35 protein-coding genes and 6 pseudogenes are annotated in these 43,971 nt (G+C 73.8%); 20 read left to right on the top strand and 21 right to left on the bottom strand.

Annotation, left to right across the window (positions count from 1 at the left end; genetic code table 11):
- Window positions 1-179 precede the first annotated feature (179 nt).
- From AB0B41_RS26890 to AB0B41_RS26880, 3 genes are all read right to left on the bottom strand, one after another.
- The gene (locus AB0B41_RS26890; protein WP_358208068.1) at window positions 180-1,736 is read right to left on the bottom strand and encodes a DUF4389 domain-containing protein; all 1,557 of its coding nucleotides are present in this window, start codon (window positions 1,734-1,736) and stop codon (window positions 180-182) included.
- A gap of 183 nt (window positions 1,737-1,919) precedes the next feature.
- The gene (gene ppsA, locus AB0B41_RS26885) at window positions 1,920-4,259 is read right to left on the bottom strand and encodes a phosphoenolpyruvate synthase (RefSeq protein ID WP_358208066.1); all 2,340 of its coding nucleotides are present in this window, start codon (window positions 4,257-4,259) and stop codon (window positions 1,920-1,922) included.
- A complete protein-coding gene (locus AB0B41_RS26880) occupies window positions 4,256-5,176 on the bottom strand; it encodes a universal stress protein (protein ID WP_358208064.1) in 921 nt (306 codons plus the stop codon). The genes ppsA and AB0B41_RS26880 overlap by 4 nt, the downstream gene beginning before the upstream one ends.
- A gap of 172 nt (window positions 5,177-5,348) precedes the next feature.
- Here AB0B41_RS26880 and AB0B41_RS26875 point away from each other — a divergent pair.
- Both AB0B41_RS26875 and AB0B41_RS26870 read left to right on the top strand, forming a co-directional pair.
- A pseudogene (locus AB0B41_RS26875) lies at window positions 5,349-6,101 on the top strand (SPFH domain-containing protein); the annotation flags it as partial.
- A 113-nt stretch (window positions 6,102-6,214) separates the two neighbouring features.
- Window positions 6,215-6,493: pseudogene (locus AB0B41_RS26870) on the top strand (universal stress protein); the annotation flags it as partial.
- A gap of 306 nt (window positions 6,494-6,799) precedes the next feature.
- Here the strand turns inward: AB0B41_RS26870 and AB0B41_RS26865 are convergent.
- Window positions 6,800-7,540 (bottom strand): STAS/SEC14 domain-containing protein, encoded by a 741-nt coding sequence (locus AB0B41_RS26865; RefSeq protein WP_358208062.1) that lies wholly within the window; start codon window positions 7,538-7,540, stop codon window positions 6,800-6,802.
- 255 nt (window positions 7,541-7,795) lie between these two features.
- Here AB0B41_RS26865 and AB0B41_RS26860 point away from each other — a divergent pair, with 255 nt between their 5' ends.
- Window positions 7,796-10,513 carry a cation-transporting P-type ATPase gene (locus AB0B41_RS26860; protein WP_358208060.1) on the top strand — a complete coding sequence of 906 codons (2,718 nt, stop codon included), beginning with the start codon at window positions 7,796-7,798 and terminating at the stop codon, window positions 10,511-10,513.
- A 222-nt stretch (window positions 10,514-10,735) separates the two neighbouring features.
- Here the strand turns inward: AB0B41_RS26860 and AB0B41_RS26855 are convergent, their stop codons facing one another.
- On the bottom strand, window positions 10,736-11,272 hold the full coding sequence (locus tag AB0B41_RS26855; protein WP_358208058.1) for a flavodoxin: 537 nt from the start codon (window positions 11,270-11,272) through the stop codon (window positions 10,736-10,738).
- A gap of 315 nt (window positions 11,273-11,587) precedes the next feature.
- Here AB0B41_RS26855 and AB0B41_RS26850 point away from each other — a divergent pair, with 315 nt between their 5' ends.
- Window positions 11,588-12,145 carry a nitroreductase family deazaflavin-dependent oxidoreductase gene (locus AB0B41_RS26850; RefSeq protein WP_358208056.1) on the top strand — a complete coding sequence of 186 codons (558 nt, stop codon included), beginning with the start codon at window positions 11,588-11,590 and terminating at the stop codon, window positions 12,143-12,145.
- 9 nt (window positions 12,146-12,154) lie between these two features.
- Here AB0B41_RS26850 and AB0B41_RS26845 read toward each other — a convergent pair whose 3' ends face one another.
- Window positions 12,155-12,964: a hypothetical protein gene (locus AB0B41_RS26845; RefSeq protein WP_358208054.1), complete on the bottom strand. Its 810-nt coding sequence runs from the start codon at window positions 12,962-12,964 to the stop codon at window positions 12,155-12,157.
- A gap of 350 nt (window positions 12,965-13,314) precedes the next feature.
- On the opposite strand from AB0B41_RS26845, the gene AB0B41_RS26840 reads away from it, so the two are divergent.
- The 3 genes from AB0B41_RS26840 (at window position 13,315) to AB0B41_RS26830 (ending at window position 16,712) form a co-directional block, all read left to right on the top strand.
- On the top strand, window positions 13,315-13,905 hold the full coding sequence (locus AB0B41_RS26840; RefSeq protein ID WP_358208052.1) for a hypothetical protein: 591 nt from the start codon (window positions 13,315-13,317) through the stop codon (window positions 13,903-13,905).
- A gap of 919 nt (window positions 13,906-14,824) precedes the next feature.
- Window positions 14,825-16,168, top strand: a complete 1,344-nt coding sequence (locus AB0B41_RS26835) for an NAD(P)/FAD-dependent oxidoreductase (RefSeq protein ID WP_358208050.1) — start codon at window positions 14,825-14,827, stop codon at window positions 16,166-16,168.
- Between the two features lie 193 nt (window positions 16,169-16,361).
- Window positions 16,362-16,712, top strand: a complete 351-nt coding sequence (locus AB0B41_RS26830; protein WP_358208048.1) for a hypothetical protein — start codon at window positions 16,362-16,364, stop codon at window positions 16,710-16,712.
- A gap of 475 nt (window positions 16,713-17,187) precedes the next feature.
- On the opposite strand, the gene AB0B41_RS26825 is transcribed toward AB0B41_RS26830, so the two are convergent.
- The 3 genes and pseudogenes from AB0B41_RS26825 to AB0B41_RS26815 all read right to left on the bottom strand — a co-directional run bounded on the left by AB0B41_RS26825 (window position 17,188) and on the right by AB0B41_RS26815 (window position 18,292).
- On the bottom strand, window positions 17,188-17,685 hold the full coding sequence (locus AB0B41_RS26825) for a hypothetical protein (protein WP_358208072.1): 498 nt from the start codon (window positions 17,683-17,685) through the stop codon (window positions 17,188-17,190).
- A gap of 101 nt (window positions 17,686-17,786) precedes the next feature.
- Window positions 17,787-18,062: pseudogene (locus AB0B41_RS26820) on the bottom strand (PrsW family glutamic-type intramembrane protease); the annotation flags it as partial.
- The gene (locus tag AB0B41_RS26815; RefSeq protein WP_358208046.1) at window positions 18,008-18,292 is read right to left on the bottom strand and encodes a hypothetical protein; all 285 of its coding nucleotides are present in this window, start codon (window positions 18,290-18,292) and stop codon (window positions 18,008-18,010) included. The pseudogene AB0B41_RS26820 and the gene AB0B41_RS26815, both read right to left, overlap by 55 nt.
- An 816-nt stretch (window positions 18,293-19,108) precedes the next feature.
- On the opposite strand from AB0B41_RS26815, the gene AB0B41_RS26810 reads away from it, so the two are divergent.
- The 6 genes from AB0B41_RS26810 (at window position 19,109) to AB0B41_RS26785 (ending at window position 25,541) form a co-directional block, all read left to right on the top strand.
- On the top strand, window positions 19,109-19,525 hold the full coding sequence (locus AB0B41_RS26810) for a hypothetical protein (protein WP_358208044.1): 417 nt from the start codon (window positions 19,109-19,111) through the stop codon (window positions 19,523-19,525).
- A gap of 144 nt (window positions 19,526-19,669) precedes the next feature.
- The gene (locus AB0B41_RS26805; RefSeq protein ID WP_358208042.1) at window positions 19,670-20,026 is read left to right on the top strand and encodes a hypothetical protein; all 357 of its coding nucleotides are present in this window, start codon (window positions 19,670-19,672) and stop codon (window positions 20,024-20,026) included.
- A gap of 16 nt (window positions 20,027-20,042) precedes the next feature.
- The gene (locus AB0B41_RS26800) at window positions 20,043-20,561 is read left to right on the top strand and encodes a TetR/AcrR family transcriptional regulator (protein WP_358208040.1); all 519 of its coding nucleotides are present in this window, start codon (window positions 20,043-20,045) and stop codon (window positions 20,559-20,561) included.
- A complete protein-coding gene (locus AB0B41_RS26795; protein WP_358208038.1) occupies window positions 20,558-20,887 on the top strand; it encodes a hypothetical protein in 330 nt (109 codons plus the stop codon). The genes AB0B41_RS26800 and AB0B41_RS26795 overlap by 4 nt, the downstream gene beginning before the upstream one ends.
- 158 nt (window positions 20,888-21,045) lie before the next feature.
- Window positions 21,046-24,171, top strand: coding sequence for an AAA family ATPase (locus AB0B41_RS26790; RefSeq protein WP_358208036.1), 3,126 nt, complete (start codon window positions 21,046-21,048; stop codon window positions 24,169-24,171).
- On the top strand, window positions 24,168-25,541 hold the full coding sequence (locus AB0B41_RS26785) for an FAD-binding oxidoreductase (protein WP_358208034.1): 1,374 nt from the start codon (window positions 24,168-24,170) through the stop codon (window positions 25,539-25,541). The genes AB0B41_RS26790 and AB0B41_RS26785 overlap by 4 nt, the downstream gene beginning before the upstream one ends.
- Before the next feature lie 248 nt (window positions 25,542-25,789).
- Here the strand turns inward: AB0B41_RS26785 and AB0B41_RS26780 are convergent, their stop codons facing one another.
- On the bottom strand, window positions 25,790-26,110 hold the full coding sequence (locus tag AB0B41_RS26780; protein WP_358208032.1) for a hypothetical protein: 321 nt from the start codon (window positions 26,108-26,110) through the stop codon (window positions 25,790-25,792).
- Window positions 26,111-27,077: 967 nt separating this feature from the next.
- On the opposite strand from AB0B41_RS26780, the gene AB0B41_RS26775 reads away from it, so the two are divergent.
- Entirely contained in the window at window positions 27,078-28,094 is a 1,017-nt protein-coding gene (locus AB0B41_RS26775; RefSeq protein ID WP_358208030.1) for a hypothetical protein, read from the top strand.
- Window positions 28,095-28,158: 64 nt separating this feature from the next.
- Here the strand turns inward: AB0B41_RS26775 and AB0B41_RS26770 are convergent, their stop codons facing one another.
- From AB0B41_RS26770 to AB0B41_RS26755, 4 genes are all read right to left on the bottom strand, one after another.
- Window positions 28,159-28,677: a (2Fe-2S)-binding protein gene (locus tag AB0B41_RS26770; RefSeq protein WP_358208028.1), complete on the bottom strand. Its 519-nt coding sequence runs from the start codon at window positions 28,675-28,677 to the stop codon at window positions 28,159-28,161.
- A complete protein-coding gene (locus AB0B41_RS26765; protein ID WP_358208026.1) occupies window positions 28,667-29,530 on the bottom strand; it encodes an FAD binding domain-containing protein in 864 nt (287 codons plus the stop codon). Before AB0B41_RS26765 ends, AB0B41_RS26770 begins: the two co-directional genes overlap by 11 nt.
- A gap of 4 nt (window positions 29,531-29,534) precedes the next feature.
- Window positions 29,535-31,853 carry a xanthine dehydrogenase family protein molybdopterin-binding subunit gene (locus tag AB0B41_RS26760; protein WP_358208024.1) on the bottom strand — a complete coding sequence of 773 codons (2,319 nt, stop codon included), beginning with the start codon at window positions 31,851-31,853 and terminating at the stop codon, window positions 29,535-29,537.
- A gap of 188 nt (window positions 31,854-32,041) precedes the next feature.
- The gene (locus AB0B41_RS26755) at window positions 32,042-32,803 is read right to left on the bottom strand and encodes an IclR family transcriptional regulator (protein ID WP_358208022.1); all 762 of its coding nucleotides are present in this window, start codon (window positions 32,801-32,803) and stop codon (window positions 32,042-32,044) included.
- Between the two features lie 141 nt (window positions 32,804-32,944).
- On the opposite strand from AB0B41_RS26755, the pseudogene AB0B41_RS26750 reads away from it, so the two are divergent.
- Both AB0B41_RS26750 and AB0B41_RS26745 read left to right on the top strand, forming a co-directional pair.
- A pseudogene (locus tag AB0B41_RS26750) lies at window positions 32,945-33,064 on the top strand (hypothetical protein); the annotation flags it as partial.
- Window positions 33,065-33,111: 47 nt separating this feature from the next.
- Window positions 33,112-33,330: pseudogene (locus AB0B41_RS26745) on the top strand (molybdopterin-dependent oxidoreductase); the annotation flags it as partial.
- A 20-nt stretch (window positions 33,331-33,350) separates the two neighbouring features.
- Here the strand turns inward: AB0B41_RS26745 and AB0B41_RS26740 are convergent.
- Window positions 33,351-33,614: a hypothetical protein gene (locus AB0B41_RS26740; RefSeq protein WP_358208070.1), complete on the bottom strand. Its 264-nt coding sequence runs from the start codon at window positions 33,612-33,614 to the stop codon at window positions 33,351-33,353.
- A gap of 38 nt (window positions 33,615-33,652) precedes the next feature.
- Between AB0B41_RS26740 and AB0B41_RS26735 the strand changes: the two are divergent.
- Window positions 33,653-35,074, top strand: a pseudogene (locus tag AB0B41_RS26735) (molybdopterin-dependent oxidoreductase); the annotation flags it as partial.
- Window positions 35,075-35,138: 64 nt separating this feature from the next.
- Here the strand turns inward: AB0B41_RS26735 and AB0B41_RS26730 are convergent.
- From AB0B41_RS26730 to AB0B41_RS26705, 6 genes are all read right to left on the bottom strand, one after another.
- Complete coding sequence (locus AB0B41_RS26730; protein WP_358208020.1) at window positions 35,139-36,071, bottom strand: ATP-binding cassette domain-containing protein; 933 nt, start codon at window positions 36,069-36,071, stop codon at window positions 35,139-35,141.
- Between the two features lie 315 nt (window positions 36,072-36,386).
- Window positions 36,387-36,578, bottom strand: coding sequence for a hypothetical protein (locus tag AB0B41_RS26725; RefSeq protein WP_358208018.1), 192 nt, complete (start codon window positions 36,576-36,578; stop codon window positions 36,387-36,389).
- 111 nt (window positions 36,579-36,689) lie between these two features.
- Entirely contained in the window at window positions 36,690-37,301 is a 612-nt protein-coding gene (locus tag AB0B41_RS26720) for a helix-turn-helix domain-containing protein (protein WP_358208016.1), read from the bottom strand.
- A gap of 56 nt (window positions 37,302-37,357) precedes the next feature.
- Complete coding sequence (locus AB0B41_RS26715; RefSeq protein ID WP_358208014.1) at window positions 37,358-38,209, bottom strand: SDR family oxidoreductase; 852 nt, start codon at window positions 38,207-38,209, stop codon at window positions 37,358-37,360.
- A complete protein-coding gene (locus AB0B41_RS26710) occupies window positions 38,197-38,724 on the bottom strand; it encodes a carboxymuconolactone decarboxylase family protein (protein WP_358208012.1) in 528 nt (175 codons plus the stop codon). The genes AB0B41_RS26715 and AB0B41_RS26710 overlap by 13 nt, the downstream gene beginning before the upstream one ends.
- Window positions 38,721-40,106: a 4-hydroxyphenylacetate 3-hydroxylase N-terminal domain-containing protein gene (locus tag AB0B41_RS26705; RefSeq protein ID WP_358208010.1), complete on the bottom strand. Its 1,386-nt coding sequence runs from the start codon at window positions 40,104-40,106 to the stop codon at window positions 38,721-38,723. The genes AB0B41_RS26710 and AB0B41_RS26705 overlap by 4 nt, the downstream gene beginning before the upstream one ends.
- Before the next feature lie 259 nt (window positions 40,107-40,365).
- Between AB0B41_RS26705 and AB0B41_RS26700 the strand changes: the two genes are divergently transcribed.
- From AB0B41_RS26700 to AB0B41_RS26690, 3 genes are read left to right on the top strand one after another with little or no spacing between them, the layout of a single operon-like run.
- Window positions 40,366-41,370 (top strand): ABC transporter ATP-binding protein, encoded by a 1,005-nt coding sequence (locus AB0B41_RS26700; protein WP_358208008.1) that lies wholly within the window; start codon window positions 40,366-40,368, stop codon window positions 41,368-41,370.
- On the top strand, window positions 41,367-42,374 hold the full coding sequence (locus AB0B41_RS26695; protein WP_358208006.1) for an ABC transporter ATP-binding protein: 1,008 nt from the start codon (window positions 41,367-41,369) through the stop codon (window positions 42,372-42,374). The genes AB0B41_RS26700 and AB0B41_RS26695 overlap by 4 nt, the downstream gene beginning before the upstream one ends.
- Window positions 42,371-43,915: an ABC transporter substrate-binding protein gene (locus AB0B41_RS26690; protein WP_358208004.1), complete on the top strand. Its 1,545-nt coding sequence runs from the start codon at window positions 42,371-42,373 to the stop codon at window positions 43,913-43,915. The genes AB0B41_RS26695 and AB0B41_RS26690 overlap by 4 nt, the downstream gene beginning before the upstream one ends.
- The last annotated feature ends 56 nt before the right edge of the window (window positions 43,916-43,971 follow it).

Raw genomic sequence — 43,971 nt, 5'->3', positions numbered from 1 at the left:
CCACGCCCCCCCCCCCCCCCCCCCCAGGCTCTTCCTTTTGCTGTCCGTGGTGTTGTGCGGTGTTATATCCCGAGCCGCCGCGGCCCCGGGGCCCGCCGCGGCCCCGGCCGCGGCGGCCAGCAGCACGAGGAGCAGGACCACCAACCACACGGCTCCGGGCATCCCCCACGCTCCCCACATCATCGGACTGCCTCCTGTTCCCGGCGCGTCCGCGCGCCGGCCACGATGACGACGATCCCGATCACCAACAGGCCGAGGCCGGTCCACAGGGCGACCGCGGAGGTGGCGCCGAGCACGGGCACCTGGGCACCGACTTGGACGTCCGCCCCGACGGGCGCGGTGCCGTCGGCGTTCATCACCACGGCGGTCCAGCTGCCGGGCCCGGGCGTCCACAGTGCCGTCTGGGTGCCCGGACCGGAGGCCGAGGCCACCCAGAAGGTCTGGGCCGCCGGCGGGGTCACGGTCGCAACCCCGGCCAGCTCGTCGACCCGGGTGGCGACCCGCGGGGTGCCCGCCGCGAGCTCACCACGCCACACGCCCTGCGCGACACCGTCGAGGTAGCGGGCGACGTCCGCGGTCGGGCCGATCCCGACGAACACGTCGCCACCGCGGGAGGAGCTCGCCCGCAGGGTGACCTCCCCGACCACGCGCGCGACGGCGTCGGTGTCCGTGCCGGTGTCGATCAGTACGGGCTCGGTGCGCAGGGCTGCTCCGAGGGTGGAGGCGGAGCCGACACCGGAGGCGACGAAGCCGGCCGCATCGCGACCGACCCGGTCGGTGACCAGGCCGGTGAACCCCGTGAGGGTCAGACCCAGGGCGATCGCCGTGACGACGGCGCCCACGACGAGCACCACGGCCCGGCCGGCAGAGGGCGGCGGGACGGGAGTCGTCCGTGCCGGCGCCACCGGCGGCGACGGGGGTGTCTCGGCGCCGACGGGCCGATCCAGGACCGCGGCACCGCCGGAACGGGAGACGGTCGGCGGGACTCCCGGCGTGGCGGCGGGCGGTTCCGCCGCGGGCGCGAGGGCGGCGGGCTCCCCGGGCCCGCCCGCGGGCCCGGGGGGTGGGAGCGGGAGCGGTTCGGCGCCGCCCTGGTCGAGCCGGAACGGGGGGTACGCGTCGGTCATCAGCGCCGCGTAGGCGACCACGCGCAGCACCCACCGGTCGAACCCGAGCGCGAGGTCGAACAACCCGCGGGGGTAGCGGCCGGTGAACAGCAGCGCGACGGCGGCGAACAGCACCAGCACGGTCACCAGGCCGCCGTCGAACCCGATCGCCCCGGTGGTGCCGATGCGCCACACGACGGTGCCGCCGGCACCGATCAGGAAGACCAGCACCAGGTAGTGCGGGAGCGCCAGCAGCCACCACTTCACCAGCACGAGCCCGCGGGACAGCCGCTCGGGGTGGTCGATCTCGAGGCGGGCCGGGTAGTCCGGGCGGTCGGCGAGGGTGAACGGCGGGTAGCGGTCCGTGCCGTTCGCGGCGTAGCCGTAGTAGGCGACCCGCCATCCCCAGCGCAGCACGCCGAGGTTGAACCCGAAGATGCTGCGGGGATAACGGCCCGAGACGAGGATCGCGACGAACGCGACCACGGTCAGAACCCAGAACGCGAGCCCGAGCACGACCAGCACGATCAGGTGCGGCACGAGCAGGAGCCACTTGAGCAGCCAGAGCCAGCGCGACGGCTCGCCCTCGAGCCGCCCGGTGACCCGGACCGGGTACGCGGTGTTCGTCATGGTCGTCATGGTCGTCAGCCTCCGCCGCATGCGGTCGGAGCGGCAGGGACGGCGGGCCCGGTCCCCGTTGCCGGAGGACCCGCCCCGCACGGGCACTCGGCCGGGCCGAAGTCCCGGCCCGCCCGGCGGGCCCGCTCAGTACAGCGGACCGGCGACCGGTTCGATCGGCTCCCTCCACAGTGGTCACGGTCCCGTCCGCCGGGCCGACTCCAGCAGCACCCGTCGCTCCGCCGCGGCGATCGCGGCGCGGGCGGTGTCGACCGCGTCCGGGTTGACCGAGATCGACGTGATCCCGGCGCGCACCAGGAACTCGGCGAAGGCGGGCTTGCGACTCGGCGCCTGCCCGCACAACGACGTCGGCACGCCCAGCATCGTGGCCTGCTCGATGATCGACGAGATCGCCGCGAGCACCGCGGGGTCCGACTCGTCGAAGAGCTCGGCGAGCCGCTCGGAGTCACGGTCCACCCCGAGCACGAGCTGGGTGAGGTCGTTGCTCCCGATGGACACGCCGTCGATGCCCAGCCCGACGTACTCCGGCAGCCAGTGCACCACCGACGGTACCTCGGCGGTCAGCCACCGCCGCAGCCCCCGCTGGCGGCCGAGCGGGCTGCCGTCGACGAGGTCGAGCACCGCCGCCAGCTCCCAGCGGGTCCGCACGAAGGGGATCATCAGGTGCACGTTCGGCCAGCGCTCGCGGACCTCGGCGAGCATGCGCAGCTCCAGCGCGAACAGGTCCGGCTCGCGCAGGTACCGATAGGCGCCCCGGTAGCCGATCATCGGATTCCGCTCGACCGGCTCGTGCTCCTCGCCGCCCTGCAGCCCGCGAAACTCGTTGCTGCGGAGATCGGTGGTGCGGTAGAGCACCGGGCGCGGCGCGAAGGCGGCACCGATGCGGCCGACGGCACCCGCCATGGCGTCGACGAAGCCGGTCTCGTCGCCCGCGGCGAGCACCGCCCGGGGGTGCCGGCCCTTCAGTGCGGAGGTAAGGGCGAGCTCGGCGCGCAGCAGCCCGACACCGTCGACGCCGAGCGCGGCGACGCGTTCCGCGGCCTCCGGCATCGCCAGATTGACGTGCAGCTCGGTGCCGGTCGTGATCCGCACGGGGGCCGGCTCCGGCTCGACGGTCCGGACCTCGGCGGCGGCCACCGGCACGGCCCGTTCCTCGCCGCCCTCCATCACCGTCCCGGAGTCGCCGTCGACGGTGACCAGCTCGCCGTCCGGCAGGTCCACCGAGGCGGTACGCGCACCCACGACGCAGGGGATGCCGAGTTCCCGGGCCACGATGGACGCGTGGCACGTCACCCCGCCCTGGTCGGTGACCACGGCACCGGCGAGGCGAAGGGTCGGCAGCCAGTCAGGGTCGGTCCTCGGGGCGACCAGGACGTCCCCCTTGCGCAGGCGGTCCCCCTCGCGCGGCTCGTGCAGCACGCGGACGGGTCCGTGCGTGCGGCCCGGGGCCGCACCGAGACCCGTGGCCAGCACGGTGCCGGGGGGCGGGCCCGTCGTCTCCGGTTCCTCGGTCGGCTCCTCGGATCCCAGCTTCGTGGTGATCGGTCGGGTCTGCAGCAGCCAGAGCTGTTGCGCCGCCATCGCCCACTCCACGTCCTGCGGACGGCCGAAGTGCTCCTGGACCCGCATGGCGAGCCGCGCGACGGCCTGCGCCTGCGTGTCGGCGAGCACCCGGGCTCCGGCCCGCTCGTCGGTGAGCCGCACGCTCACGCCACGCTTGTCGGCCCCGCGCACGATCTCGTGGGTCTGGTGACCGATCCGCACCGACTGCACGCTCAGGTCCGGGACGGCGATGACGTAGGTGTCGGGTTCGACGGCCCCGCTCACCACGACCTCGCCCAGCCCGAGCGCGGCCTCGACCACGACCCGGTCGCGGCGTCCGGTCATCGGGTCGGCGGTGAAGGCGACGCCGGACCGCTGTGCGTTCACCATCACCTGCACGACGACGGCCACTGCCGGTGGCGTGCTGTCGCCGAACTCGGAGCGGTAGACCAACGCCCTCGGGGACAAGGCCGACGCCCAGCAGTCCGTGATCCGGTCGACGAGCTCGCTCGCCCCGCGGACGTCGGTGAACGTGGAGTGCACGCCGGCGAACGACATCGCGGAGCTGTCCTCGCCCAGTGCCGAGGACCGGACCGCGACGCTCACCGGACCCAGGTCCTCGATCCCCAGGCCCGCATACGCCGTGTTCACCTGCCGGACCAGGTCGGGCGGGAGCCCGGACTTGCGTACCAGGTCCTGCATCTGCTCGCAGAACCCGGCGAGGGTCGCCTGGCGCTGCCGCTCGAAGGCCGCGCGGATCGCCCCGGTGTACAGCATGCCCAGCTCCTCCTGGACGCCCGCGGCAGCCGTCGAATCCCGGTACGCGTCGGCGGTGAGGACGAATCCCTTCGGCACGGGGAAACCGGCCCCGGTCAGCTCGCCCAGGTTCGCGGCCTTGCCGCCGACCTCCCCGGCGTCGCCCGCGGCGACCTCGGACAGGAGCCGGATCCAGCGCGGTTCCAACGGTGTCATCGCCCGACCTCCTCTGCGACGTCGGCGGGCACCGGCTCCGCTCTCGCGGCCGCGGCGTGGATCACCGCGACCGGACACGGCGCGTGCTGCAGCAGGGCCTGCCCGACCGACCCGAGCATCACCCCGCGAAGGCCGTCCCGCCCACGCGATCCGACCACGACCAGGGCCGCGGTGCCCGACTGCGCGATCAACGTCTTCGCGGCGTTCGCCCGCACCAGCACGCGACGCACGTCGACCGCGGGGAATCCCTCCTCCCAGGGCGCGAGGGCCCGGTCGAGCACCTCGCGCTCGTCCGCCGCGATCGCGTCCCAGTCCAGGAGGGGTTCCAGGAAGGGATCGAGCGCGGCCTCCGCCCAGGCCCGGACGGCGACGAGCGGGCCGCCGCGCCGCGCGGCCTCGGCGAACCCGAACCCGAGCGCGGCGTCGCCGAGCGGGGTGCCGTCCACACCGACCACGACGCCCGAGGGCCGGTCGGTGTGGCCGCGCACCACGACAACGGGGCAGGTCGCCTCGGCGGCCAGCGTGATCCCGACGGAGCCGAGGAGCAGACCCGTGAACCCACCGCGGCCGCGGTGTCCCACGACCACCAGCGTCGCGGTCGTCGACTCCTCGACGAGGACCTGGGCCGGCGCCCCACCGATCACCTCGCGGTCGATCTCGAGCTCGGGCGCGACGGCGGCGGCCGCCGCGGCCGCCGTGTTCAGCGGCCCGCGGGCGGCCCGCATGCGGGTCAGGTGCTGCTTGTCCGTCTCCCGGGGCGGGAGCACCAGATCGGTCCGCGGCGGGTGGACGGCGGCGACCAGGCGCAGCCGCACTCCGCGACCCTGCGCCTCTGCCGCCGCCCAACGCACCGCCTGCAGGGCGTGGTCCGAACCGTCGATCCCGACGACGACCGCGCCGCCGACCATGCCCGCCATGCGTCCTCCCCGTGTGTGGGCGATGCTCCACCGTCTGCCCGCGACACCCCGCCGCGCAGCGGCGCTCCGGCCCGTCCCGACGAGGCCGAAGGGCCCGGGCCCGATCGGCGCAGGTAGAAGGCCCGCGCGTGCGAGGTCCGTCGGCACCTGCGCCGGCCGCCCGCGCCGCGTCATGCTCCGCTGCACGTCCACTTTGACCTGGCTCGTCACAGCGGCGGTGCTCGTCGTGCTGCTCGCCGTCCTCAGCATCCGGCTCGTGCAGCAGTACGAGCGCGGTGTCGTCTTCCGCTTCGGCCGGGCCCTCGACGAGGTCCGTCAACCCGGCATGCGCTTCCTCGTCCCGATCGCCGACCGCAGGGTGAAGGTGAGCACGCGAGTGGTGGTCCTGGCCGTGCCGGCACAGGGCGCGATCACGCGGGACAACGTGACCGTCCAGGTCGACGCCGCGGTCTACTTCCGGGTCGTCGACCCCGTCAAGGCGATCGTCAACATCGAGGACTACCGCAACGCCGTCTCGCGGGTCGCCTCGCTGCGCACGGTGATCGGCCGGGCCGACCTCGACACGCTCCTGTCCGACAGACAGCGCATCAGCGCCGAGCTCAAGACGCTGATCGACGCGCCGACCGAGCAGCCGTGGGGTGTGCGCATCGAGCTGGTCGAGCTGCGCGACATCGCACTGCCCGAGCAGATGACCCGGTCGATGTCCCGGCAGGCCGAGGCCGAACGCGAGCGGCGGGCCCGGGTGATCGCCGCGGACGGTGAACGGCAGGCGTCCGAGCAGCTCAGTGTTGCCGCGGCCAGGATGTCGGGCACGCCTGGTGCGCTGCAGCTGCGCCTGCTGCAGACCGTGGCCGACGTCGCCGTCGAGAAGAACAGCACCCTCGTCATGCCCTTCCCCGTCGAGATCCTGCGGTTCTTCGAGGAACGGATGCACGAGCTGCGCGAGGCCGTCCCTGCCAGGCCCCACGAGCACGAACCGGCCCGTCCGGTTCGGCGTCCGCGCCCAGCCCGGCGAGGACATGTGCCGGTGTCCGGCTGGTGCGCGAAGCCCCCTGCGCTCTCGTGGTCGTCCGGGCTGCACCGGGGCGACCGGTACCGGACCGCGCGCGGCCGGTGCTGGTCGCGGTCGACGGGCGCCCCGGCAGCGCGGCCCTTGTCCGCCGTGCGGCCGAGCTCGCCGCCGGACGGGACGCCGCCCTGCACGTGGCGCACGTCTGGGGAGAGAGCACCGGCGACGTCCTCCGCCGGCTCGGACGCCGGCAACGGGTGTCCCATCGGGAGGAGGCCGAGCAGGCCCTGCAGGACATCGCCGCAGCCGTCACGGCAGATCACCCCGGGCTGCGGGTGCGGTGGACCGTCGAGCGGGGCGGCCCGGCCTGGTCCGTGCTGGGCTCTCGGACCAGGCCCAGCTGGTGGTGGTCGGCCGGCACCGCGGCCGGGACGTGGGGACCCTGGCCCGGATGCTGCTCCAGGCCTCGAGCTGCCCGGTCCTGCTGGCCCCGCACCCGCTCACCGCGCCCGTTGCCGACCCCCACGCCGGCGTCGGCGTCATCACCGAGCCACGACGGCGTCGGCTTCGGGCCCGGGCCCCGGAGGCGACCGCCGGGCGGCGGCCGGCGCGGATCACGAGCCGGCGGCCCAGGCCTGCGCCGCCTGGAGGTCCGCGTATCCGAACGCGCGGATCTGCGGATGCAGGACGTGATCGGCGAACGACGTCATGACCTCCGCGGCCGGGACGTCGGTGGCGAGCGCAAGACGCCCGACCTTGCCCTGGTGACCCACCACGAACCGGATGTGCCGTATCAGGCTGCCCAGGCTCGCCCAGCCCGGCACCCGCCGAACGTGCAGCACGACACCGGACAGCTCGCCGTGCTCGCGCATCCACGGGTCGACGGCCGCCGCGAGGCGCTCGAAGTCCTCGATCCGCAGGGCCTCGTTCACCTCGGCGGTGACGACCCCGGTCGACTCGTCGAGGCTGACCTCGATCCTGGCCCCGGCCGGTAGCGCAGCGACCCATGCGGCCGCCGGGCCCCGATCGCTCTTCGGGAACACGCGCATCGGGAACGGGACCACGAATGCCGCCCACTGCGTGGGCGTCCGGATCCACGCGAGGTCGGTGACCACCGCGACTCCGTCGAAGCTCCCGATGGTGCGCAGGCCGAGGCGGACGTCGTCGACGACCGCGGGCGGCGTCAGACCGCTGAAGTCGTCGTCGATCTCGATCAGACAGCGCAGCTGGCCGCCCGCCCGTAACGCCTCGTCGACCATCGGTGTGATGATCTCCTCGTAGTCCTGAGGGGTGAGGCGGCCCCCGACCCGCAGGCCGAGGACGCCGTCGGGCAGGTCGGTCAACTTCTCGATCATGTGGTCCTCCGGGGCACTCGGCGATCCGGTGCGGCGAGAGCTGTGCCCGCCAGGGTCGGCGCCCACCCGGGGCCCGCGGACGAGTCCGAAGACCTCCGCCGCGCCGCCGATGTCCCTCCGGTCGCCGTGACCGAGGCCCGGCCGGCCCAGCCGCACTGCCGACGGCCCGCGGGAACGGGCCGAAGGCCCCTGAGGGCACGGGCTGCGCACGGGTTGCCTGGGAGCGACCACGGGGATCGATCCGGAGCGGAGCCGATGACCAGCACCACGCGGCACACCGCCGCGAGCACCGACGCCGCCGAGGACGCGGACCCCAGGGAGCCGGTCGACGTCCTGCTTCGCGACCTGCGGTCCTCCCGGGCGGGGCTGAGCTCCCCGGAGGCTGCGCGCCGGCTCGACCGCTTCGGCCCGAACGTGCTCGAGCAGCGTCGCGGGCGGGAGTGGCCGCGCGCCTTGCTGCGCCAGTTCACCCACCCCCTCGCCGTGCTGCTGATCGCCGCCGCACTCCTGGCGTTCGTGTCCGGCTCCCGCGAGCTGGGCTGGGCGATCCTCGCCGTGGTCGCGCTCAACGCCGTGTTCGCGTTCGTCCAGGAGACGCAGGCGAGCAAGGCGGTCGAGGCGCTCGGCCGCTACCTGCCACCGCGGTCCCGGGTGCGCCGCGACGGCACCGTCGTCGAGGTCGCTGCGGCCGAACTGGTTCCCGGTGACATCGTGCTGATCGGCGAGGGCGACCGGGTTCCCGCCGACGCCCGCCTGCTGTCGGGCGCGCTGGAGATCGATGCCGCCGCCCTGACCGGGGAGTCGGTCCCGGTGGAGCGCGACGCCGCCGCACGGGACCGGGCCGGCCGCAAGCTCGACTCCCCGGTGCTCGTCTTCAGCGGCACCGCCTGCGTGGCCGGTGCCGCCGAGGCCGTCGTGCACGCGACCGGCCCGCACACCGAGATCGGCCGGATCGCCGCGCTGACCGGCCGCCGCGGGCCCGACGAGAGCCCGCTCGAGCGGCAGGTCCGTCGGGTCGCCTACTTGATCGCGGCGGTCGCGGTCGGGGTCGGGATCGCGTTCCTGCCCCTCGGTGTGCTCGCCGGGCTCAGCTGGACCGAGGCGGCCGTCTTCGCCGTAGGTCTGCTGGTCGCCAACGTCCCCGAGGGCCTGCTCCCGACCATCACCCTGGCCCTCGCCGGCGGAGTCCGCGCCATGGCGCGCCGCGGCGCGCTGGTCAAGCGGCTGTCGGCCGTCGAGACCCTGGGGTCCACCACGGTCATCTGCACCGACAAGACCGGAACCCTGACCGTCGGGCGGATGACGGTGCAGGACGTGCGCGACCCCGCCGGGCGCGCGCTCCCCGCGGCCGGGCGGGAGCTCGCGGTCGCCGTGGCGCGCTGCGCCACCGCCGACGCCGCGGCGGGCACCGGGGACCCGACCGAGCTCGCGCTGCTGGCCATGGCCGCCGAGGCGGGAGCCGACGTCCGCGCCGACACCCGTGACCGGGACCGACGCGCGCTGTTCGCCTTCGACGCGCGCCGGCGAACCATGGCCACCCTGGACGACCTCCGCGGCGATCCGTCGGGCGGCCGCTGGATCCATGTCAAGGGAGCCCCCGAGGTCCTCGTCCCGCGCTGCGCACTCGGGACCGCCCGGACGGCCGCGGTCGAGGCCGCGGTCGACGAGATGGCCGGCCGCGGGCTACGGGTTCTCGCCGTGGCACGCCGCCCGTGGGCCGACGATCTCCCGCCGACGCGCGACGTCGCCGAAGGGCCCGACCTCGAGCTGCTCGGCCTGGTCGGGCTGCTCGACCCCCCGCGCCCGGAGGTGGCCGCCGCGGTCGCCGCCTGCCACTCCGCCGGGATCCGGGTGCACGTGGTGACCGGCGACAACGGCCGCACCGCCGCCGAGATCGCCCGCCGCGTCGGACTGCGCGCCGACCTCGTCGTCGAGGGCGACGCACTCGACGCCATGATCGAGCCCGACCTGCACGAGTTGCTGGCCGGCGAGGAGGAGATCGTGTTCGCCCGGGCCGCTCCCGAGGCCAAGCTCCGCATCGCCGACGCGCTGCGCGCCGACGGCCAGGTCGTCGCGATGACCGGCGACGGCGTGAACGACGCTCCCGCCCTGCACCACGCCGACATCGGGGTGGCGATGGGGCGCGAGGGCACCGAGGTCGCCCGCGAGGCCGCCACGATGATCCTCACCGACGACAACTTCGCCACGGTTGTCGCCGGGGTCGAGGAGGGCCGGCGGGTCTTCGACAACGTGCGCAAGTTCGTGCTCTACATCTTCGCCCACGCCGTGCCGGAGGTCGTGCCGTTCCTGCTGTTCGCGCTGTCCGGCGGGCTGGTCCCGCTGCCGCTGACCGTGCTGCAGATCCTCGCCGTCGACCTGGGCACCGAGACCCTCCCCGCGCTCGCCCTCGGGCGGGAGAAGGCCGAACCCGGGCTCATGGCCCGACCGCCCCAGCATCGCGGCCGCGGGGTGATCGACCGGCGAATGCTGGTGCGCGCGTGGGGGACGATGGGCGTCGTCTCCGCCGCTCTCGGGCTGGCGCTGTTCCTGCTGGTCCTCACTCGCGGCGGCTGGACCCCCGGTGCCGCCACGGGCCCCGGCGCACCGCTGCACCACGCCTACCTGCAGGCCACCACGGCCAGCTTCGCCGCGATCGTCGCCTGCCAGATCGGCACCGCCTTCGCCGCTCGCACCGACCACACCTCGTTGTGGCGCATCGGCATCGGCAGCAACCGCCTGCTGCTCGCCGGCATCGCGTTCGAGGTCGCCTTCGCCGCCGCCGTGATCTACCTGCCGCCACTGCAGTCCGTCTTCGGCACGGCGGCTCTCCCGGGTTGGGCGCTGCTGCTCCTCCTGCCGATGCCCGTGATCGTGTGGGGTGTGGACGAGGCCTACCGGTGGATCGGTCGTCACCGGGCGGAACGCGCCCGGGCTAACGCCCCTCGACCAGCCGCCGGTGCAGCTCGCCGGTGAGCCGCGCGATCTCACGGGTGATCTCGGTGTTCGTGCGCAGCGCGGTCTCCTGCGCTGACGGCCTCGACCGGCTGATCCAGGGCTTCCTATGCTCGCACGCACGAGGCACTGGCATCGAGGTGCCGCAGGTCGGAAGCCGCCACCGGGCTTCAGAGCGTTCGCGATGGTCCCTCGTCGCCGCTCGGCCTCGCGACGCCCCCGACCCGCCACGCGACCCGGGACTCACCGCCTGCCGGCTGCGGCGGCAGCCAGCTCGCCCAGGGTCCGGCCCCAGGTGCGCGCGCGGTCCTCCTCGCCGTCGACCAGCGGCCCCTTGGTGTCGGCGACGAAGAAGTGCTCGGCCGGGGCGAGGATCACCGCCCCGAGCTTGCCGAGGAGCTTCTCCTCCGTGCGTGCCGCGTGGTCCATCTTCACCAGGATCCGGTGTCCCCCGCTGCGCGTATCGAATGCCGCGGCAGCGAGCCCTCTCCGAGGAACCCGGACGGCCTCCAGCCACTCGTGCAGGCCCGTGGCGACGTCGGGAATGACGGCGCCGTGCTGGTTCACCGCCCCCTCCCGGGTGGAGGGCCGCGGCATACCGAACGCGTGGTTGGGCCCGCCGACGACGAGGAGCCGAACGTCGGGGCCGAGCTCTGGCGGGGCCTCGGCAGCGGCGACCGCGTCCGCTCTCAGGAACGCCGACAGCCCGTCGCCGACTGCATGCGCGATCGTGCGGGCGTCGCCGAACACCGACTCGTAGACCACCAGGGCGCGTTCCATACGCTCACCACCTCGCTCACCGGCCTTGTGACGCCTTCGACGATAGGAACCGCCTGGGCCACCCCCCACGGGCGGATGACCTGCAGAGCGGAGACGAAGGACGCGTCGCAGCCGGTCGGTCCGGACGGCGGGAGGAGCCGCACACGGAGGTTGCTCGTGAACTCCCCCAGCGCGGGCGTCGAGTGTCCTCCGGACGCCGGCAGCTCCGCACACCCGAGACGGACAGGACCATCGTCACTGGACGGCCTGCCGATCGCGTCGTTCGCTGCCCCAGCACCATGCACCGCGTCGCGACCCTCCGCGGAGGTGAGGACTGTGAGCCCTTCGGGCACTCCCCGGTCTCCCGGCGGCGGCCGGCACCTGCTCGGGCTGCGCAGGCAGCCCGGCCGACTGGCGATCGCGATCTTCCGCCTGCCACTGAAGGCCTACCAGCACAACGCCGGGCCGGCGGTCGGCCGCACGTTTCTTGCCTTCACCCACGTCGGGCGCAGGACGGGGCGTTCGCACCAGTCGGTCGCCATGGTGTTGCGCCACGACGAGGCCAGCGGCGAGGCGGTGATCTGTGCCGGCTGGGGTCCGCAGACGGACTGGTACCGCAACCTGCGGGCAGAGCCCGCCACCCAGGTTCAGTTGGGCGGACGGACGTTCACCCCGCAGCAGCGGTTCCTCACCGAGGAGGAGGCGATCGACGTCGCTGTGCAGTTCCGCGGTGAGCACCCGCGCCGGATGCGCCTGATCAGCACGGTTCTCGGCTGGGGGAACCTGCGTGACGACGTCCCGTTGCGGGAGTTCGTCCGCACCCACCCGTTCGTCGCCTTCCGGCCCACCGAGCCGCCCGCACCGCGGCAGGCTCCGCCGGGTTCCGAGCGGTGAGCGGCATCTTCACTGAGGGCTCGTCCGACCCGACGGATCCCCGCTCGTGCCCGGCTCCTTCCCGCCTCCGCCGGTTGCGGCCCCGGTGGTCGCGACGTCGACGCCCATCGCCTCCACCAGCTGCTGGGTCCGATTCCGGCACACTCGCCACCGACGCTCGTTGTCGTGCACCAGCTCAGCCGATTCGCAGCACAGGTCGGCCGCCCGCGAGATGACCTCGGCGACGGCGTACACCCGGGCCGGCCCCGTCCGTGAACCGCGCAGATCGGCGCGCAGAGCGGCGGGGTCGAGGTCGACGCGTTCGAGCATGTCGGCGGCGCGAGCCAGCAAGACCCCGATCAGCGACTGCATGTGCGCGGCCAGCCAGTCGTTGCTGATGATCCGGTGTCGCTCGCCCATCACCTCGGCCAGCCCGTCGAACTCCAGCATCGACGCGGCTGTCTCCCAGGAGGACCGCATGGCGTTCCCCAGCCACTCGCCGCCCCCGGTGAAGGCCTCGGCCTGCGAACGGAGTTCGCGGATCATCGCGGTGATCTCGGCCGGGCGCCCCTCGCCCTCCATGAACAGCACACCGTCGAGCGCAGTCGCGGCCTCGCTGTTGAGATCGTCCGCGCCCGCGAACGGATTCGGGCTCCGACGGACGGACGGCACGGCGACGGTCCACCGGTCGGCCAGCGCCGACAGGGTGCGGGCGTGTCGGTGCAGCCGCAACGCGGTCTCCAGCGGAGACGTGCTGTAGAAGCGCTCGTGCTGTTGGTGGAACCGGGCCAGATTCAGTGCCGCTTCCAGCAGCGGGCTCGGCCCCGCCGAGCGGCTCACGGGAGCGCCCCGGTCGGCTGCCGACGGACTGGCGGGGTGATATCCCGCGCACTCGGGATCAGGAACGGGAGACCGGTCATTCCGACCACGGTGGTCCGTGCCTCGGACGCCGAGCAGGGCCCTACGTCCCGACTCGATGCGCGGACGCTCCCCCGCTATCTCGGGCCTTCCGACGTCGTGGTGGTGTTCTACGGACCTCCCTCCCGCTCCCCCTGCGCGAGTGCCCGGGGCGCGCGGCGCGGGCGCGGCAACCGGACGCATTCCGGCCGTTTTCCTGCCGTTCGTCCCTGCCGCGTCCCGGTCCGGGTGGACAGGCTCCCCGGGGTGGCGACACCCGACGGGAGGACGACGTGACCGACACCGTGACGACAAACGAGCAGGAGCCCCTCCCGGTGGCATGCGCCGTTCGCGCGCTGGTCCGGTGCGCCGCGACCACGGCGGTGTTGCTGGCCCGGCGCCGGGTCCACCTGCCCCGTAGCCACCTGGGAACGCGCTTGCGGTTCGCCGACGGCACCTCGGCCCGGGTGTACCGCGAGACGGTCGTCGACCGCCCGGAGCCGCGGTGTCCGAGCGTGCTCGTGGTCGAGTTCCGGCTCCGGGCTGTGCGCGGTCGCCTCGCTCACGCCGCGTTCCGGGTCGAGAGCCTGCTCAACACGCCACTGTTCGTGGGGTTCCCCGGCTACGTCTCGAAGCTGTGGCTGGCCCACGACGAGCACGGCGTCTACCGCGGTCTCTACGAGTGGGACGACCCGGCGCTCGCCCAGGCCTACTCCCGCGCGCTCTGGCGGGTGCTCGCGCTGGTGTGCGTGCGCGGATCGATCCACTACCAGGTGCTACCCGGGCTGAAGCGGGACGAGCTGCTCCGCGATCCCTCGCTGGCGGCTCGCGCCCTGCCGAAGGCCGGCGGACCCCAGTGGTGGCGCCTGGTCTCGGTTGCGTGACTCCACGACCGGACGTCCCCGCGGTCGGCGCCGGGCCGACGGGGCTGGCGCCGGCCCTACAGGCGCACGCACACGGCGCGCACGTCCGGTGGTGGAGCGCCGCCCGTCGTCCTTCCGGCCGTCCCGCGCACTCATCGTGCACCCGCACCTGGGGGTGCTCCGACCGCTCGGGGTCGTCCGGCAGGCTCTCCCGCAAGCGGGTCTGTGTGGCCGGCGCGAGCTCGGCGTCGACCAGGCGCTCATGGGCGAGCGCGTCGACAGCGAGTACTCCGCCGGCGTTGGTCACGACCGCGACCCGCGGGCCGAGGACGGATGGGCACCAGGACAAGGCGGCGAGGAGCGACGGCCGAGCATCTCGTGGACCGCAGGACCAGCGGACCTGCTCTTGCTTTCGCCGGCCCAGCTGAAGATCGAGCGCAGCAGCTTGCGGCGTTCTGTCATATGAGGCGTTCCCGGCTCGCGAGGGATGCTCGACCCCGGTACTGCGCAGAGGCTTGAGGTGAAGGCTCATGCGGTGGTCGTCTCCATACACCACCTCCACGGCAGCCCGCAGGCGAGCTACCGGTTCGCCTCCCCGAAGGGGTTAGCCCCACCGGAATTGGCGGGAACGCCCCTGCGCCGGTAGGGCAAACGGGATCGGCCGCCAGGCGCACGGCCAGCATCCTTCTCTCGTCAGCCTCCGACGACCGGCAGCTCCCGAAGGGCCGGAACCGGGTCGAGTGCGACAAGCAGACCGCGAACAACGGCGTTCATCGTCGTCCATCCAGGCCTGCTCACCGCTGAGCGACAGGGCTGTCCGGCTCAACGGACTCAGAGCCGCCTTACCGAACGAAGGCAAGAAAAGCAGTAGGTCGCCCGGGCGTCGCCGCCGCTGACCGGTGGCCACGTCGGCGGCCGCCGCCAGGGAGGGGACACGAAGATGCACAACTCGGCTCTCGGGGGCCCGGAGAAGAGCCGCCGCCCCAAGGTCGTCGTGGTGGGCGGCGGGTTCGGCGGGGTCCGGGTCGCGAAGGCGCTCGCCCGCGCGGAGGTCGACGTGACGCTCGTCGACCGCGCCAACCATCATCTGTTCCAGCCGCTGCTCTACCAGGTCGCGACCGGGACCCTGCCTCCCGGCCTCATCGCGCCGGCGCTGCGCCGGGTGGTGCGGAAGGAGCGCAACACCCGCACGGTGCTCGCCGAGGTCCACGACATCGACCTCGAGCGCAAGGTGGTCCGAGCAGCCACCCCGACCGAGGGGATCCTCGAGCTGCCTTACGACTACCTCGTCGTCGCCGGCGGGGCCACGCACGCCTACTTCGGGCATCCGCAGTGGTCGCAGTTCGCGCCGGGCATGAAGACCATCGACGACGCACGCATGCTGCGCAGCCACATTCTGGGTGCCTACGAGCTGGCCGAGCTCGCCACCGACGACGCGGAGCGCGAGGCCCACCTGACGTTCGTCGTGGTCGGGGCCGGCCCGACCGGCGTCGAGATCACCGGCCAGCTGGCCGAACTCGCCCGGCACGTGCTCCCCGAGGACTACCGCTCGATCGACACCCGGCAGGCGCGGATCATCCTGCTGGACGCGGGCCCCTCGGTGCTCTCCCCGTTCGCGCCGAAGCTGCAGGCCTACACCCGGCGCCGGCTCGAGGAAATGGGCGTCGAGGTCCGCCTGAACACCGCCGCCACGGACATGGACCACGAGTCCATCACGGTGAAGGGGGAGACGGGGCAGGACCGGATCGTCGCCCGCACCAAGATCTGGGCGGCCGGGGTGCAGGCCTCGCCACTGGCCGCGATGCTCGCCGAGGCCACCGGCACCCCGACCGACCGCGCAGGCCGGTTGGCCGTGGGCCCGGACTGCAGCCTCCCCGGCGCGGAGGGCGTCTACGCGATCGGCGACATGGTCACCACGCCCGACCGGTTGCCCGGCGTCGCGCAGGTGGCGATGCAGCAGGGCACCTACGTGGGCAAGCTGATCGCAGACCGGGTGCAGGGCGACACACGCACGCCGTCCCCCTTCCGCTACGTCGACAAGGGCAGCATGGCCACGATCGGCGCCCGCCAGGCGGTGGCCGACGTGCGCGGCGTCACGATCACCGGATACCTCGCCTACCTGCTCTGGTGCTCCGTGCACGTGATGTTCCTGGTCGGCTGGGGCAACCGGCTGGGCACGCTCTACGACTGGGTCCGCTCGCTGCGCCACGCCCGCAACCGGGGCCACCGGCTGATCAACCTGACCGGTGCCAAGGCGATCGAGATGGCGCCGCAAGCAGCCTGACATCCCCGCACCCCGGCTTCTCCTGGCTCAGGCCTGTCCGAGGCAGGAACCGGCTCGTGCTGAGCTTGCGGGTCTGGCTCGGATCCAGGACGTGTCCTCGCCGAGCAGACGCCCGCGAACGGGAACACGCAGCGAGGACGACGCCACAGGAGCGGCCCTGCACGCAGGCCCCCGGTACGCCACCATCACGAGCATGCCGAAATACCGGGTCAACGACGCCGCGGTCGATCACGCACACCATCTCATCGACGCCCGTCGTTACGTCCTGCGTAGCCGCTGGGGCGACGTCCAACCCACCGCTGCCGACGGAACCCGCTATCTCAAGACCCACACGTGGGACGACTACGGCTCCTGGCACCTCGGCCTCACCGACGGCGCCGCCGACGACACCAAGCGCCGCTATGCCTTCGTCTTCGGTGACTACACACGCATACACCGTATGGGCATCATCAGCTGCCACTACCGCGCCGCCGAGTGGGGCCACAAGGAGATCGAGCTCGCAGCCCACGAGCTGCTGCAGTACCTCGACGACTCCCGTCGGTAGCGGCAAGGCTCAGCCCGACAGCGGTCCGGAACTCCGGCATGGTCGATGGTCGCCCTGGCTTCCGCTGTGGCGCGCTCGGGTTGTCGCCGAGCATCCGGCCAGCTCCACCCGCCCGAGCCGTTGCTCGCCCGGCTCACCAGCTTGAAGCCCCCCGACCTCTTCGGGGTGCAGGTCGAGACGGACCGCACGAACCGCACCGAATGCCGCCAGCGGCCCTGCTCAAAGGCGGATCGACCATGAACTCGACCACCACGTTGGCGCCACTTGCACGCAGACGACCCCGTCTGGGGCGCTGCCCGAACCGGGCCGACGGGATCACCCACCCACCGGATGAGCCACGCGCTCGGGCTCGCCCTGCCGGACTGGGTCGCCGCTGTCGCACTCGCCCTTGGTCTGCTCGCCTGGACGGCGACCGCCACCGGCCTCGTCGGCGTCGCGGTCCGGTCCCTGCTCCGCCGGACCCGCTCGGTACGCCTCAGGCCGAGGCGAAGCGGGCGAGCTCCTCCCGGGCGTGGATCACCCGAGAGGTCTCCTCACCGCCCGCGTGGGCGAGCTCGTCGGCGAGCTCGTGGGCGGCGGCGAGGCGGTGGTGGCGGCGGCGCCGTTCGTACCCGTGGGCGGCGCGGCGGTAGGCGCGGCGGGCCTTCGCGTCGTCGGAGAGGGTGGCCAGCTCCTCCTCGGTCAGCACACCGGCCGACACCTCCGGCGCCAGCACCGCGCGGACGAACCCGCGCTCGCGCGGCACCGCGAGCCGGAAGGCGGTGACGACGGTGGCCACCGCCAGCACGGCCACGACGATCCAGTAGCCGAACACGAGCGGAGTGGACCCGCCGAGCAGCGTGGTCCCGATCCCGATCGCCGAGTCCCACAGCCCGTGCAGCAGCATCGCGGCGAGCATGAACGCCAGGCCCCGCAGCCTCCGCCGTGGCTCGGCGGGGGTGCCGAGGAACCAGAGCAGGCCGGCGCCGAACACCGCGCTGGTAGAGGATGTGGCCGACGAAGCCGGTGGGCCAGCCGCAGCTCGATCGTGCCCAGTGCGTTGCCGATCTGGTCGGCCCCGAACTGCTGCGCCGCCGACCCGAGCGCGTACTGGACGTCTTCGACGACGAGGAACCCGAGGCCGCTGAAGGCGCCGAGGACGAACCCGTCGAACGCGGTGCGCACCACCCGCCGGCCCAGGACCAGCAGCAGCAGGACCCCGGCGCCCTTGGCGAGCTCCTCGACGATCGGAGCGACGATCCCGGCGCCCCACAGCTGCGCCCACTCCGGGGAGATCCCCAGGCCGAGCAGGTCGATCAGCGGGGTGTTGCCGTTGGACGCGATCGCCCCCGCCGCCCCGAACGCCCCCACACGACGGCGAGGACGATCGCCGGGCCCGGCACGCCGGCGTAACGGTCGATGTGCACGGTGAACCACCAGAACAGCGCCCCGTACAGGCCGAACAGCACGCCCGCCGCGACCAGCGCGGGGCCGTACCAGCCGGACTGGCCGGTGAAGTACGTGCCGTAGATCAGCGCGCCGAGGCCCACGATCAGCAGGTACACCCAGTAGGCCAGGTTGCGGGGCTGCCACAGCGGCACCCGGTTCCCCCAGCCCGAGGCCTCCAACGCGGCGGCGCGGTCGACGAGCAGGTCGGCCGCGGTGTCGCGCGCGGGTGCCGATAGCGGCGCCGAACACGATGCTGGTCTCGCGCAGCGCCCCGACAGCTGCGGTTGCGCCGCTGGTCTGGACGACCAGCACGAGACCGTAGGCCGCCAGCGACACCACCCCTCCGCCCAGGCCCGCGACCAGCACCGACCGCGGCTGGGCGACCAGGGCGCGCCGCCTGCGCACCAACGCGATCAACGGCAGCACCGGACCCTGCAGCAGGAACATCCACCGCGTAGACCAGGACAGGGGTGGTGCCGACCGCTGTGGCGTCGACGACGGTGAAGCCTGCGCCGGCGACCTGTTCGCGATCTACACGAAGTGCTTCGTCGACGTGTGGGCGCTGTCGAAGCCGGCGTCGTGGTGACCTGATCGTCGCGTGACCCGACGTGACTACCTGAACGACCCGCAGGCTCCGAAGCCGAACAGCATCGTCATCGCGGCGAGCGCCTCAAAGGGAGAGGGATGACGCCCCGGGGGCCGGCTCAAGTGCCGAAATCTGAACGCCAAGCACTCGAATCCGTACAGCACGATATTCGGTGTGACGGCCGGGAATTCCTGGGGCAGCGGGTCTCCAATCCTCCATCGGACCCGCGACGGCGCGACCGTCCTTGTGGACCCCATCGTCGTGGGCCCTCCCGGACGGCCGCGCTGTTCAACGGGACGCTGCTACCAGCGACAACTGCTGCGGTTGGCGGTGGTCGGCCGCGGTACGCCGCAGGCCCCGGGCCGGGAGGAAGGAGGCGTCGATGAGCCAGCAGCCCCGTCGTAACGAGCGGCGCTTCTACCTCTACCCGCAGCGCCGGGTCGTGGCGGTCCTCGACGACGACGCAGATGTCCAGGCCGCAGTCGACGGCCTCAGACAGACGGGGCTGGACGTGACGAAGGTGAACGTGCTCAGCGGGCCGGAGGGGGCGCGCCTGTTGGACCCCGCCGGCACCAAGCATGGCCCGGGCGCTCGGTTCGTGCGGTTCCTCCAGCGGGGGGTGTTCGAGGGCGAGGCGCTCCACGTCCATGAACGCGCGCTGAACGCCGGACACCACGTGATCTACGTCCCGGTGCGCGGCGACGGGCAGCAGGCACAGGTTGTGAAGATCCTGCGTTCGGCGAACGGGTACGCCCTCCTGCACTTCCGCCGGTGGAGCGTCGAGATGTTGCCTCCGTAGCTCCTGCCCGGCGCGCCTGCCGTCGGGCTGCGCGCGTGACGAGAGCGCCCGGAGGGGTCGCGGCCCCGCAGGCGGCGAGGGTGGGGCGCGGGCCGCCCGCTTCCGGCCGGTGCAGCGGTCGACTGCGCTCTACCATCCTGCGGCATGGCCGACAACGAAGACGGCTTGGGCCGGACCCCTGGTCTGCCCTTGACCGATGAGCAGCGCAACGAGCTGGTCGCCCGACAGGCGCGCCTCAACAAGGCGCTCGCTGAGGTCGAGGCGGCGCAGAACGAGAGGGACGCCTTTTTCAGCGATCTGGACGACGAGGGTGTCGACCCGACCGAGATGGCGAGGGCGCTCGGGGTGCACCTGCTGACCGTCACTCACGCGCTGGCCAACCTCCGCAAAACCCAGGCGGCGCAGCGGCTCGCTGCGGACGCGCCTCGCGCCGCGGCGCAGGCGGCCCTCGACCGGGCGCAAGAGCACGTCGATCAGGCCTGGAAGAACCCGCCCGGATAGACTCGGCCGGTCCGGGATGCACGGGCTGACGCACCGCGCGGTGGATGCCGCCGCCGGCCTGGCGGGCGGGTCCACCTCGAACCACTTCCGCACCCGTGATGCCCTGCTCAACGCGGTGGTGGAGCAGTTCGCCGACCGGGAACGGGCGAACTGGGAAGACCTCGCGACGAGGACGTACCCCGTCACGGCCCAGGAGTTCGCCCGCGCCCTGGCCGTGTTCGCGCAGGAGGCGACCGGGCCGCAGCGCACGCTGACCCTGGCCCGGTACGCGATCCTGGTCGAGGCCGGGATCCATCCGTCGCTGCGGGCCCAGCTGCTGGCCACCGGTGCCCGCGTCAACACCTGGTTCATGAACTGGCTGCGCATCGCCGGCTCCACCGCCCCCGAACGCGACGCGCCGATCACCATGAACCACTGGACCGGGATCGTCCTGCACGAACTGGCCGTTCCCGACCCGGCGTTCGACCCGTACCCGCAGATCGAGGCGCTCGTGGCCGGTGTGCTCCGTCCACGCTCCACGGAGGTGCCGACATGACCGACGACCAGCCGGGTCGCCCGGCCGTCATGGACCCCATCCCCCTCGGCCGCCGCCACGACATGCCAGCACGTGCCGCGGCCACTGCCGCCAGCCGGGCGCTGTCCATGCGATGGCCGCCCGCGCACCCCGCGACCCGTGCGGTGGCCGGGTTTCGCCTGACCGCCATCGACACTGTCTGGTCGGCCGGCGAAGGCCCGCAGGTCCACGGCCCCATCGCCGCGCTCCTGCTGGTCTGCTGCGGGCGCGTCGTCGCCCTGCCCCAGCTGACCGGCCCCGGCTCGGCCGCTCTTGCCGCCCGATTCTCAGCACCCGCGCCGATCTAGATCGACGCCCTGCGGCACCCCCGCCCCGATCGCCCCGCCGGAAGCCCAGGACCCGTGACCGGCCCAGTGTCCGCGTAGTGGGGGCCGAACGGGCCTGTGCTCGGTCCGGGCCGAGCAGTCCACTCTCGATGGGGCGGCTTACCACGGGAGGGGAGAGCGTGGACACGACGATCGTCCGGGGACGCCCCGGGGACGCGGCCGTGGTGATCCGGTTCCTCGGCGAGGTCGGCGCGAGCGTGCGCGGAGAGGGCGCCCCCGCGCTCATGACCCCCCGCATGCAGCGGCTGGTGGCCCGGGTGGCGCTCGCCCACGGCTCCGGTGTGCCCCGGGACCGCCTCGCCGCTGAGCTGTGGCCCGACTCGAGCGCGCCCCAGGCACGGACGAACCTCCGCAAGCTCCTCCACGACCTCCGCGGCGCGACCTCCGGCCTGCCGGCGCTCGTCGACACCCGGGACGGGGCGGTCCGATGGTGCGCCGGACCGTCGGCCTGGATCGATGTGGCCGCGTTCGGCGACGCCCTGGCCCGCGGTGATCTTGCCGGGGCGGCGGAGAGCTACGGAGGCGATCTCCTGCCGGGGCTCGACGACGACTGGGTGATCGAGGAGCGCGAGCGGCTGCGCCGCCGTGCTGTCGAGGCGCTCGCCCGCCTGGCGGCCACGGCCGAGGCCGGAGGGCGCGACGACGACGTCCTCAGGCACACCCGGCGTCTGCTGCGGCTCGACCCCCTCCACGAGTCGGCCAGCAGGCTGTTGATGCGGGCCCACGCCCGGCAGGGCGAGCGGAGCGAGGCGCTGCGGACCTACGAGCGGCTTCGGGACGGCCTGCGGCGGGAGCTGGATGTCCGGCCCGAACCTGCGACCGTCGCCCTGGTCGAAGAGCTGCGGTCGCCGTCCCCCGGGCCCGCCTTCGTCGGGCGGCGGGCCGAGTGGCAGGCGGCGCGCACCGCGTGGGAGCAGGCCGCGCACGGCCGTGCCCGGCTGCTCTGCGTGACGGGCGAGGCGGGCATCGGGAAGTCCCGCCTCGTCGAGGAACTGGCCCGGCACGCGGCCGCCGACGGCCACGCCGTGGCCTACGGGCGTGCGTACGAGGCCGGGGGCCGGCCGCCGTGGGGTCCGGTGATCGACTGGCTGCGCTCCGGGCCCGTGTCGACATGCCTGCACACCCTCGACGACGCCTGCCTGGTCGAGCTCGCCCGCCTGCTGCCCGAACTCCGCGCCGAGCGCCCCGACCTCCAGGACGTTCCGTCGTCCGCCGAGGTGGGCGGGCGCCGCCATCTCCTCGACGCCGTCGTCCGCGGTCTCCTGGCCGTGCACCGTCCGCTGCTGCTCGTCGTCGACGACCTGCAGTGGTGCGACGCCGACACCCTCGACCTGTGCGGCTACCTGGTCCAGAGGGCTCCGTCGGCTCCGGTACTCGTCACCGGCACGCTCCGGGACGACGAGGTGGGCGACGCGCACCCCGTCACGACGCTGCGCGGCCGTCTCGCCCGGGCCGGCGCCCTGACGGTGATCCCCCTCGGACCGCTCGACGAGCAGTCGACCGCGGAGATGGCCACCCTCGTCGGGCAACGGGAGATGCCCACCGAGGCGGCGGCGCGGCTGCACGAGGAGACCGAGGGCAACCCGCTCTTCATCAGCGAGGCCGTGCGCGCCGGGTTCGGGACGCGCCCAGCTGGGCCGATCATGATGACGCCCACCGTTCGTGCCGTGATCAGCGCCCGGCTCGACCGCCTCACGCCGGAGGCCCGGAGGCTGGCGGAGGTGGCGGCGACCATCGGTCGCGAGTTCACGGTGCCCACGCTCGCCGCGGCGGCCGGCCGCAGCGAGGACGACCTGACCGACGATCTCGACGAGCTGTGGCGACGGCACATCGTCCGTGCCCGGGGCACCGTCTACGACTTCAGCCACGACCGGCTACGCGACGTGACGCTGGACTCGATCAGCCCGGCCCGCCGGCGCAAGCTGCACCGCTGGGTCGCCGAGGCCATCGAGACGCAGCACGCCGCGGATCTCGGCCCGGTCGGCGCGCGCCTCGCGCTCCACTTCGCCGGCGCGGGTCTGGGATCCCGCGCCGTCGAGGCCTACGAACACGCAGCGCGGCACGCCTATCGGGTGTTCGCCCTCGACTCCTGCATCGCGCTGCTCCGGCGGGCACTGCGGCTGCTGGACGACGTGCCGCGAAGTGCGGCCCGCGACGAGACCGAGTTGCGGCTGCTCACCGCGATGGGCGCGCCGATGGTCGCGCGGCTGGGGTACGGGGCGGCGGAGGTCCGGCCCTGCCAGGAGCGCGCGCTCACGCTGCACCGCAGGCTGGGCCGGCGTCCCGATGCGTCGCTGCTGCGCGGGCTCGCGCTCCACGCCGTGGCCCGCTGCCGGTTCGACCGGGCCGAGGAGAACGGCCACGCGCTGATCGCCGCGGAGCGGTTCGATCGCACCGCCCGCGTCGAGGGCGAGTACGTCCTCGGCGTGACGAGTTTCTGGCGCGGTGAGTTCGCCGCGGCCGAGCGTCACCTCGGCGAGGCGATCGCCCGGTACCGCCGCGAGGACGCCTCGGAGCACATCGCGCGCTACGCGCAGGATCCCCTGGGTGTGTGCCTGTCCCGGCTCGCACTCACCCAGCTCTTCCGCGGCCACCCGGCGCGGGCCGACCGGTCGATGCGGGAGGCGCTGCGGGTGACGACCGAACTCGAGCACCCGATGACCACCGGCTACGTCCGTGCCTTCGAGGCGGTCCTGGCCGCCCTCGAGCCCGTCGGCCACGACCTGCGCGCGGCGGTGGCGGCCCTGGACAGCGTGACCTCGACGATGCACATCGGCTACTTCGCCGTGGTCGCCGAGTTGTTGATCGGCTGGTCCGACCTCCTCGACGGCGACCACCGCGGCCTCGCCGCGCTCCGCAGGGCGACCGACCGCATGCGCGGTGACCAGCCGCTGCACCTGACGTTCGGGCTCAGCCTGCTGGCCCGCGGCCACCACCTGTGCGCCGACCCGGCCGCCGGCCGGGCGATCGTGGCGGAGGCACTCGCCCTGACCGGCAGCACCGGTCAGCGCTACCTGTCGGCCGAGTTGCTGCGCATCGACGCGGAGCTGCTCGCGTCCTCCGATGACCGGAGCGGCGCGGTCGACGTGGCCGGGCGAGCCGTCCGGACGGCGGTCGAGATGAAGTCGCCGTGGCTGCGCGACCGCGCGCTCGCCACGCTGTCGGCCCTGCCGGGTGATCGGGAACGCTCCCGGAACGCCCGTCCGGGACAGTCGCCCGCGCCACCAGCGAGGGAGGGGACATGACCACGATCGCCGAACTGCGCGAGCAGGTACGCGGCCCCGTCGTCGAGCCGGGGGACGACGGCTACGACGAGCTCCGCGCGGTCCACAACGGCATGCACGACCGCCGGCCCGCACTCATCGTGCGGGCGTCCGCGGCCGCGGACGCCGTTGCCGCCGTGAACTACGCGCGCGAGGCCGGCGTCGACCTCGCGGTCCGCGGCGGCGGCCACAGCGGCCCCGGGTTCGGCACCTGCGACGGCGGGGTCGTCCTCGACCTCGGGTTGATCAACAACGTGTTCGTCGACCGGACCAGGAAGACCGCCCGGGTGGGCGGCGGCGCCACCTGGGGCGACTTCAACCACGCGACCCACGCCTACGGCCTCGCCACCACGGGCGGGATCATCTCGACCACGGGGGTCGGCGGGCTGACGCTGGGTGGCGGGATCGGCTATCTCGCGCGCGGCTGCGGCCTGTCGTGCGACAACCTGGTGAGCGCGGAGGTCGTCACCGCCGACGGCCGACTGCTCACCGCGAGCGAGTACGAGAACGAGGACCTGCTCTGGGCGCTGCGCGGCGGCAGCGGGAACTTCGGGGTCGTCACCTCCTTCGAATTCACCCTGCACGACGTCGAGACGATCTACGGCGGTCCGATGCTCTACGAGGTGGCGGACGCGCCGGCGATCATGCGGGTGTACGACGAGTACATCCGGGAGGCTCCCGAGCAGCTCGGCGCGTTCTTCGGCTGGCAGATCGCCCCGCCGCTGCCGTTCATCCCGGAGGAGCGACACGGGGACCTGTTCTGCGTCATGGTCACCTGTTGGAGCGGGCGACCGGAGCAGGGTGAGCAGGCGATCAAGCCGTTCCGCGACGTCGCCGAGGTCAAGGCCGAGCTCGTCGGGCCGATGCCGTACCCGGCGCTCAACTCGGCGTTCGACGGGCTGTTCCCGAAGGGCATCCGGCAGTACTGGAAGGCCAACTACGTGCAGGACCTGCCCGACGACGCCATCGCCGCCCATGTCGAGCAGGGCCGACGCGTACCGACCGTCTCCTCGACGATGCACCTCTACCCGCTCAACGGTGCGGTCTCCCGGGTGGGTCCGGAGGAGACGGCGTTCGGCCACCGCGACGCCCGGTACGCGATGGTCATCCTGGCCGCCTGGCCCGATCCCGCCGACGACGAGGCCAACAGCCGCTGGCCGCGCGAGTACTACGACGCGGTCCAGCCCTATTCGGGCACAGAGGGTGGTTACGTCAACTTCATGTCCGCCGACGATGCCGCACGCGCGCCGGAGAACTACGGGCGCACCTACGACCGGCTGCGCGCGATCAAGGCCACGTACGACCCGGAGAACCTGTTCCACCTCAACCAGAACATCCCTCCGGCGGGCTGACCGTCACCGCACCGAGGACCGTTCGCGACGGCACTGTTCCGTATCGGTGGGCGAAGGTACGGGGCGAGCAGTCCGGTCCGGTCTTCCAGATGTACGAGCGCGGCGACCGCGTGGGGGCGGTCGACGCCTTCATGACCGCCATCGGCGACTCGAACTGGCGACGCAATACGGCATGACGCGCCCGTTCGAGTCGGACGAGCGGGTCGGGGCGGCGGCCGGCGAGAACCGGCCGCCACCCCCTGACGTCCCTAACCTGCCCGTGCGGCGAGGCTCTCGCCGACGGCCACCATCTGCGCACTCATCTGCCGCTGCGCGGTGATCAGCTGGTCGACACAGCCACGCTGGGTCGCCAACGCGGCCTCGGTCATCCGGAAGCCCTCGTCGACCACGGCCCGAGCCCCGGCCGGGGGTCCGGCGTCGACGGTGCCCACGGTGCGGGCAGCCCCGCCGAGCAGGGCGAGCGGATTGAGCTGCAGGGTCAGCTCGACCAGCGCATGCGCTGCCCGGGTGGCGGCGTCCTGGTTGTGACGCACGACGTCCTGCATCGCGGTCCCGGTCTGCACGGCCATCTCCCGCCACCGCTCGCTGAGCTCGGCGGCGGTCCGGTCGATCGACGGGCCCGCCTCCGGCCCGGTCGGCCGCTCCTGCTGCGGGCCGCTCGTGCGGGCTCCCGACGTCGGTGCGCTTCCCGCCTGTGGATCGGTGTGTGCGTCGGCGGTGTTCCGAGGGTGAGACTGGGTCGAGGTCGGCATGTCCTGATGTCCCTCCGAGTGATCGTTCCGAGCGGTTCGCTCAACTGGGGTCGACAGACAGGCGTCGCGTCGGCTCCGCCGCACCCACGGGCCGTGTGCCCGAGCCCGGCCCGCCGTCGGGGCCGGCGGTCGTGTCCGCGGACCGTCCGAGCCGGATGCGACCGGATCGGTCCGAGGCCGACGCGGACCCCGACGCGGGCCCGCAACGCGGTGCAGCGCAACCGCTCCCCGCGGAATTGCTCCACCGCGTCCCGGCCAGCGGGCCGTGCCTTCCACACTCTGAACCGCGGCAGCCACCCGAGCGAGGTCGAACGGCTCCCTCTCCGCCCGCCCAGCCCGGTCTCCGGGCGCGGCATCGCCGAGGCGGCGCAGTGGTACCGCCGATTCGGCACGACGCGAAGGGCGTCGCCGCCGCGTGACACCGCCGCGGACGCCGCCCGGCGTCGAGCCGTGCATGACCTGCCTCACGCACGAACGTCCCGGTGCGGTCGCTGGGCCGAGTCCGGCCTCGGCCGTCTCGGGCACGAGGGCCCGGCGAACGGTCACGTCGCAGTGCGGCCGTTGCAGGAATGCGCCGCGATCCTCGAATCGGTACTCCGGATCGGGAGTGTGGGCGCGAAACCGCGGGGGTAGCTCCGGACCCGTCCGGCCCTCGCCCCAAGAGGTCCGGGCCCGTGGGCCGAGCACCGGCCGGACCGTCGAGCGGGCCGGTGCGTCCCGGACCACACGACCGGCGCGGGCGCACCACCCGCGGAGGCATCACCCGTCGAGAGGGAAGCGCACCATGGCTCAGGAGCCGAGGACCACGAAGCCGAACCCGGCGAAGACGACACGCCCGCTGCCGGCGGCGACCAGGCCGAAGGCCGCCCGGCCGGTGAGCGCCGCGCCGAACGAGCCCGCGGTGACGCCGGTCGGTGTCCCCGTCGCCGAGGCCGACCGTGGCAGCCCGGGCGTGAGCCGCCGCGCCCGCGAGCAGGGCGACCGCGCGCCGAAGGGCACGACCGGCCCCGCCGGGCCGATCGGCGAGCGCGGGGACAAGGGCCCCCAGGGCCCGGCCGGCCCGCCCGGTGAGCCGGGCGACCGCGGCCCGAAGGGACCGACGGGCCCCGTGGGCCCCGTCGGCGAGCGCGGCGACACGGGCCTCCCGGGTCCGGTCGGGCCGCGCGGGGAGCAGGGCCCGGAGGGGCCGACCGGTCCGCAGGGCGAGCAGGGCCTCGCGGGTTCCGCCGGCCTCCCCGGTGAGCAGGGAGAGCGGGGTCCGGTCGGGCCGCAGGGCGAGCAGGGCCCGGCCGGACCCTTCGGCCCGCCCGGCGAGACGGGAGAACAGGGGCCCCAGGGTGAGCGGGGTCTGGCCGGCGCCCCAGGGCCGCAAGGCGTGATCGGGGAGGCCGGCGAGAAGGGACCGCGCGGCCTGCAGGGCCCCCAGGGCGACGCCGGTGAGAAGGGTGCTCCCGGGGTCCGCGGAGAGCAGGGCCCCCAGGGCCCGCAGGGTGAGCAGGGGCCGCCCGGTCCGGCCGGGGTCCCCGGGGTCCAGGGCCCGCAGGGTCCGACCGGGCCGGCCTGGCTGTACCAGCCCAGCCCGGTCGAGCTCGCGGGCAAGGTCAAGCAGGCCGCGTTGAACATCCGCCCGCGGACCGTGCTCGATCCCCGCGAGGGCGCCCGCTACCTGGCGACGCTGACCTCCCGGATCGTCAAGCTGCAGGGAGGCCTGATCCTGCGCGCGATCGTCGACACCGACACCGACACCGCCGCGGACCACGACCCGGCCGCGCCGGGCAACGTGCGCTCCCTCGCGCGCTGAGACAGGAGGCGCTGGTGTCCCCGTCCCGCCTCGCCGGGGCGGGGACGCGGCCGTTCACCTCGGCTCAGACGCCCGGGCGGTCCCACGTCCGGTCGGCGTGCAGGACGGCGTCGACGATCCCCTGGTAGCCCGTGCACCGGCACAGATGGCCGGACACGACCGCCCGGACCTCGGTCTCGTCGACGCCCTGGCGCTCGGCCAGCAGATGGTGGACGGTCATCAGCAGTCCCGGCGTGCAGAACCCGCACTGCAGGGCATGGTGCTCGGTGAAGGCCTGCTGGATGGGGTGGAGCGGCTGGTCGGGCGCGGCCAGGCCCTCGACCGTCCGCACCTCGGCGCCCTGGGCCTGGACCGCGAGCAGCAGACACGCGCGGACCGCCTCGTTGTCGACCTCGACGGTGCAGGCGCCGCAGACGCCCTGCTCACAGGCGACGTGCGTCCCGGTCAGCCCCAGCTCGTCGCGCAGGGCGTCGGCGAGCGACGTCCGGGTCTCCACGGTGATCCGGGCCGGTCGGTCGTCAACGGTCAGCGTGACCGTGACGGGGTCCGTCGCGAGGCGGACGAGCGGGTCGTCAGGCAGCACCGGTGACCTCCGTGTCCGGCCGGAGCACCTGCTCCAGCGCGCGGCGGACGAGGCTGCGGACGAGCACCCGGCGATGGGCGGCGGTCGTGCGCTGGTCGTCGGCGGGGCGGCACTCGCGGGCGGCGACCTCGGCGACCTCCCGGGCGAGATCGCGGCCTCCTGCCCCACGCAGGTCGGCCACGGGGACCGACCAGGGCACCTCGTGCACGCCGGCGCAGGCCACGCGCACCGCGTCGACGGCGCCGTCGCGGACGTGCGCCACCACCCCGACCCCGACGAGCGGCAGGTCGCCGGGGCGGCGACCGAACTCCAGCCAGGCACTTCTGGTGTCGTCGGTGTCGAGGGGGAACGTCGCGGCGACGGCGAGCTCGTCGCCCGCCAGCGCGGTCCGTCCCGGGCCGCGGTAGAGCTCCGCCGCCTCGACGGTCCGGCCGCCCGCCGCCGAGCGGACCTCCAGCGACCCACCGACGGCGAGCAGCACCGTGGGGAGCTCGGCGGCCGGGTCGGCGAAGCAGAGGCTGCCGACGACCGTTCCGCGGGACCGGGTGCCGGGGTTGCCGACGCAGGGCAGGGCCGCGTCGAGCAGCCCCGTCCCGGAACCCCCGCGGAGCGCGGCGGCCTGGCGGACCGTGGCGCCGAGACGTGATCCGCCGTCGGTCGCGGTCTGCGTGCTCAATCCGGCCACGCGGTTGACGTCCACCAGGAGGCGGGGCCGGACCTGGCGCAGAGCCATCTGCGGCAGCAGGCTCTGCCCGCCCGCGAGGACCCGGGCGCACTCGCCGTGGTCGGCCAGCAGGCCGAGGGCCTCGTCGATCGTGGACGGGGACGCGTAGTCGAACGGCGCGGGCTTCACTGGGTCAGTCCTCGGCGGGAGCCACGAGCTCGTGCGGCCGGATCGGGGTGTGGGTCACGGTGATCCCGAGCGGGGCGACCGCGGCGGCGACCGCGCAGGCCACCGCCCCCGGTGTCGCGATCATGGCCGACTCGCCCATGCCCTTGATGCCGCCGCGGGTGCGCGGCGCGGGCGACTCGAGGTGCTCGAGGGCGACCCGGGGCAGGCAGCGGGCGGTCGGCAGGAGGTAGTCGCCGAACGAGGTGGCGTGCGGGGACCCGTCGCCGCCGTAGCCCGCGTCCTCGTAGAGGGCCGCGCCGACGCCCTGGGTGAACGCGCCGAGCGTCTGGCCGTCCACGATCATCGGGTTGATCACGGTGCCGCAGTCCTCCACCACCGCCGCGTCGACGACGTCGACCCGGCCCGTCCCGGGATCCACGTCGACGACCACGGCGACGCACCCGTTCGAGTAGGTGGCGGGCGGGTCGTAGAAGGCGGTGCCTGTGAGGTCCGGCTCCGGCAACGCCGCGCGGACGGCGGGGTCGGCGACCGCGGCGGTGGCGAGCTCGGCGAGGCCGAGCGAGCCGGAGGGGCCGACGGCCTGGCCGTCGCGGAAGGTGATCTCCCCCGGATCGACCCCGAGCAGGTGCCCGGCCACCAGCGCGAGCTTGGCGGCGAGCCGTTCCGACGCGTGCAGCAGCGCCCCGCCGATCACCGTCGCGACCCGGCTCGCGCGGGTGCCCGCGGTGCTCAGCGGCGTCCCGGCGGTGTCGCCGGTGACGACACGGACCCGCCGCGGGTCGCAGGTCAGCACCGAGGCGACGACCTGGGCCAGGGTCGTCGTGTGGCCCTGTCCCTGTGACGGCGTGCCGACCACCGCAGTGACCGCACCGGACGCGTCCATCTCGACCCGCACCGAGTCGTGCGAGGCGAACGACCAGGAGGACTCTGCCGCCCCCGCGGAGCCCCAGCCCGACGGCTCGACGTACGGGCTGATCCCGACCCCGCGGTAGTGCCCGTCCGCGGTGGGCCCGGGGACCACGTTCACGGCGTCGACCAGCTTCGCCGCCCGCTCGAGCGTGGCGAGGTGGCTGCCGCTGTCGTAGGTCATGCCGGTGGGCGTGGTGTAGGGCAGATCGCCGGGCCGGACGAGGTTCTGCCTGCGCAGATCCACCGGGTCGCGCCAGAGCAGCCGCGCGGCCCGGTCGATCAGCAGCTCCCGGGCCGTGTGTCCGCTCGTCCAGCCCACGCCCCGGTAGGGGGCGATCGGCGCCTTGGTGGTGAGCACGGAGCGCACCCGCCAGCCGGTCTCCGGGATGCGGTACGCACCGGGCAGCAGGCCCGCCGCGAGATAGGCCTCGATCAGGGCGCTGGCCGAGTTGAAGGAGTACGCCCCGGCGTCGCCGAGCACGTCGCAGCGCAGGGCGCGGAAGGTGCCGTCGGCGTCGAGGGCCAGCGCGAGCTCGACGCGCTGCTCCTTGCCCTGAGGTGCCGCGACGATGTTCTCCCGGCGGTCCTCCACCCACAGGACCGGACGGTCGGCCGCGCGGGCGGCCAGCGCCACGGCGATCTCCTCCGGCGACGCCGGGATCTTCTGCCCGAACCCGCCGCCGACGTCGTCCACGAGCACGCGGACCGCGGCGAGGTCCATGCCGAGGCAGAGGGCGATCTTCCGCTGCAGCAGGTGGGGGGACTGGGTCGAGCAGCGGACGGTCAGCGAGCCGGCCACGGGATCGAACGTGGCCGAGCACGCGCGGCCCTCCATCGGTGCGGCCGTGAGCCTGCCGGTGGTGAAACGCCCGGAGACGACATGATCGGCGGCGGCGAAGGCCTCCTCGAGTCCCTGGGTCGCACGCTCGCCGCGGTACACCTCGTTGCTCGTCAGGACGGGGTCGAGGGGTGGCAGCCTCGTCGCCGTCTCCGGTTCGACCACGGGAGGAAGCGCCGTGTAGCGGACCTCGACCAGTTCGGCGCCGTCCTCGGCCAGGGCCCGGCTCTCGGCCAGCACCATGGCGACGGCCTCGCCCACGAACCGCACCCGCTCCCCCGCGAGCGCGGGCTGCGGGGTCCTGACGAGGCCGGGTACGGCGACCGCGTCCACCAGCGGCACGTGGGGCAGGTCGGCCGCGGTCAGGACGGCGACCACGCCGGGCGCCGAACCGGCCCCAGCGACGTCGACGTCCTCGATCAGGGCGTGCGGGTGGGGCGAGCGGACGAAGGCGACGTGGAGGCACTGCGGCGGCGGGACGTCGGCGGTGAACATCCCGCGTCCACGCAGGAGCCGCGCGTCCTCGAACCGTGGGAGGCGCGCCCCCAGGGAGGAGTTCGCGTCCGCATCGCGCACACCATCACCCGCCGTTCTCGACCCGACCGCTCCTCAGATGTCGTGCTGCCGTACCTGTCGTGCGAGGACAGCGGGAACTCGCGGTTCCGCCGCACCGGGACGGTAACCGAATCCGACGCGGGCGAGCAGGGGTCGGCCGGCATGACTTCCCGCGGGCACGGATGCACAGCCGTGGAACGCGCTGTCGGCTACTCCGGGTCGGACAGCGTCTGCGCGGCCTGCAGGAGCGCGGTGACCCGGGCGTCGTCCTTGTCCTGCGGCATCCGGCTGATGGTGCCGATCAGCGCGATGGTGGCCGTCAGCGAGCCGTCGACCCCGTGGATCGGGGCGGCGATCCCGCGCAGCCCGTCGTCCGACGCGTCGCTGATGGCGATGCCCGAGCGCCGGATCTCGGGCCGCTTGGCCAGCAGGGCGTCGCGCACGGTCTCGTCCAGGCCCTCGAGGGCGCGACGGAGGGCGCGCTCGTCGGTCAGGTGGGCGAGGAACATCTGCCCCTGCGCGGTCACGATCGGGAGCGTCGATCCCACGGCGACGGAGATCCTGATGAAGCGGCTCTGCTCGTCGTGCACCCGGGCCACGAGCGGACCCCGGCCGCCCCAGATCGACAGCACGGACGTCTCGCCGACGGCCTCCGAGAGACGCCCCATGACCGGGTCGGCACGGTCGAGCAGCGGCAGCCGGTCCAGGGCGAGCAGCCCGACCCTCGACAGCGTGGGGCCGAGCGCGTAGCCCTGGCCGGGGCTGTGGGTCAGCAGCCCGTGCTTGACCATCGCGGCGAGGTAGCGGTAGGTCGTCGAGCGGTTCAGGCCCAGCTGCGAGGTGGCGTAGGCGAGGTCGATCCGCGAGCGCTCGTGGTCGAACAGCTCGAGGACCCGCGTGAAGCGGGCGAGGACCTGCAGGTCCCGGCCCTCCCGCTGGCTCCCGCCGGCGAGACCCGCTGGTTCCGCCACGCTCATTGCACCTCCGACCTCGACGACGTCGTGACAGCATGCCCGAGGCTCCGGCCCTGACCCCACCGATCGCGCGCCCTGATCGGTGGCGATGCGGAATCGTCGTTGGACGACGGTCCGCGACTCGGCTTGGGTCGGAGGGTGCCCTCGCTCCCGCACAGCACCCACTGGGGATCGTTCCGCGGTGAGGTCACCGCCGAGGGCCTCCGCCTCGAACCGCGCTCGCAGGATCCCGACCCGTCGCCGATCCTGGGCAACGTCCCCTCCGCGGTCGACCACCCCGCGCGGGTGCGGCGGCCCGCGGTGCGGTGGGCTGGTGGGAGGACAGGCCGGGGCCCACCGACCGCCGCGAGCGCGACGAGTTCGTCGAGGTCGGCTGGGACGAGGTGCTGGACCGGCTGGCGGGTGAGCTCGCCCGGTACCGCCCCGACGAGGTGTACGGCGGCAGCTACGGGTGGGCCAGCGCCGGGCGGTTCCACCACGCCCAGAGCCAGGTGCACCGCTTCCTCAACCACGCCGTCGGCGGGTACGTCCGGTCCGTCGGGGACTACAGCGGGGCCGCGGCGCAGACGGTCCTGCGGCACGTCCTGGGGCCGTCCGAGGTGGTGTCGAAGGGGACCGTGACCTGGGACCAGGTCGCCGCGCACACCGACCCCCTGCTCGCCTTCGGCGGGATGAACCTCAAGAACAGCGCGGTCGGCGGCGGCGGGATCAGCGCGCACGTGGAGCGGGGCGCGATGGCGGCGGCAGCGCGGCGCGGCGCGGTGTTCGTGAACGTCTCCCCGCTCCGCTCCGACCTCCCCCGGGTCACGCTGGCTCTCCGTGCCGCCGGGCTCGGACACCGCCCTGATGCTCGGCCTGCTGCACACCCTCGTGGACGAGGACCTCCACGACCGGGAGTTCCTGGTGCGGTACTGCGTGGGCTGGGAGCACCTGGCGGAGTACCTGCGGGACAAGGACGCGGACTGGGCCGCCGCGCTCACCGGGGTGCCCGCGGAGGAGATCCGCGAGCTGGCCCGACGGGCCGCGCGCGGCCGCACGCTCGTCACGGTGGCGCAGTCGCTGCAGCGGGCGGAGTTCGGCGAGCAGCCGGTGTGGGCGGGTCTCGCGCTCGCCGCGGCCCTGGGGCAGATCGGGCTGCCCGGCGGCGGGTTCTGCTACGGCCTCGGCTCGATCGGGCACTACGGTCGCGCCCGCGTGGACGTCCCGGTCGGTGCGGTGCCCCAGGGGCGCAACGGGTGCGACGCCGCCATCCCCGTCGCGCGGATCGCCGACATGCTCCTGCACCCCGGCGAGGAGTACGACCACGACGGCGCCCGCACGCGATACCCGCACGTCCGGCTCGCGTACTGGGCGGGCGGCAACCCGTTCCACCACCACCAGGACCTCGGCCGGCTGCCGCGGGCCCTCGGGCGGCTCGACACCTTCGTCGTGCATGAGCCGGCGTGGACCGCGACCGCCCGGCACGCGGACGTCGTGCTGCCCACGACCTGGACCCTCGAGCGCGAGGACATCGGCGCCGGCCCGTTCGACCCCGTCATGACGGCCATGCACCGGCTGGTCGACCCGCCCGGCGAGGCCCGGGACGACTACGCGATCTTCACCGGGCTCGCCGAGCGGCTGGGCGTCGGCGCGGCGTTCACCGAGGGCCGGGACGCGCGGGCCTGGCTGGAGTGGCTGTACGAGCCGACCCGCAAGGGGTTGGCCGACCGCGGGCTGCCCGCTCCGTCGTTCGACGAGTTCCGGGCGGCGGGCGAGCTCGAGCTGCCGCAGGTCGCGGACTCGGGCGGGATCATCGGGGCCTTCCGGGCGGACCCCGACGCCCACCCGCTCCCCACGCCGTCCGGCCGGATCGAGCTCGCCTCGGCGACGATCGGGGCGTTCGGGTACGCCGACGCCCCCGGCCACCCGGTCTGGCTGCCGCCCACCGAGCTGCCGGACTCACGACACCCGCTCTGGCTGGTCGCGAACCAGCCCGCGACCCGGCTGCACTCGCAGCTGGACTTCGGCGCGCACTCCCTGGCGCACAAGATCCACGGCCGCGAGGTCGGGCGCGTCCACCCGGCGGACGCCGCCCCGCGCGGGATCACGACGGGGGACCTGGTCCGGCTGTCCAACGACCGCGGCGCCTGCCTCGCCGCCGCCCTCGTGACGGACGACGTCCGGGCCGGGGTGGTGCAGCTCCCGACCGGCGCCTGGTTCGACCCCCTCGACCCCGAGGCCGAGATCCCGTTCTGCGTGCACGGCAACCCGAACGTCCTCACGCGGGACCACGGCACGTCGTCGCTGGCCACCCGGGTGTTGAAGCCGAGCGTCCGGGTCCGCACGGTGGCCGTCATGCGGCACCGACCGGGAGCGAGTCGAGCAGGGTGCGGGTGTACTCCTCCTGCGGCGAGTCGAAGATCTCTGCGACCGTCCCCTGTTCCACGACCCGGCCGCGCCGCATCACCGACACCGTGTGCGCGAGCTGGCGCACCAGGGAGAGGTCGTGCGACACGAACACGTAGGTCAGCCCCAGCTCGGCCTGCAGCCGCAGCAGGGTCTCCACGATCTCCGCCTGCACGCTGACGTCCAGGGCGGAGGTGGGCTCGTCCAGCACGATGACGTCCGGGCGCAGGACCAGCGCCCGGGCGATCGCCACCCGCTGCCGCTGCCCACCGGAGAGCGCGGAGGGCTTGCGGGACACCAGCTCCTCGCCGAGCCCCACCGACCGCAGCGTGCTGCGCACCAGCGCCGCCCGCTCCCGCTTGTCCCCCACCCCGTACCGGTCCAACGGCTCGCGGACCAGCCGTTCGACCTTCCATGTGGGGTCCAGCGAGGTGAACGGGTTCTGGTACACGAGCTGCAGGTGCCGTCGCACGCTGCGCAACGAGGCGTGCGAGCGCCCGTGCAGCTCCTCGCCGGCCACCACGATCCGGCCCGCGTCCGGCTGCTCGAGCCCGAGCAGCAGCCGGATCGCCGTCGTCTTGCCCGAGCCCGACTCCCCGACCAGGGCGTGCGTCGTGCCCGCGGGGACGGTGAAGGACACGTCGTCCACGGCCGTCAGCGAGCCGAAGGTCTTGGTGACGCCCGAGACCTCGATCCGCGGGCCGCCCGCTCCCCCGTGGTCCGTCGACAGAGCCTCCCGCCCCAGGTCCCGCAGCTCGGCGTACCGGTCCGGGTTCAGCGCCGGGACGTCCGCATGCAGCCGCCGCGCGTACTCCGACGACGGCCGGGCGAAGACCTCCGCCGTCGGCCCCGCCTCCTCGACGACCCCGTTGCGCAGCACCAGCAGCGAGTCCGCCCGTTCGGCCGCGATCGCGAGGTCGTGGGTGATCAGCAGCAGCGGCGGCGATGCGCCGGCCGAACCGCTCGTAGACGCCGGCGTGCTCCCCGCGCCCGGGCACGACGACCACGGTGCCCCGGGGCCTGATGCCCTCGGGCTCGGACCAGGACGCGACGACCGGGACTGCACCCGCGACGGTCATGCGGGATCACCTCACGATTTCGTTCAGGAGTGTGTGCCGGCGGGGCGCCGGGCACGGGTGGCCGGGCCTCGGACGGACACGACGGGACCGCCCGGGGCGGCGGGGGGCGACCGAGGTCAGCGGGCGGGACAGGCCGCCGAGTGGACGGTGCCGTGGTCGATGACCCGGCGCTGCGTCAGCCGGTCCGCACGGCAGGCGCCCGACGGCACCGACGGCGCGGCGGGCGCCGGGAGCACGGCCGGCAGGGCCGGCGCCGACGGCACGGCCGGCAGGGAGCCGGTCCGGTGCGGGGTCGTCGTGCGGGCCACGGTACGAGCAAAGCCGAGTGGCGGCGCGGTGTCCAACGACGAATGGTCATCACAACCGATCACGGTCCGCGATCAGTGGTGTGAGCGTCGCCCTCCGGGCGTGACACCGCCCTATGGCGCCTCCGTCGCGACCGCGGCGAACATCCGGGAGGCGACGTCGAGGAAGCGGCGTTCGAGGTCCTCGGGCTCGATCCCGAGCTCGTCGGCGAACCGCTCCGACAGCAGCCCGAAGCCGTAGGACATCGAGGCGTAGACGGCGTACAGCGCGGCGGGATCGTCGACGGCCGGCTCGGGGTCGAGGCGTCCCAGGGTCGCGCGGCGGGTGGTGAGCGTGCGGACCGTGCGGTCGTGGTCGAGGACGAGCAGGACGATCAGCCGGATCGCCTCCCGGTAGCGGAGCGAGGCGCCCAACGAGGTGGTGAGCCACTCCGCCGTGTCCATGTCCGCCTCGCCGGGCACCTCGTCCCGCGGACGCGCGATCTCCCGCTTGGCCGCGGCCCGCAACAGCTCCTGGCGGGATCCGAAGTAGTGGTAGACCAGCGCGCGGTGGACGTCGGCGAGATCGGCGATCTCGCGCAGGTTCATCCCGTCGAGCACGCCCCGCTCGCGGAGCAGGTCGACGGCGGCGTCGACGAGGAGCTGCTCGGTCGCCGCCCGCGACTGTGCCGGGCGCCCCTTGCGGCCCTGCCCGGAATCCGGTGCGCTCTCCGCTGGATCCGGCACGACCGCCTCCTCTCCCCCGCACGCGAGCGCCACCGTACAACCGGCCGCGCCGCGGTTCAGCCGCCCTGTGGCGCGGCGACGGCGTCCCGGCCGCGGAACAGCGAGTCCGGGCTCCGGCAGGTCAGGCCCCCGTCGACGACGAGCTCGGTCCCGGTCACGTACGCCGCGTCGTCCGACGCCAGGAAGGCCACGGCCGCCGCCGCCTCCTCCGGCGTGCCCTGCCGGGCGAGCGCGGGCAGCGCGGCCCGCCAGCCGAGCGTGTCGCCGTCCGTGCCCTGCTCCCGCCGGGACATGGCGGACGCGATCAGGCCCAGCACGACGGTGTTCGCCCGGATCCCGCGGCTGCCGAAGCGCACCGCGATGTGCCGGGCGAGCGCGAGCTGGGCCGCCTTCGACGTCTCGTAGCTCAGCGCGAACCCGTTGCTCCAGGCGCCCGCGACCGAGCCGACGAACACGAACGCCCCGCGCCCGCGCTCGACCATCCCCGGCAGCGCCCGCTCGGCCGTGACCCAGTGACTGCGCACGTTGACGTCCATCGCGAGGTCGTACTGCTCGACGGTCTGGCGTCCGATCGGCCCGCCGCCGCCGATGCCGACGTTGCACACCACGACGTCGAGCGGCCCGAGCCCGGCCACCGCCCGGTCGACCGCGGCCCGGCACGCGTCGGGGTCCGCGGCGTCGGCCTCGAGGGCGAGCCCGATGCCGCCGAGGGCCGCGACGGTCTCCGCCGCCCGCTCGGCCGAGACGTCCGTGACCGCGACCGCCGCTCCCTCCGCCGCCAGGTGCATCGCGATCGCCCGGCCGTTGCCCATGGGCAGCGCCTCGCCGGGCGCGGCCGGACCGTCCGTGCCGCCGCCGACGACCAGCGCCGTGCGCCCGGCGAACCGCCCGGCCGTCACTCCGGCCATCCCGGCGTGTCCGCCTCCCGCTCGACCCCGGTGGCGTTGAGGAAGCCGGCCAGCATCCGGTAGAAGCCCGGGAGCAGCAGGATCTCGACGATCGTCGGTTCGTCGAAGGCGGCCCGCAGCCGCTCCCAGGTGCCCTCGGTCAGGGTGTCCGTGGTGGACAGCTCGTCGACGACGCCGACGAGCAGCCCCTCGTCGCCGGGCCACTCCCCCGCGTCGGCGCGGGCGAGGCGGGCGATCTCGGCCTCGGACAACCCCGTCCTCCGTCCGATGATCGTGTGGTGGCCGAACTCGTAGACCGAGCCGGTGCGCCACGCGCTGCGCAGGATCATGATCTCGCGCGCCCGCGGGTCGAGCCGGTTCCCCTCGGACAGGAACCGGTTCCCCAGCGACATCGCCTTGTGCATCAGCTCGGGGTTGTGTGCGAGCGTGCGGAAGATGTTCAGCGGCTCCGCGCCGCGCTGCAGGTCGGTGCGCATCCGGTCGTCGGGCGGGACCGGGGCGAGGCGCGGGCTCACGCCGACCAGCTCTCGATGCCGGCGTCGGCGAGGGCCATCGCACGGGCGGCCTCGATGTCGAAGTGATGCGACGCCACGATCCGCTGGGCGTAGAGGCCGCCGCCGGACAGCACGTTCGTGGCGGCGTGCCAGCCGCCGTAGGCGTCGGCGGTGTGGTCGCGGATCGCGTGGAAGATCCGCAGCCGGTTCTCCGCCGGCACGCCCGCGCGGCCCTGCATGTGCTTCCGGACGTACGCGCCGGTCTGCGGGTTCTCGAGGTCGCCGATGGTGGGCGCGGTGAGCAGCGACCCGCCCGCGATGTCGTGCAGGTGCCGGACCATCAGGCTGTAGTTCGCCGCGCCCTGGTACTTCGCGGCGTTCGTGAAGAGCTCGTTCGGGTGCACGAAACCCTGCGGGGTGACGACGGCGTTGTGCAGCGCGGCCTCGAGGCCGGCCCGCAGCATCGTCGCGTGGATGATCATCTCGGCGAGCTTGTCCTTGATGTGCGCCACCCCGAGCAGCCCGTTCGCGTCGGCGATCAGGTGCGCGAACCCCACGAGCAGCTCCGCGTTGCGCGCCATCTGCGACACCCCGCCGATTCGCTCCCACAGCCCGAGCGAGTGCGCGAACACCGCGGCGTACTGCGGGTCCCCGTCGAGGAAGACCCGGTCCCGGGGCACGAACACGTCGTCGAACACCACGAAGCCGTCCGGCGTGTGGTCGTGGCTGGTGTGCGGGAAGTGCCGCACGTCCTCGCCCCGCGGGGCGTAGGAGGAGTTGATGACGCGGACGCCGGGCGCGTTCACCGGGATCGCGCACGCGATCGAGTAGTCCCCCGCCTCGGCACCCATTCGCTTGGTCGGCATGACCATCAGGTCATGGCCGTAGGAGGCCCCGGTGATGTGCAGCTTCGCCCCGCGGACGACGACGCCCTCGTCGGACCGGTCGACCACGCGCACGTACGCGTCGGGGTCCGCCTGCTTCTGCGGCGGTCGACCCCGGTCGCCCTTCGCGTCGGTGATGCACTCCGTGATCCGGATGTCCGTGCGCTTCGCCTGGTCGTGGTAGGCGAGGATCGCGTCGACGTGCCCGGCCCCCGCCTCCGCCAGCCGGTCCGCCGCGGTCAGCAGCGCCATCAGCGAGCCGAAGGTCACCCGCGTGACGATGTCCGCCTCGCTGAGCACCGGGATCAGGTCCCGCAGGTCCCCGGGACTGCGGGGCGGGGTCATCAGCAGGTTCACCGCCCCCGGCTCCGGGTCGTGGAACCGGTCGTACGTCGCCGCGGTCAGCCGCGCCGCGGTGCCCAGGACCGGGTGCTCGGGGATGTTCTTCACCTCCTCGCCCTCGAAGAAGGTGGCGCGCCCGTCGTTCAGGGACGCGAGGTACTCCTCACCGGTCAGCACGGGACAGCTCCTCGCTCCGTCGGGCGGCGGCTGGGACGCGACGACCGGCCGCGATCACCGGTGGCGTACCTCGACCCCTGTTCTACGTAGCGTTTGACAGAGTGTCAACGACTCGCGTGACGAAGTGTCCACGAGCGGCCTGTGGCACCCCCGTCGCCGACGACCCGCACGGCGACGCGGAGACCGACCGTTGACAGTCCTCAACTCCTGAACCAATATCTTTAAAGTCTGAAGTGATCGAGATCATGGAGGAGGCCCAATGGCGGGCGACGACCTCGTCGTGGATCAGCTCTCGGTGATCTTCCGGTCCCGCACCGGCACTCATGCCGCGGTCCGGGACGCCTCGTTCCGCGTCGGCGCCGGCCGCATGGTCGGCCTCGTCGGCGAGTCGGGCAGCGGGAAGACCGCGACCGGGCTCGCCCTGTTGGGTCTGCACGACCCGGCGACGACGACGATCGGCGGCGGCGCCCGTTTCGGCGACACCGATCTGCTGAACCTCTCCCCCGCGGCGGCCGACCGGCTCCGCGGCTCGCTGGTCGGGATGATCTTCCAGGACCCGATGACGGCCCTGAACCCGCTGCTCACGATCGGTACCCAGGTCACCGAGACGATCCGGGTCCATGAAGGACTGGGTCGTCGCGCCGCGCGCGACAAGGCGATCGACGTCCTGGCCCGTGTCGGGATGCCGGACCCGGCGGGCCGGTACCGCCGGTACCCGCACGAGCTGTCGGGCGGGCTGCGGCAGCGGGCGATGATCGCCGCGGCCATCGCCTGCCGGCCGCGCCTGCTCGTGGCCGACGAGCCGACGACCGCCCTCGACCTGACCATCCAGGCGCAGATCCTCCGCCTGCTCCGGACCCTCTGCGACGACGAGGGCATGTCCGTCCTGCTGATCACGCACGATCTCGGTGCGGTCGGCGCGGTGTGCGACGACGTGGTCACCATGTACGCCGGCGAGGTCGTCGAGATCGGGCCGACCGCCGGCGTCCTCGACCGGCCGCGGCACCCGTACACGAGCCGGCTGATGGCCGCCCGCCCGCGGGTGGACGGCTGGGGCGAACAGCTCGACGTCATCCCCGGCCGGGTGCCGCCGCCCTCGGCGTCACCCGAGGGCTGCCTGTTCCGGCCACGGTGCCGGGAGGCGCGGGAGGAGTGCGCCGGGACGCAGGAGCTCGTCGCCCTCGGCCCTGGCCGGAGCGTGCGGTGCATCCGGGCGTCCGACCCGCGCGACTCGGTCGTCGTCGCCGGTGCGGGGGTCCGGTGAGCGCCCCGCTGCTCCGGACCCGGGGCCTGACGGTCGACTACCGGGTCGGCCGCGGGCGCCTCCGCGCGGTCGACCACGTCGACCTCGACCTGCACCAGGGCGAGACCCTCGCCGTGATCGGCGAGTCCGGGTCCGGGAAGTCGACCATCGCGAGCGCGCTGCTCCGGTTGGTCCCCGTGGCCGATGGGTCGGTCGAGTTCGACGGCCTGGACTGGGCCTCGCTCCGCGGTGCCGCCCTCCGTCGCGAGCGGCACCGCATGCAGTTCGTCCCACAGGACGCGGGGTCCTCGCTCGACCCGCGCTGGCGGGTCCGGGAGTCGGTGGCCGAGCCGCTCGTCGTCGCGGGGACGTCCGCGCGGCAGGCCCGCGACCGGGCCGCGGCGATGCTCGACCGGGTCGGCCTGGAGGGACCGCTGCAGGAGCGGTTCCCGCACCAGCTCTCCGGCGGGCAGCGGCAGCGGGTCGCGATCGCGCGGGCGCTCATCTCGAGACCCCGGCTGGTGATCTGCGACGAGGCCGTGTCCGCGCTCGACGTCTCCCTGCAGGCCGAGATCGTGAACCTGCTCGTGGAGCTCCGTGCGGAGCGCGACCTGACGTACGTCTTCATCACCCACGACATCGCCCTGCTGCCCTACGTCGCCGACCGGGTGGCGGTGCTCTACCTCGGCCAGGTCGTCGAGTCGGGTCCCGCGCGGGAGGTGCTCGTCGATCCGCAGCACCCCTACACGCAGGGGCTGCTGTCCTCGCTGCCCGGCGCGCACGCGGCCGGCGGGGCCGAACGTCCGGTCCGCGGGGAGATCCCCGACCCGGCGAACCCGCCCACCGGCTGCCGCTTCCACCCCCGCTGCCCGGTGGCGGTCGACGGCTGCCCGCAGGTCGAGCCCGCCGTCGTCGCGGTGTCGCCGGCCCACTCGGCCGCCTGCCACCTGCTCGAACCGCAGTCCGCGACAGCGGACCCGGCTGTCCCGCTCCCGTCGTTCCTCCTCCGAAAGGCTCGATCGTGACCCTGTACCGGACAACGGCGTCCGCTGTCGTCAGGCGCGCGCTGCTCGGCCTGTTGGGCGTGGCCCTGCTGGTGACCGCGGCGTGCGGCGCACCTGCTCAGGGTGGCGGCACGACCGACACCACCCTGACGGTCGCCATCAGCAACAACCCGTCCTCACTCGACCCGCAGGCCGGGCCGTCGGGCACGGACCACGTGGCGCTGTACCCGCTCTACGCCACGCTGGTGGAGTTCGACCCGGCGACGCTGAAGGCCACCCCCGGCCTCGCCGAGTCGTGGTCCTTCACGGACCCGACCACCCTGCAGCTGAAGCTCCGGCCCGGCCTGACGTTCTCCGACGGCAGTCCGCTCGACGCCGCCGCGGTCAAGGCGAGCCTGGAGCGCTACCGGACCCAGACCAACAAGGCCGACCTCTCCAACGTCACGGCGGTCGAGGCCCCCGACGCGACCACCGTGCTGCTCAAGGAGAAGACCCCGGACAGCTCGCTGGTCCTCGTCCTCGCCGACCGCGCGGGGATGGTCGTCGGCCCCACCGCGTCGAACGCCGACTTCGCGCAGAAGCCCGTCGGCGCGGGCCCGTACACGCTGGTGAGCTACAGCCCCGGTGACCGCCTGGTGCTCAAGCGCAACCCGAGCTTCTACGGCACCCCGCCGCCCATGGAGAACCTGGAGATGCGGATCATCACCGATCCGAAGGCCGCCGCCAACGCGCTGCTCTCCGGTCAGATCGACTTCGCGGACAACCTCGACGCCAACGACATGCCGCAGCTGCAGAACAGCGGCAAGCTCACCGTCGAGAGCCCGGTCGGGCTGTGGTTCGACATGATCTACTTCAACCTCGCCCAGAAGCCCCTCGACGACGTCCGGGTCCGGCAGGCGATCAACCTCGCCCTCGACCGGGACGAGATCATCCAGGGCACCGTGAACGGGCAGGGCGAGCCCGCCCGCCAGCCGCTGCCGACCTCCCACTGGGCCTACGACAAGGCCAACGACGCGATCTGGCCGCACGACGTGGCCAGGGCCAAGCAGCTGATGGCCGAGGCGGGGTACCCCGCCGGCGGGGTCACGCTCACCTCGGTCGCCACCGCGTCGCCGCTCGAGATCCGCCGCAACGAGATCATCCGGTCCCAGCTGGCCGAGATCGGCATCGACTACAGGGTCCAGTCGATGGACACCAACCAGGGCGTCTCCCTGTACTTCGAGAAGCAGGGGACCAACGCCGCGCAGTACGCCTGGTCCGGTCGTCCCGACCCCGGCCAGACCTACAACCGGCTGTTCGCGCAGAACAGCTACCAGAACCCCGGCAAGGTCGCGATCCCCGGCCTGGACCAGGTGCTCACGCAGGCGGTGGCGACGGAGGACACGGCCCAGCGGGCTGCGGCCTACGCCCGTGCGGACAAGCTGATCGCCGACTTCGCCCCGTACGCGCCGTTGTACTTCCGCGGCGACGTCACCGCCTACTCGACGTCCGTCACCGGCTACACCGCCAGCCTGCTGGGCAAGCCGAAGGTCGCCTTCCTGGACAAGAAGAGCGGGGCCTGATGTCCACGGCACCTCCGGTCACGGCCGCGCCCGTCCCGCTGCGGCCGCAGCGGGAC

The organism is Pseudonocardia sp. NPDC049154 (genome assembly GCF_040648315.1).
Classification (GTDB): domain Bacteria; phylum Actinomycetota; class Actinomycetes; order Mycobacteriales; family Pseudonocardiaceae; genus Pseudonocardia.
Note: the sequence above shows the minus strand (reverse complement) of the source record. Positions and strands in the feature narration are given on the sequence as shown.

What these genes read in the sequence shown, in the direction of transcription:
- AB0B41_RS26810 (WP_358208044.1), top strand. Translation starts at nt 19,109, where the DNA reads ATGAGCCAGCAGCCCCGTCGTAACGAGCGGCGCTTCTACCTCTACCCG.
- AB0B41_RS26800 (WP_358208040.1), top strand. Translation starts at nt 20,043, where the DNA reads ATGCACGGGCTGACGCACCGCGCGGTGGATGCCGCCGCCGGCCTGGCG.
- AB0B41_RS26780 (WP_358208032.1), bottom strand. Translation starts at nt 26,110, where the DNA reads ATGGCCGTGCAGACCGGGACCGCGATGCAGGACGTCGTGCGTCACAAC.
- AB0B41_RS26890 (WP_358208068.1), bottom strand. Translation starts at nt 1,736, where the DNA reads ATGACGAACACCGCGTACCCGGTCCGGGTCACCGGGCGGCTCGAGGGC.
- AB0B41_RS26880 (WP_358208064.1), bottom strand. Translation starts at nt 5,176, where the DNA reads ATGGCGGGCATGGTCGGCGGCGCGGTCGTCGTCGGGATCGACGGTTCG.
- AB0B41_RS26865 (WP_358208062.1), bottom strand. Translation starts at nt 7,540, where the DNA reads ATGATCGAGAAGTTGACCGACCTGCCCGACGGCGTCCTCGGCCTGCGG.
- AB0B41_RS26860 (WP_358208060.1), top strand. Translation starts at nt 7,796, where the DNA reads ATGACCAGCACCACGCGGCACACCGCCGCGAGCACCGACGCCGCCGAG.
- AB0B41_RS26805 (WP_358208042.1), top strand. Translation starts at nt 19,670, where the DNA reads ATGGCCGACAACGAAGACGGCTTGGGCCGGACCCCTGGTCTGCCCTTG.
- AB0B41_RS26700 (WP_358208008.1), top strand. Translation starts at nt 40,366, where the DNA reads ATGGCGGGCGACGACCTCGTCGTGGATCAGCTCTCGGTGATCTTCCGG.
- ppsA (WP_358208066.1), bottom strand. Translation starts at nt 4,259, where the DNA reads ATGACACCGTTGGAACCGCGCTGGATCCGGCTCCTGTCCGAGGTCGCC.
- AB0B41_RS26795 (WP_358208038.1), top strand. Translation starts at nt 20,558, where the DNA reads ATGACCGACGACCAGCCGGGTCGCCCGGCCGTCATGGACCCCATCCCC.
- AB0B41_RS26835 (WP_358208050.1), top strand. Translation starts at nt 14,825, where the DNA reads ATGCACAACTCGGCTCTCGGGGGCCCGGAGAAGAGCCGCCGCCCCAAG.
- AB0B41_RS26830 (WP_358208048.1), top strand. Translation starts at nt 16,362, where the DNA reads ATGCCGAAATACCGGGTCAACGACGCCGCGGTCGATCACGCACACCAT.
- AB0B41_RS26855 (WP_358208058.1), bottom strand. Translation starts at nt 11,272, where the DNA reads ATGGAACGCGCCCTGGTGGTCTACGAGTCGGTGTTCGGCGACGCCCGC.
- AB0B41_RS26775 (WP_358208030.1), top strand. Translation starts at nt 27,078, where the DNA reads ATGGCTCAGGAGCCGAGGACCACGAAGCCGAACCCGGCGAAGACGACA.
- AB0B41_RS26785 (WP_358208034.1), top strand. Translation starts at nt 24,168, where the DNA reads ATGACCACGATCGCCGAACTGCGCGAGCAGGTACGCGGCCCCGTCGTC.
- AB0B41_RS26715 (WP_358208014.1), bottom strand. Translation starts at nt 38,209, where the DNA reads ATGGCCGGAGTGACGGCCGGGCGGTTCGCCGGGCGCACGGCGCTGGTC.